At 64.0% G+C, this 53720-nt stretch carries 61 protein-coding genes (1 of these 61 running past the window's edge); 39 read left to right on the top strand and 22 right to left on the bottom strand.

The window, feature by feature from the left end; genetic code table 11:
• Together smpB and ACWGS9_RS23035 are read left to right on the top strand one after the other, a co-directional pair.
• On the top strand, positions 1–162 hold the final stretch of the coding sequence (gene smpB / locus ACWGS9_RS23040; RefSeq protein ID WP_112095724.1) for an SsrA-binding protein SmpB. Its footprint begins 318 nt before the window's first position; the window shows 162 of its 480 coding nt (coding positions 319–480); the start codon falls outside the window, past its left edge; its stop codon occupies positions 160–162.
• Between the two features lie 96 nt (positions 163–258).
• Positions 259–975 (top strand): glycoside hydrolase family 25 protein, encoded by a 717-nt coding sequence (locus tag ACWGS9_RS23035; RefSeq protein WP_454507413.1) that lies wholly within the window; start codon positions 259–261, stop codon positions 973–975.
• 62 nt (positions 976–1037) lie between these two features.
• On the opposite strand, the gene ACWGS9_RS23030 is transcribed toward ACWGS9_RS23035, so the two are convergent.
• Complete coding sequence (locus ACWGS9_RS23030) at positions 1038–1967, bottom strand: DMT family transporter (protein WP_454507412.1); 930 nt, start codon at positions 1965–1967, stop codon at positions 1038–1040.
• Between the two features lie 143 nt (positions 1968–2110).
• On the opposite strand from ACWGS9_RS23030, the gene ACWGS9_RS23025 reads away from it, so the two are divergent.
• Complete coding sequence (locus tag ACWGS9_RS23025) at positions 2111–2584, top strand: Lrp/AsnC family transcriptional regulator (protein WP_320214389.1); 474 nt, start codon at positions 2111–2113, stop codon at positions 2582–2584.
• Between the two features lie 32 nt (positions 2585–2616).
• On the opposite strand, the gene ACWGS9_RS23020 is transcribed toward ACWGS9_RS23025, so the two are convergent.
• Together ACWGS9_RS23020 and ACWGS9_RS23015 are read right to left on the bottom strand one after the other, a co-directional pair.
• Entirely contained in the window at positions 2617–3273 is a 657-nt protein-coding gene (locus tag ACWGS9_RS23020; protein ID WP_454507411.1) for a uracil-DNA glycosylase, read from the bottom strand.
• Between the two features lie 13 nt (positions 3274–3286).
• Positions 3287–3868, bottom strand: a complete 582-nt coding sequence (locus ACWGS9_RS23015; RefSeq protein ID WP_292471979.1) for a LabA-like NYN domain-containing protein — start codon at positions 3866–3868, stop codon at positions 3287–3289.
• A 304-nt stretch (positions 3869–4172) separates the two neighbouring features.
• Here ACWGS9_RS23015 and rpoZ point away from each other — a divergent pair, with 304 nt between their 5' ends.
• From rpoZ to ACWGS9_RS22995, 4 genes are all read left to right on the top strand, one after another.
• A complete protein-coding gene (rpoZ, locus tag ACWGS9_RS23010) occupies positions 4173–4574 on the top strand; it encodes a DNA-directed RNA polymerase subunit omega (protein ID WP_320214393.1) in 402 nt (133 codons plus the stop codon).
• 125 nt (positions 4575–4699) lie between these two features.
• Positions 4700–6931 (top strand): RelA/SpoT family protein, encoded by a 2232-nt coding sequence (locus tag ACWGS9_RS23005; RefSeq protein ID WP_454507410.1) that lies wholly within the window; start codon positions 4700–4702, stop codon positions 6929–6931.
• A 164-nt stretch (positions 6932–7095) separates the two neighbouring features.
• A complete protein-coding gene (gene pyrE, locus ACWGS9_RS23000; RefSeq protein WP_454507409.1) occupies positions 7096–7674 on the top strand; it encodes an orotate phosphoribosyltransferase in 579 nt (192 codons plus the stop codon).
• Positions 7675–7687: 13 nt separating this feature from the next.
• Positions 7688–8071: a VOC family protein gene (locus ACWGS9_RS22995; protein WP_454507408.1), complete on the top strand. Its 384-nt coding sequence runs from the start codon at positions 7688–7690 to the stop codon at positions 8069–8071.
• Here ACWGS9_RS22995 and ACWGS9_RS22990 read toward each other — a convergent pair.
• Complete coding sequence (locus ACWGS9_RS22990) at positions 8049–8579, bottom strand: GNAT family N-acetyltransferase (protein WP_454507407.1); 531 nt, start codon at positions 8577–8579, stop codon at positions 8049–8051. The genes ACWGS9_RS22995 and ACWGS9_RS22990 overlap by 23 nt on opposite strands.
• Before the next feature lie 209 nt (positions 8580–8788).
• Here ACWGS9_RS22990 and ACWGS9_RS22985 point away from each other — a divergent pair, with 209 nt between their 5' ends.
• The 5 genes from ACWGS9_RS22985 (at position 8789) to era (ending at position 12354) form a co-directional block, all read left to right on the top strand.
• A complete protein-coding gene (locus ACWGS9_RS22985; RefSeq protein ID WP_454507406.1) occupies positions 8789–9376 on the top strand; it encodes a DUF2062 domain-containing protein in 588 nt (195 codons plus the stop codon).
• Positions 9373–9786, top strand: a complete 414-nt coding sequence (gene acpS / locus ACWGS9_RS22980; RefSeq protein WP_320214399.1) for a holo-ACP synthase — start codon at positions 9373–9375, stop codon at positions 9784–9786. The genes ACWGS9_RS22985 and acpS overlap by 4 nt, the downstream gene beginning before the upstream one ends.
• A gap of 79 nt (positions 9787–9865) precedes the next feature.
• Entirely contained in the window at positions 9866–10615 is a 750-nt protein-coding gene (gene lepB, locus ACWGS9_RS22975; protein WP_454507405.1) for a signal peptidase I, read from the top strand.
• Between the two features lie 105 nt (positions 10616–10720).
• The gene (gene rnc / locus ACWGS9_RS22970; RefSeq protein ID WP_320311815.1) at positions 10721–11437 is read left to right on the top strand and encodes a ribonuclease III; all 717 of its coding nucleotides are present in this window, start codon (positions 10721–10723) and stop codon (positions 11435–11437) included.
• Positions 11422–12354 (top strand): GTPase Era, encoded by a 933-nt coding sequence (gene era / locus ACWGS9_RS22965; protein WP_454507404.1) that lies wholly within the window; start codon positions 11422–11424, stop codon positions 12352–12354. The genes rnc and era overlap by 16 nt, the downstream gene beginning before the upstream one ends.
• Positions 12355–12500: 146 nt before the next feature.
• On the opposite strand, the gene ACWGS9_RS22960 is transcribed toward era, so the two are convergent.
• A complete protein-coding gene (locus ACWGS9_RS22960; protein WP_454507403.1) occupies positions 12501–12665 on the bottom strand; it encodes a type II toxin -antitoxin system TacA 1-like antitoxin in 165 nt (54 codons plus the stop codon).
• Positions 12666–12799: 134 nt separating this feature from the next.
• Here ACWGS9_RS22960 and recO point away from each other — a divergent pair, with 134 nt between their 5' ends.
• A complete protein-coding gene (gene recO, locus ACWGS9_RS22955) occupies positions 12800–13558 on the top strand; it encodes a DNA repair protein RecO (RefSeq protein WP_454507402.1) in 759 nt (252 codons plus the stop codon).
• Positions 13559–13570: 12 nt separating this feature from the next.
• Here the strand turns inward: recO and ACWGS9_RS22950 are convergent, their stop codons facing one another.
• Positions 13571–14035: an NUDIX domain-containing protein gene (locus ACWGS9_RS22950; protein WP_454507401.1), complete on the bottom strand. Its 465-nt coding sequence runs from the start codon at positions 14033–14035 to the stop codon at positions 13571–13573.
• A 342-nt stretch (positions 14036–14377) separates the two neighbouring features.
• Between ACWGS9_RS22950 and ACWGS9_RS22945 the strand changes: the two genes are divergently transcribed.
• Positions 14378–17146: a DUF2339 domain-containing protein gene (locus ACWGS9_RS22945; RefSeq protein WP_454507400.1), complete on the top strand. Its 2769-nt coding sequence runs from the start codon at positions 14378–14380 to the stop codon at positions 17144–17146.
• Position 17147: 1 nt separating this feature from the next.
• Here the strand turns inward: ACWGS9_RS22945 and ACWGS9_RS22940 are convergent, their stop codons facing one another.
• Entirely contained in the window at positions 17148–17576 is a 429-nt protein-coding gene (locus ACWGS9_RS22940) for a type II toxin-antitoxin system VapC family toxin (protein ID WP_454507399.1), read from the bottom strand.
• Positions 17576–17821, bottom strand: a complete 246-nt coding sequence (locus tag ACWGS9_RS22935) for a type II toxin-antitoxin system VapB family antitoxin (protein ID WP_454507398.1) — start codon at positions 17819–17821, stop codon at positions 17576–17578. Before ACWGS9_RS22935 ends, ACWGS9_RS22940 begins: the two co-directional genes overlap by 1 nt.
• Before the next feature lie 247 nt (positions 17822–18068).
• On the opposite strand from ACWGS9_RS22935, the gene ACWGS9_RS22930 reads away from it, so the two are divergent.
• From ACWGS9_RS22930 to ACWGS9_RS22910, 5 genes are all read left to right on the top strand, one after another.
• Complete coding sequence (locus ACWGS9_RS22930; RefSeq protein WP_454507397.1) at positions 18069–18587, top strand: sigma-70 family RNA polymerase sigma factor; 519 nt, start codon at positions 18069–18071, stop codon at positions 18585–18587.
• A complete protein-coding gene (locus tag ACWGS9_RS22925; RefSeq protein ID WP_454507396.1) occupies positions 18584–19378 on the top strand; it encodes an anti-sigma factor family protein in 795 nt (264 codons plus the stop codon). Before ACWGS9_RS22930 ends, ACWGS9_RS22925 begins: the two co-directional genes overlap by 4 nt.
• Positions 19379–19584: 206 nt before the next feature.
• Positions 19585–20682: a peptidase C39 family protein gene (locus ACWGS9_RS22920; RefSeq protein ID WP_454507395.1), complete on the top strand. Its 1098-nt coding sequence runs from the start codon at positions 19585–19587 to the stop codon at positions 20680–20682.
• Between the two features lie 4 nt (positions 20683–20686).
• The gene (locus ACWGS9_RS22915) at positions 20687–22141 is read left to right on the top strand and encodes a RimK family protein (protein WP_454507394.1); all 1455 of its coding nucleotides are present in this window, start codon (positions 20687–20689) and stop codon (positions 22139–22141) included.
• A gap of 15 nt (positions 22142–22156) precedes the next feature.
• Positions 22157–22429 carry a DUF3303 domain-containing protein gene (locus ACWGS9_RS22910; RefSeq protein WP_434721861.1) on the top strand — a complete coding sequence of 91 codons (273 nt, stop codon included), beginning with the start codon at positions 22157–22159 and terminating at the stop codon, positions 22427–22429.
• 25 nt (positions 22430–22454) lie between these two features.
• On the opposite strand, the gene ACWGS9_RS22905 is transcribed toward ACWGS9_RS22910, so the two are convergent.
• Complete coding sequence (locus tag ACWGS9_RS22905) at positions 22455–23378, bottom strand: LysR substrate-binding domain-containing protein (RefSeq protein ID WP_454507393.1); 924 nt, start codon at positions 23376–23378, stop codon at positions 22455–22457.
• Positions 23379–23462: 84 nt separating this feature from the next.
• On the opposite strand from ACWGS9_RS22905, the gene ACWGS9_RS22900 reads away from it, so the two are divergent.
• Entirely contained in the window at positions 23463–24380 is a 918-nt protein-coding gene (locus ACWGS9_RS22900) for a fatty acid desaturase family protein (RefSeq protein WP_454507392.1), read from the top strand.
• Positions 24381–24396: 16 nt separating this feature from the next.
• Here ACWGS9_RS22900 and ACWGS9_RS22895 read toward each other — a convergent pair whose 3' ends face one another.
• From ACWGS9_RS22895 to ygfZ, 3 genes are all read right to left on the bottom strand, one after another.
• Complete coding sequence (locus ACWGS9_RS22895; RefSeq protein WP_454507391.1) at positions 24397–26538, bottom strand: putative bifunctional diguanylate cyclase/phosphodiesterase; 2142 nt, start codon at positions 26536–26538, stop codon at positions 24397–24399.
• A 64-nt stretch (positions 26539–26602) separates the two neighbouring features.
• On the bottom strand, positions 26603–27241 hold the full coding sequence (locus tag ACWGS9_RS22890; RefSeq protein ID WP_454507390.1) for a YfbR-like 5'-deoxynucleotidase: 639 nt from the start codon (positions 27239–27241) through the stop codon (positions 26603–26605).
• Positions 27241–28104 (bottom strand): CAF17-like 4Fe-4S cluster assembly/insertion protein YgfZ, encoded by an 864-nt coding sequence (ygfZ, locus tag ACWGS9_RS22885; RefSeq protein WP_454507389.1) that lies wholly within the window; start codon positions 28102–28104, stop codon positions 27241–27243. The genes ACWGS9_RS22890 and ygfZ overlap by 1 nt, the downstream gene beginning before the upstream one ends.
• A gap of 85 nt (positions 28105–28189) precedes the next feature.
• Here ygfZ and ACWGS9_RS22880 point away from each other — a divergent pair, with 85 nt between their 5' ends.
• Positions 28190–29521: a dihydroorotase gene (locus ACWGS9_RS22880; RefSeq protein WP_454507388.1), complete on the top strand. Its 1332-nt coding sequence runs from the start codon at positions 28190–28192 to the stop codon at positions 29519–29521.
• A 50-nt stretch (positions 29522–29571) separates the two neighbouring features.
• Positions 29572–29796: a hypothetical protein gene (locus ACWGS9_RS22875; RefSeq protein WP_454507387.1), complete on the top strand. Its 225-nt coding sequence runs from the start codon at positions 29572–29574 to the stop codon at positions 29794–29796.
• 97 nt (positions 29797–29893) lie between these two features.
• Here ACWGS9_RS22875 and ACWGS9_RS22870 read toward each other — a convergent pair whose 3' ends face one another.
• The 4 genes from ACWGS9_RS22870 to ACWGS9_RS22855 form a co-directional block, all read right to left on the bottom strand.
• Positions 29894–30676 carry a hypothetical protein gene (locus ACWGS9_RS22870; protein WP_454507386.1) on the bottom strand — a complete coding sequence of 261 codons (783 nt, stop codon included), beginning with the start codon at positions 30674–30676 and terminating at the stop codon, positions 29894–29896.
• A gap of 117 nt (positions 30677–30793) precedes the next feature.
• Complete coding sequence (locus ACWGS9_RS22865) at positions 30794–31051, bottom strand: hypothetical protein (RefSeq protein ID WP_040984202.1); 258 nt, start codon at positions 31049–31051, stop codon at positions 30794–30796.
• Between the two features lie 357 nt (positions 31052–31408).
• Positions 31409–31786, bottom strand: a complete 378-nt coding sequence (locus ACWGS9_RS22860; protein ID WP_454507385.1) for a TIGR02301 family protein — start codon at positions 31784–31786, stop codon at positions 31409–31411.
• 308 nt (positions 31787–32094) lie between these two features.
• On the bottom strand, positions 32095–32511 hold the full coding sequence (locus ACWGS9_RS22855; RefSeq protein ID WP_454507384.1) for an NUDIX hydrolase: 417 nt from the start codon (positions 32509–32511) through the stop codon (positions 32095–32097).
• A 119-nt stretch (positions 32512–32630) separates the two neighbouring features.
• On the opposite strand from ACWGS9_RS22855, the gene ACWGS9_RS22850 reads away from it, so the two are divergent.
• Positions 32631–33392 (top strand): SOS response-associated peptidase, encoded by a 762-nt coding sequence (locus ACWGS9_RS22850; RefSeq protein ID WP_454507383.1) that lies wholly within the window; start codon positions 32631–32633, stop codon positions 33390–33392.
• Between the two features lie 106 nt (positions 33393–33498).
• Here the strand turns inward: ACWGS9_RS22850 and ACWGS9_RS22845 are convergent, their stop codons facing one another.
• Entirely contained in the window at positions 33499–33654 is a 156-nt protein-coding gene (locus tag ACWGS9_RS22845) for a hypothetical protein (RefSeq protein WP_112095803.1), read from the bottom strand.
• Between the two features lie 391 nt (positions 33655–34045).
• Between ACWGS9_RS22845 and cysS the strand changes: the two genes are divergently transcribed.
• The 9 genes from cysS to ACWGS9_RS22800 all read left to right on the top strand — a co-directional run bounded on the left by cysS (position 34046) and on the right by ACWGS9_RS22800 (position 42041).
• On the top strand, positions 34046–35497 hold the full coding sequence (cysS, locus tag ACWGS9_RS22840) for a cysteine--tRNA ligase (protein ID WP_454507382.1): 1452 nt from the start codon (positions 34046–34048) through the stop codon (positions 35495–35497).
• Between the two features lie 271 nt (positions 35498–35768).
• Positions 35769–36167 (top strand): endonuclease domain-containing protein, encoded by a 399-nt coding sequence (locus ACWGS9_RS22835; protein ID WP_454507381.1) that lies wholly within the window; start codon positions 35769–35771, stop codon positions 36165–36167.
• Positions 36164–36550, top strand: a complete 387-nt coding sequence (locus tag ACWGS9_RS22830; RefSeq protein ID WP_454507380.1) for a VOC family protein — start codon at positions 36164–36166, stop codon at positions 36548–36550. The genes ACWGS9_RS22835 and ACWGS9_RS22830 overlap by 4 nt, the downstream gene beginning before the upstream one ends.
• 33 nt (positions 36551–36583) lie before the next feature.
• Positions 36584–37075, top strand: a complete 492-nt coding sequence (locus tag ACWGS9_RS22825) for a GFA family protein (RefSeq protein ID WP_454507379.1) — start codon at positions 36584–36586, stop codon at positions 37073–37075.
• On the top strand, positions 37072–37548 hold the full coding sequence (locus tag ACWGS9_RS22820; protein ID WP_454507378.1) for a GFA family protein: 477 nt from the start codon (positions 37072–37074) through the stop codon (positions 37546–37548). The genes ACWGS9_RS22825 and ACWGS9_RS22820 overlap by 4 nt, the downstream gene beginning before the upstream one ends.
• Positions 37545–38513 carry a prolyl aminopeptidase gene (pip, locus tag ACWGS9_RS22815; RefSeq protein WP_454507377.1) on the top strand — a complete coding sequence of 323 codons (969 nt, stop codon included), beginning with the start codon at positions 37545–37547 and terminating at the stop codon, positions 38511–38513. The genes ACWGS9_RS22820 and pip overlap by 4 nt, the downstream gene beginning before the upstream one ends.
• A 197-nt stretch (positions 38514–38710) precedes the next feature.
• Complete coding sequence (cimA, locus tag ACWGS9_RS22810; protein WP_454507376.1) at positions 38711–40327, top strand: citramalate synthase; 1617 nt, start codon at positions 38711–38713, stop codon at positions 40325–40327.
• An 82-nt stretch (positions 40328–40409) separates the two neighbouring features.
• Complete coding sequence (gene rarD / locus ACWGS9_RS22805) at positions 40410–41339, top strand: EamA family transporter RarD (protein WP_454507375.1); 930 nt, start codon at positions 40410–40412, stop codon at positions 41337–41339.
• A 15-nt stretch (positions 41340–41354) separates the two neighbouring features.
• Positions 41355–42041 (top strand): glutathione S-transferase N-terminal domain-containing protein, encoded by a 687-nt coding sequence (locus ACWGS9_RS22800; protein WP_454507374.1) that lies wholly within the window; start codon positions 41355–41357, stop codon positions 42039–42041.
• An 11-nt stretch (positions 42042–42052) separates the two neighbouring features.
• On the opposite strand, the gene ACWGS9_RS22795 is transcribed toward ACWGS9_RS22800, so the two are convergent.
• Positions 42053–43048, bottom strand: a complete 996-nt coding sequence (locus ACWGS9_RS22795; RefSeq protein ID WP_454507373.1) for a transporter — start codon at positions 43046–43048, stop codon at positions 42053–42055.
• Between the two features lie 248 nt (positions 43049–43296).
• On the opposite strand from ACWGS9_RS22795, the gene ACWGS9_RS22790 reads away from it, so the two are divergent.
• The 4 genes from ACWGS9_RS22790 (at position 43297) to ACWGS9_RS22775 (ending at position 45855) form a co-directional block, all read left to right on the top strand.
• Positions 43297–43512 (top strand): DUF680 domain-containing protein, encoded by a 216-nt coding sequence (locus ACWGS9_RS22790; protein WP_454507372.1) that lies wholly within the window; start codon positions 43297–43299, stop codon positions 43510–43512.
• A gap of 137 nt (positions 43513–43649) precedes the next feature.
• A complete protein-coding gene (locus tag ACWGS9_RS22785) occupies positions 43650–44621 on the top strand; it encodes an MBL fold metallo-hydrolase (RefSeq protein ID WP_454507371.1) in 972 nt (323 codons plus the stop codon).
• A gap of 36 nt (positions 44622–44657) precedes the next feature.
• Positions 44658–45119: a tetratricopeptide repeat protein gene (locus ACWGS9_RS22780; RefSeq protein ID WP_454507370.1), complete on the top strand. Its 462-nt coding sequence runs from the start codon at positions 44658–44660 to the stop codon at positions 45117–45119.
• 229 nt (positions 45120–45348) lie between these two features.
• Positions 45349–45855: a DoxX family protein gene (locus tag ACWGS9_RS22775; protein WP_454507369.1), complete on the top strand. Its 507-nt coding sequence runs from the start codon at positions 45349–45351 to the stop codon at positions 45853–45855.
• Positions 45856–45862: 7 nt separating this feature from the next.
• Here ACWGS9_RS22775 and ACWGS9_RS22770 read toward each other — a convergent pair whose 3' ends face one another.
• The 4 genes from ACWGS9_RS22770 to ACWGS9_RS22755 all read right to left on the bottom strand — a co-directional run bounded on the left by ACWGS9_RS22770 (position 45863) and on the right by ACWGS9_RS22755 (position 49425).
• The gene (locus tag ACWGS9_RS22770) at positions 45863–46645 is read right to left on the bottom strand and encodes a glucose 1-dehydrogenase (RefSeq protein WP_454507368.1); all 783 of its coding nucleotides are present in this window, start codon (positions 46643–46645) and stop codon (positions 45863–45865) included.
• Positions 46646–46654: 9 nt separating this feature from the next.
• Positions 46655–47707 (bottom strand): isopenicillin N synthase family dioxygenase, encoded by a 1053-nt coding sequence (locus tag ACWGS9_RS22765; protein ID WP_454507367.1) that lies wholly within the window; start codon positions 47705–47707, stop codon positions 46655–46657.
• 150 nt (positions 47708–47857) lie between these two features.
• On the bottom strand, positions 47858–48628 hold the full coding sequence (locus ACWGS9_RS22760) for a pyrroline-5-carboxylate reductase (RefSeq protein ID WP_454507366.1): 771 nt from the start codon (positions 48626–48628) through the stop codon (positions 47858–47860).
• A gap of 185 nt (positions 48629–48813) precedes the next feature.
• Positions 48814–49425: an LOG family protein gene (locus tag ACWGS9_RS22755; protein ID WP_454507365.1), complete on the bottom strand. Its 612-nt coding sequence runs from the start codon at positions 49423–49425 to the stop codon at positions 48814–48816.
• Positions 49426–49544: 119 nt separating this feature from the next.
• Here ACWGS9_RS22755 and ACWGS9_RS22750 point away from each other — a divergent pair, with 119 nt between their 5' ends.
• The 3 genes from ACWGS9_RS22750 (at position 49545) to ACWGS9_RS22740 (ending at position 53633) form a co-directional block, all read left to right on the top strand.
• A complete protein-coding gene (locus tag ACWGS9_RS22750; protein WP_454507364.1) occupies positions 49545–51077 on the top strand; it encodes a LysM peptidoglycan-binding domain-containing protein in 1533 nt (510 codons plus the stop codon).
• Positions 51078–51402: 325 nt separating this feature from the next.
• Complete coding sequence (locus ACWGS9_RS22745) at positions 51403–51723, top strand: ArsR/SmtB family transcription factor (RefSeq protein ID WP_454507363.1); 321 nt, start codon at positions 51403–51405, stop codon at positions 51721–51723.
• A 26-nt stretch (positions 51724–51749) separates the two neighbouring features.
• Complete coding sequence (locus ACWGS9_RS22740) at positions 51750–53633, top strand: ABCB family ABC transporter ATP-binding protein/permease (RefSeq protein ID WP_454507362.1); 1884 nt, start codon at positions 51750–51752, stop codon at positions 53631–53633.
• Positions 53634–53720: the final 87 nt, after the last annotated feature.

The raw sequence follows: 53720 nt of genomic DNA, 5'->3' as shown, positions 1-53720 counted from the left end.
GGCATGACGCTGGTGCCGCTGAAAATCTATTTCAACGACCGCGGTCGCGCCAAGCTCCTGCTCGCTGTCGCCCGCGGCAAGAAGCTGCACGACAAGCGCGAGACCGAAAAGCAGCGCGACTGGTCGCGCGAGAAGGGCCGGCTGCTCAAGGAGCGCGGCTGAGCTTTCGCCGCCGTCGGGATGCGCCTGAAAAAAGCCACCGGCCGGTTCTCTGTTCCGGCGCGCACGCTAGAGCAATTCCAAGGTTCCGACAGGGGGATGGTCTTGGGGAAGCGGATTGTTTTCTGGGGCCTTGCCGGCGCGGTTGTCGCCTGCGCCGTCGCGGCGGGCGCCTTCTTCTGGTTCCGTGGCTTTTCACCCGACCGTAGCGAGTTCCCGATCCGGGGGATCGACGTCTCGCATCACCAGGGCAGCATCGACTGGCAGCGCGTCGCGGCCGACGATGTCGCCTTCGCCATCATCAAGGCGACCGAAGGCGGCACCCATGTCGATACCCAATTCGCGACCAATCTGCGCGAGGCGCGCGCCGCCGGCCTTGCGGTCGGCGCCTATCACTTCTTCACCTTCTGCCGCCCTGGCGCCGATCAGGCGAGGAACTTCATTTCGGTGGTGCCGCACGGCGAAGCGCTTTTGCCGCCCGTGGTCGATATCGAGTTCGGCGGCAATTGCCCGCAACGTCCGTCTCCGCAGCAGTTGAACGCCGAGCTTGCCGCTTTCCTCGGCCCGGTCGAGACGGCTTTCGGCAAGCAGGCGATTTTCTATCTGACCGACGAGGCGGCCGAAGCCTATTCCGGCAGCATCCTTAGCCGTCAGCGCTGGCTGCGGTCACTGGCGATGAGGCCGAGCGAGAACGACTGGATCTACTGGCAGTATCACAATATGGGCCGCGTCGACGGCATCAAAGGCGATGTCGATCTCAACGTCCTGAAGGGCAGTCGCGAGACGCTGGCCGAATTGTTCGCGCCGCCGCAGTGAGTTGCCCGGCCGCAAACCCCGAATCTGTATCCGCAGTATTTTGCGTATATCGCTGAAAAGTCTCACGATCCGCCTGACGCTTGTGCATTCAGGCTCGCGCTGGCGGTGCGTGTCCCGATCGCCGAGAAGGCCATTCCCGCTACCATGATGGCGATGGCTGCGAACTGGATCGTCATCGGCGTTTCGCCGAGTACCGCCATGCCGACAATGACCGTGGCGATCGGTATGCCGGGCAGGAACAGCGATGCCGTCTGCGGTCCCAATTGCCGCACGATATAAGTATAGAGGAACATGGCTGCCGCGCCGGCCAGAATTCCCTGGATCACGATCTGGCCGGCGATCTCCGTGGCCGCCGCGGCATGGATATGGCTTGGTGCGAAGAGATAGAGAACCGGCAACGGTAGGCACGACAGCAGCACGACAGCAGCCGTCGCCGTGACCGGATCGACACGCCAGAGCCTCACGAGAACGGCATAGGTCGAAAACATGAGGCCCGATCCGATGAACAGAACGTCGCCGATGAGGACGCCGTTGGCGGCGTCACGCGCCGCCGCGATGAACAGCAACAGCCCGGCGATGATCGCAACGACGCCGATTGTGCGCCGTTGCGAAGCGCCGTCATTGAAGAAGACGCGCGACAGCAGGAACGAAAAGAAGACGATCGACGCGGGACAGAGCGCCGCCGCGTGGGCGGCAGGCGCATAGGTCAGACCCCAGTTGATGATCAACGGATAAGGCAAGCCGGCCAGTGCCGCCAATGCCAGTGCCCGTCGCCAACCCAGCGCCCTCATGGGCGCGAAGCCGCCGCGCCAGACGATCGGCACAAAGACCACCCCCGCGCCGCCAAAGCGCAAGGCGGCCAGATCTGTCGCCGTCAGATGCTCCCTGAGGCTGAAGCGAGCCGCGACGAATTGGATAGCGTAGATGCCGATCATGGTGAGGCCGGCGATAATCGCCAGTCTCGTGTTTCCTGCGTCCCCTGCGTCTGCCACGACCTGCCACCCATATGTCGTCCGAGATGGAGACCGTCTCCACCGCTGTGACGAATGCGCAGGCTATTGCTCAGGCCATAGCGTTGAAATACGCTCTTTTTGGAAAATGGTAGTGGAATTCACACTGGAAAGGCAGTTCCAAAGTGAATCCTGAAGTGGGTGGTCTCGACGGCGTCGACCGCAATCTTCTTCGGCTGCTGCAGGAGGATGGACGCCGCACCACGCTTGACCTGGCGGCGCGTGTCGGCCTGTCGCCGACCGGCACGAGCCAGCGGGTGAAGCGGCTGTTCCGCGAAGGGTACATCACCGCGGTCCGGGCCGTGCTCGACCCTGCCAAGATCGGACGCGGCACGCTCGTCTTCATCGAGGTACGACTAGATCACACGGCGCCTCATATTTTCGAACGCTTCGCCGAAGCGGTGACCAAGGCGCCCGAGGTTCTCGAGTGCCACATGGTCGTCGGCGGTTTCGACTATCTGGTAAAGGCGCGAATTTCGGAAATGGCCGCCTATCAGGATTTTCTGACACGGGTCATCTTACCGCTGCCGGGGGTGAAGGAGACACATACCTACGCCTCGATCGGCGACGTGAAGCCGGACGCGCTGCTGCCGGTGTGAGCCGGCGTCGGCCCACCGGAGGACGCTTGAATCTAGTCCTTCAGGAACGCCGCGATTTCCTGGAACACGCTCACGAACATTGCTTCCGTCAGCACGCCCGTATTGGTGTTGTAGCGCGAGCAGTGATAGCTGGAAAACAGCGCGATGCCGCCGGCCTCCTGCCTGCCGCCATGACGGAACGGAATGGCGGCGACGCGTCCGCCCAGCGCCCGCACCGTCGACTGGTGTGCGATCGAACCCAGCGTCAGGATGGCGCGCAGATTGGGAAAGCGCGCGATGGTCGGCTTGAGAAAGGTCCGGCAGGTGGCGATTTCGGCGCCGACCGGCTTGTTCTCCGGCGGCACGCAGCGCACGGCGTTGGTGATGGCCGTGCCGACAAGCTCAAGCCCGTCGTCCGGTCGCGCCTTGAACTCGCCGCGGGCCAGGCCCTGCGCGATCATCGTGCCGTAGAGCAGATCGCCGGCGTAGTCGCCGGTGAAGGGGCGTCCCGTGCGGTTGGCGCCGCGCAGGCCGGGCGCCAGCCCGACGATCAGCAGGCGGACAGAGGCTTCACCCTCCGGCGGCAGGAAGGTCGGCACCGGCGCGTTGAACCACCCCGGCTCGCGCCCGCGCCAGCCTGCGATGAAATCATGCAGCCGCGGGCAAAGCGGGCAGTCATGATCGGGTTCGGGGCAGGGCACGGCGGACAACGCCGCCGCCCCGTCAATAATCGTCCTCGTCGACTTCGGCAGGTTCCGGCCGGCGCGCGGGCCGCTCGGACGGGTCGCGTCCGACTTCGTTCTTCAGCGTCATCAGGTCGATGAAATGATCGGCCTGGCGGCGCAGGTCGTCGGAAATCATCGGCGGCTGCGAAGCCATGGTCGAGATGATCGACACCTTGCGACCGCGTCGCTGCAGCGCCTCGACCAGCGTGCGGAAGTCGCCGTCGCCGGAGAAGATCACATAATGGTCGACGACGTCGGCAAGCTCGAGCGCATCGACGGTCAACTCGATGTCCATGTTGCCCTTGATCTTGCGGCGGCCGGTCGAGTCGGTGAATTCCTTGGCGGGCTTGGTCACCACCTTGAAGCCGTTATAGTCGAGCCAGTCGATCAGCGGCCGGATCGAGGAATATTCCTGATCCTCGACCAGCGCGGTGTAATAGTAGGCTCTGAGCAGATAGCCGCGCTTCTGGAAGCTCGACAGAAGCTTGCGGTAGTCGATGTCGAAGCCCAGCGCGCGCGACGTGGCATAGAGATTGGCGCCGTCGATGAAAAGAGCGATCTTTTCACGAGGATCGAACATTGAAAAACATCCCTTTCGAAAATTTCTGTCGTCTAAAAGCGTTTGACGAATAGGTCCGACAAATGGGCCTTGGCACCGTCACATCCGAGATAACGCGAGATTTGTGGATATCCAAGGGCAGGGCCCCGCATTGCAAGCAATTGTGATCGCGACTATGTGAGCTTCATCATGGCGCGGTTCGATGATGAGCCGGGCAAAGGTCCGCAAAGCTGACGCCGCCGCCATAAAGCTTGTATTTCGGCCGCGCCCGCGTTATGGAGCGCGCCAGCTTTCCATCAAATCCATCGCATGAAAGGGGCAGTCCATGGCCCGCGTAACCGTTGAAGATTGCATCGACAAGGTCGACAACCGTTTTGAACTCGTGCTGCTCGCCGGCCACCGCGCCCGTCAGATCAGCCAGGGCGCGCAGATCACCGTTCCGCGCGACAATGACAAGAACCCGGTCATCGCGCTGCGCGAGATCGCCGACGAGATGCTGTCTCCCGACGACCTCAAGGAAGACCTGATCCACTCGCTGCAGAAGCATGTCGAGGTCGACGAGCCGGAGGCCGAGGGCGAGGCGATCGCCGATCAGACCGGCGCGACCGCCGTTGCAGCCGACGCCGACGACGCCGAGGAGAACGTCACTTTCGACCGCATGAGCGAGGAAGACCTGCTCGCCGGCATCGAAGGTCTCGTACCGCCGGAAAAGAGCGACGATTACTAAGCTTCCCGGAACTTGCCTGGATCAAGCATCCGGCACTTCCGTCTCGTGAGTTTCGTGGCTATCTATGGGATGCGTCGCACCTTGGTGCGGCGCATCATTCATTTCAGCACCGCGAGATCCCGCCCATGATGCGTCAGTATGAGCTTGTCGAGCGCGTCCAGCGCTACAAGCCTGACGTCAACGAGGCGCTGCTCAACAAGGCCTATGTCTATGCCATGCAAAAGCATGGCCACCAGAAGCGCGCCTCGGGCGATCCCTATTTCTCGCATCCCCTCGAAGTCGCCGCCATCCTCACCGACATGCATATGGACGAGGCGACCATCGCCGTTGCCCTGCTGCATGACACGATCGAGGACACGACGGCGACCAGGGCCGAGATCGACGAACTGTTCGGTCCGGAGATGGGCAAGCTGGTCGAAGGCCTGACCAAGCTGAAAAAACTCGACCTCGTCTCCAAGAAGGCGGAGCAGGCCGAGAATCTGCGCAAGCTTCTGCTCGCGATCTCCGAGGATATTCGCGTTCTTCTGGTCAAGCTCGCCGACCGCCTGCACAACATGCGCACGCTCGACCATATGCCCGAGTCCAAGCGCCTGCGCATCGCCGAGGAGACGATGGACATCTATGCGCCTTTAGCCGGGCGCATGGGCATGCAAGGCATGCGCGAGGAACTGGAAGAAATAGCCTTCCGTTACATCAATCCGGAGGCTTATCGCGCCGTTACCGCGAGGCTTGCCGAGATTTTCGAGCGCAACAAGGGCGTCTTGCAGGAGATCGAGACGGCGCTGTCGGGCCTGTTCGAAAAACACGCCATCAAGGCGGGCGTGAAAAGCCGGCAGAAGAAGCCGTGGTCGGTGTTCCGCAAGATGGAGGCCAAGGCGCTCTCCTTCGAGCAGCTCTCCGACATTTTCGGCTTCCGGGTCGTCGTCGATTCGGTAGACGATTGCTACCGCGCGCTTGGCGCCATCCACACCACCTGGTCGATGGTGCCCGGCCGCTTCAAGGATTACATCTCGACGCCTAAGCAGAACGACTACCGCTCGATCCACACCACCATCGTCGGCCCGTCGCGCCAGCGCGTCGAATTGCAGATCCGCACCAGGGAGATGAACAAGATCGCCGAATACGGCGTCGCCGCGCATTCGATCTATAAGGATAGCGGCGGCAAGATGAACGGCGCCGGCCATGCGATCTCCAAGGAGACGAATGCCTACGCCTGGCTGCGGCGCACCATCGAGCAGCTGGCCGAAGGCGACAATCCGGAGGATTTCCTCGAGAACACCAAGCTGGAGCTGTTCCAGGACCAGGTCTTCTGCTTCACGCCCAAGGGCATGCTGATCGCGCTGCCGCGCGGCGCCACGCCGATCGACTTCGCCTATGCCGTCCACACCGATGTCGGCGACACCTGCGTCGGCGCCAAGGTCAATGGCCGCATTATGCCCCTGATGACGGAACTGAAGAACGGCGACGAGGTCGAGATCATCCGCTCCAAGGCGCAGGTGCCGCCCGCCGCCTGGGAATCGGTCGTGGTCACCGGCAAGGCGCGCGCCGCCATCCGCCGCGCCACCAAGAATGCGATCCGCAAGCAATATTCCGGCCTCGGCGCCCGCATCCTGGAACGCGCCTTCGAGCGCGCCGGCAAGACATTCACCAAGGAGAGCCTGAAGCCGGTGCTGCACCGGCTGGCGCGCAAGGATATCGAGGATGTGCTGGCCTCGGTCGGCCGCGGCGAGCTGAGCTCCACCGACGTCATGAAAGCGGTTTTCCCCGACTATAAGGACGAGCGCGTCACCGTCGCGGCGCCCAAGCAGCGCGAGGAGGGCTGGTCGAAGATCCGCAATGCCGCCGGCATGCTGTTCCAGATGCCCGGCAGTCGCGCCGCGCGCAAGGACAAGGACCAGCCGCGCGACGGCGCGGTGCCGATCCGCGGCGTGCGTGGCGACCTTCCGGTGCGCTTCGCGCCGGAGGGTGCTGTGCCCGGCGACCGCATCGTCGGTATCATCCAGCCGGGAACCGGCATCACCATTTATCCGATCCAGTCGCCGGCGCTGCAGGCCTTCGACGACCAGCCCGAGCGCTGGATCGACGTGCGCTGGGATATCGACGAGCGCACCAAGGAACGCTTCCCGGCGCGCATCTCGGTCACCGCCATCAACGCACCGGGTTCGTTGGCCGACATCGCCCAGGTGGTCGCGTCCAACGACGCCAACATCCACACGCTGTCGATGATACGCACGGCGCCCGATTTCACCGAGATGCTGATCGATCTCGAAGTCTGGGACCTGAAGCATCTCAACCGGCTGCTGTCGCAGCTCAAGGACAATTCGAGCGTCAGCGATGCGCGGCGTGTCAACGGGTGAATAGTGAATAGTGAGTGGTGAGTAGTGAGTAGTGAGTAGTGAGTAGTGAATAGTGAATAGTGAATAGTTAAAGAAAACTACCTTACCACCCACTACCTACTACCTACTACCCACTACCCACTACCCACTACTCACTACCACTCAGCATGGACATGGAGCGAACGATGAACACCGACGAAGTGCTGGGCATTTTCCGCGAGGCCGGCGCCGTTCTCGAGGGTCATTTCATCCTGACGTCTGGCCTGCGCAGCCCGGTCTTCCTGCAGAAGGCGCGCGTCTTCATGCATGCCGACAAGACCGAGCGCCTGTGCAAGGCGCTGGCCGAGAAAATCCGCAGAGCGGTGCCGGGCAGGATCGACTATGTCGTCGGCCCGGCCATCGGCGGCCTGATACCGGCCTATGAAACCTCGCGCCATCTCGGCGCGCCGGCGATCTGGGTCGAGCGGGAAGGGGGCGAGTTCAGGCTCCGCCGCTTCGAGATCGCCAAGGGATCGCGCGTCGTCATCGTCGAGGACATCGTCACCACGGGGCTCTCAATCCGCGAGACGATCGACTGCCTGCGCGAGCTCGGCGCCGAGGTGGTGGCGGCCGCCTGCATCATCGACCGCTCGGCCGGCAAGACCGATGTCGGCGTGCCGCTGATCGCGCTTGCCGAGTATGAAGTGCCCGCCTATCCCGCCGACCGCCTGCCGCCGGAACTTGCCGCCATTCCGGCCGTTAAGCCGGGAAGCCGCAACATCTGAGGTCTCAATAGATATGATCGCCGGCATCGACCATTTCGTGCTGACGGTCCGTTCGGTTGAAGCGACCTGCGATTTCTACCGGCGAGTGCTTGGCATGCGGCGCCTGGATGAGCCGAACCGGCCGACGGCGCTTGTGTTCGGCTCGCAGAAGATGAACTTGCACGAAGTCGGCCGCACTTTCGAGCCAAAGGCAAAGACGCCGACGCCGGGTTCCGGCGATTTCTGCCTCGTGGCGGCGGTGCCGCTTGCCGAAGTCCAGGCCAGCCTCGAAGCCAGTGGCGTGGCGATCGAAGTCGGACCGGTCCAACGCACCGGCGCGCGCGGCCCGATGATGTCGGTCTATTTCCGCGATCCGGACGACAATCTGGTTGAGATCAGCGAGTATCCGCTCGACTGAGATCGAGCCGCATGGCGCAGCGCTGGTCCGAAGGCATGCCATGCTCGGCCTCGTCGCTGAGCAGGCCTGCGAGCCGTTCGTCGATCCCGGCGCCTTCGAGGATACGAAATCCGAATTTCCGATAGAAGGGCGCGTTCCAGGCGACGGCGCGAAAGGTGGTCAGCGTCACTGCCGCAAGGCCAAGCCGCTTGGCGTCCGCGGTCGCCCGTTCAAGCAGAGCGCGGCCGATGCCCGAGGCTTGCCGGTCTAGGCGCACGTCCAACTCCCAGATATGCAGCGCATCGCCCTCGATCCCGGCGCTCAGGAATCCGACCGGCCGGTCCTTGTTGTCGGCGGCAACCCAGCAAGCGCCCCCGGCGATCAGCGCGCGGTGCCGTTCCGCGCTGACATTGTCTCCATCGGCGAGCCATGCCAGTTGGAGGATGGCGCGGAACGCCAATCCGGCGGACTGCTCGATCTGGGGCAGTGCCTCGGCGTCTTCGACTCGCGCCGGTCTAATGATGATCATCGGCTCCGTATCCCGGTTGTTTTCCTCAGTTTCGCCAGAATGACGCTGTTGTTACACCTGCGGCAGACCATCGCGACGGCGTTTCGTTGTTATGCGGCCTGGCTATCGCTATATTAGTCTTGTTGCCTCTCTGCGCCCTCGAAGCGCAAGACAGTTTGGCGCGACCCGGTGGCAGGGGCAGCGCGTATTGGACCGGGAACTGGAACAGAGTGCTTTTTCGACGCCGAGAGCCTGATGGCCTCCTGGAGCGGGTGCGTACTTATCTATGGCCGCGCCGCTCGTTCTCGCGTTCCGTGCAGTATTTTTCCAAACGCATCCTGCGGCTGAAGGCGACGCCGCATTCGGTCGCCGCCGGCGTTGCCGCGGGCGTTTTTGCCTCCTTCTTCCCGCTTGGCTTCCACTTCATTGTCGCCGCCGTGCTGTGCTGGATCATCGCAGGCAATCTGGTCGCGGCGGCACTTGGCGCCGTGTTCTTCGGCAATCCGCTGACCTTCCCGCTTCTGTGGGGCGCGTCCTGGGAAACCGGCAAGTTGCTCCTGCGCGAGCACCTGCCGAAGCACGGGCCGCCCGAGCAACTCGGCGAAATGATGCATAAGCTTTCCTTCGCGAAGCTCTGGCACCCCGTTCTGGAGCCGATGCTGATCGGCGCGGTTCCGCTCGGCCTGATCTTCGGGCTCTTGTTCTATGGCATCACGCGCTGGGGCATGACGGCGTTTCGCGAGCAGCGCAAGAAGCGCATGGCCGAGCGTGCCGAGAAGAAAGCGCGGCAAGGCGGACCGGAAGTGCCCGCGGAATGATCGTCGGCATCGGCAGCGACCTGATCGACATCAGACGCATCGAAAAATCGCTGGAGCGGCACGGCCGGCGCTTCATCCAGCGCATCTATACCGAGGTCGAACAGGCCAAGTCGGAAAGGCGTGCCGCCCGCGCCGCTTCCTATGCCAAGCGCTTCGCCGCCAAGGAGGCCTGCGCCAAGGCGCTGGGTACGGGCATGGCCGAGGGTGTGTTCTGGCGCGATATGGGCGTGATCAACCTGCCGAGCGGCGCTCCGACCATGGCGCTGACCGGCGGCGCCGCGGCCAGGCTGGAGAAAATCCTGCCGAAAGGCCACCGCGCGCTGATCCATCTCACCATCACCGATGATTTTCCGCTTGCTCAAGCCTTTGTGATCATCGAGGCAGTGCCCGCCGAACAAGCGCCACATTGATTCCCTCTGACCACGAGCGGCATGACGTTGCCCAGCGCGCGCCGAGACTCTATACCAACATCGCACAATCGAGGACGACATGAGCGTGGCTGAAAAATCGCAGAAGAAATCCGGCGGGCTTGGTGAAACCTTCTCCGTCATCATCCAGGCTCTGCTGCTCGCGCTCGTCATCCGCACGCTGCTCTTCCAGCCATTCTCAATTCCGTCCGGCTCGATGCGGCCGACGCTGCTCGAAGGCGACTATCTCTTCGTCACCAAATGGTCCTACGGCTATTCGCGCTATTCGCTGCCGTTCGGTCCCGATCTCTTCTCCGGCCGCGTCTGGGGCTCCGAGCCCAAGCGCGGCGACGTTGTGGTATTCAAGTTCCCGCCGGATCCGTCGGTCGACTACATCAAGCGCGTCGTCGGTCTGCCCGGCGATAAGATCCAGATTAAGGATGGCCAGCTTTTCATCAATGACGTCGGCGTGCCGCGCGTGAAGACCGGCCAGATCGAAAATCCCGACATCACCGAAGTGCCTCAGCCGGTCGACGTCTATCGCGAGACGCTGCCGAACGGTGTCAGCTACGACACGCTCGACCTGACGCCGAATTCGATCGGCGACAACACGCGCGAATGGACCGTGCCGGCCGGCAATTACTTCATGATGGGCGACAATCGCGACAATTCTTCCGACAGTCGCTTCACCGTCGGCTTCGTGCCGGCCGAGAACCTGGTGGGCCGCGCCAATCTCATCTTCTTCTCGATCGCCGGCAAGGCGAGCCCGCTCGAGATCTGGAAGTGGCCGTCGCTGATGCGCGCCGGGCGCCTGTTCCAATTCGTCCATTAGATCAGGATGACGTTCCGTTGAATCGCCATCCTGATCTAACTTTTTGTGGGAGCTTGATCTTCTCCAAAAACCGGGTCCCACTTTTCGGGATCAAGCTGTAAGGCCATGGCGGCTAGCAAGCGTTTGACCGCCGATGCCCTTGCCGAGGCGCTTGTCGAGCGTACCGGCCACGTCTTTGCCGACCGCCAGCGCCTGCAGCGCGCGCTGACCCACGCGAGCGCGCGTTCGACCCATGCCGGCATCGATTATGAGCGTTTCGAATTCCTGGGCGACCGTGTTCTCGGCCTTATCGTTGCCGACATGCTGCTCGCGGCCTTTCCCGATGCCGCCGAGGGCGAGCTTTCGCTGCGTCTCAACGCGCTGGTCAATGCCGAGGCGCTGTCCGAAATCGCTGAGGAGATCAGCCTGCCGGAACTGGTCCGAGCCGGCTCCGACGTGCGCAACCTCGAAGGCCGCAAGCGCACCAATCTGCGCGCCGATGCGCTGGAATCGCTGATTGCCGTGCTTTACCTGGATGGTGGCCTTGAGACTGCCCGCGCGTTCATCCACCGCTACTGGCTACCGCGCTCGCAGGCGATAGGTGCTGCGCGGCGCGACGCCAAGACCGAATTGCAGGAATGGGCGCACCAGGCAGCCGCCGGCGCCGTGCCGGCCTACCGGATCGACGGCCGCGAGGGACCGGACCACGACCCGCTGTTCACCGTAAGCGTCAAGGTCGGCTCTTTTGCTCCGGCGACCGGCAGTGGCCGCTCCAAGCGCGAGGCCGAGCAGGCCGCGGCGGCTACTCTTTTGCTGCGCGAGGGCGTATGGAGCGCGGCATGACCGCAAACCAATCTCCCGAGACCCCCAACACCCGCTCCGGTTTCGTCGCGCTGATTGGCGCGCCCAATGCCGGCAAGTCGACGCTGGTCAACCAGTTGGTCGGCGCCAAGGTGTCGATCGTCACCCACAAGGTGCAGACCACCCGCGCCATCGTGCGCGGCATCGCCACGCATGACAACGCGCAGATCGTCTTCGTCGACACGCCGGGCATCTTCAAGCCGAAGCGGCGGCTGGACACGGCGATGGTGACGACCGCCTGGGGCGGCGCCAAGGATGCCGATGTCGTGGTGCTGCTGATCGATGCCGAGCGCGGCATAAGGGGGGATGCCGATACCATCCTCGACCGGCTGAAGGACGTGCGGCAGCCGATGTTGCTGGTCCTCAACAAGGTCGACCGCGTCAAGCCCGAGACGCTTCTTGCACTGGCCGCGACCGCGAATGAACGCGTGCCGTTCAAGCGCACTTTCATGGTGTCGGCGCTGACCGGCTCCGGCTGCAAGGACCTGCTCGACTATCTCGCCCAGACGCTTCCCGCCGGCCCCTGGTACTATCCGGAAGACCAGATCTCCGACCTGCCGATGCGCCAGCTCGCGGCCGAGATCACGCGCGAGAAGCTTTATCTGAGGCTCCATCAGGAGCTTCCCTATTCCTCCCATATCGAAACCGAGAAATGGGAAGAGAAGAAGGACGGCTCGGTCCGCATCGAGCAGGTCATCTATGTCGAGCGCGACAGCCAGAAGAAGATCGTGCTCGGCCACAAGGGCGAGACGATCCGCGCCATCGGCCAGGCCGCGCGGATGGAAATCGCCGGCATCCTGGAGCAGAAGGTGCACCTCTTCCTGTTCGTGAAGGTGCGCGAGAACTGGGGCGACGACCCCGAACGCTATCGCGAGATGGGCCTGGAGTTTCCTCATTGACGCATTTCGCCCAAAAGCGCGAAGCGGCTTTGGGACGACGACATGAATGACCCGCAACCGACCGATGAGGTGCTTGCCGACCATCGGAAATGGGGCGTGATACGGATTACAACGGTCCCTTTGCTAGCGAGACAATTCCGGTAGCGTCACAACGTGCAAGGAAGAGCCGCGATCGCAGCCTGTAGCTTATCGTTGGGCCGTGGAGGATGTTCCAGCAATTTGAGGATTTGCTGGAAATCGCGCTCGGACACTTTGATTGCTTCGGTCGCCTTGTCGAAGAAATCAGTTTTGTTGGTGGTTTGTTCGGGCATGAATGGCTCCTGGCGTCAGCAACATAAACTTTATGTGCACAGAGGCAGTAACTAGCTCGTGCGATGACGGTTCCAAAGGGCCTATTCGGCAGCCAATCTTGATTTCGCCGCGCAACAGGTGAAAAGCTCGGCTCATGGAATGGCGCGACGAGGGAATTGTTCTCGGCACTCGCAAGCATGGCGAAACCAGCGCCATCCTCGAGGTGATGACGCGCGCCCACGGCCGCCATCTCGGTCTTGTGCGGGGAGGGCGCTCGCGCAAGCAGCAGCCGGTGCTGCAGCCCGGCAACCGCGTCGACCTTCTGTGGCGGGCGCGGCTCGACGAGCATCTCGGCATCTTCCAGGCCGAGGCGATCGAGATGAACGCCGCGCGGCTGATGGACAGCGCGGTCGCCGTGTACGGCCTGCAGACCATGGCCGCGCATCTCAGGCTCCTGCCCGAGCGCGACGCCCATGGCGGCCTCTATGAAGCGCTTGCCGTGATGATTTCCCATCTCGGCGATGCCGATGCGGCGGGCGAGCTGGTGGCGCGCTTCGAGCTGCTCATCCTCGACGAGCTGGGCTTCGGCCTCGACCTCAGCCAATGCGCGGCGACCGGCACCAGGCAGGATCTCGCCTATGTCTCGCCGAAATCCGGACGCGCGGTCTCGCGTGGCGCCGGCGCTCCCTGGCACGACAAGATGCTGGTGCTGCCCGCCTTCCTCCAGCGCGGCTCCGGCCTGCGCGCCGATGCGGCAGCACTTGAGGACGCCTTCCGGCTGAGCGGCTTCTTCTTCACCCGCCATGTCTACGAGCCGCGCGGCCTCGAGCCGCCCGACGCCCGCGCCGGCTTCCTGGCCGCGCTGCGCCGGCATCATGCGGCGGTGAGGGCGATTGCCGGTGAAGCAGGGTAGCGGGAAAGGCGCTTAATCCGCTCCTCGCCGTTCCAGGAAATCGTCGAGCATGGCGCGCTGGCCTTTCAGGATCTTGAGGCCGGCTTCGGGCACTGAAAACCAGCCGGCTCGATCCACCTCGGGAAACGCCTTCATGCTTCCCGATTTCGGCGGCCACTCCATGGTGAACATGTTGCTCTTGATGGCATTTGGGTCGACGTCGGCCTCGACGCTCCACGCCACCACGATCTTGCCGCCAGGCTGCTTGTAGCTGCCGAGCGGCTGGAAATCGCCGTCGATGGCGACGCCGAGCTCTTCTTCAGCTTCCCGTTTGGCGGCTTCGAGCTCATCCTCGTTGTCGCCGATCAGTCCCTTCGGGATAGACCATGCGCCTTCATCCTTTCGCGCCCAGAACGGTCCGCCTGGGTGGACGAGAAGGAATTCGAACACACCGGCAGTGCGCCTGTGGATCAGCAGACCGGCACTTCGCTGCGGCATCGGTCACCTCACGGCATTTCCTTCGACCGCACGAGAATAGCACGAGTATTTCGTGGCCGAAGTCACGCGATCTCATCGGCAAACGCCGGCGGCCCGGCATTGGATAAACCGGCAAGTTGCTGGCAATCGGCCACGAAACATGCTCGATCTTGTCAGTGCATGTCGCCCAAAAGTGCGCAGCGGTTTTGGGAGAACGACATGCACCAAGACAATGACTAAGGGCGCGTCGCCTGAATTCGTTTCGGCGCGACGCGCTTTTAGTCGGCAAGACGCTGATTTGGACCAGCCGTCTCATTGCCGCATTTGTTGGCCACGACTGGTCTGGTTTTGAGGGAAACCGCCATGTTTTTCAGCCTGATTGCCATTGCCGCGGTCATAGCTCTTTTCGTCATCGTTTCACGCCAGCAGAACCGCATCGCGCTGGTCGAGCGCGAGCTCGCCGTCCTGCGCGGCCTGATGCAGTCGGATGCTTCGCTGTCCGCGCCTAAGCCGGCTGATGCCTCGCAAGAAAGCGTTCCAGAGGAGGCCAGGGCGCCCGCGGCACCTGCCGCGCCATTGGCTGATGACACGACCGCGGCCGAAGAGATCGTCGCGAAGCCCGAGGCCATTGAAGGCGAGGCCGTGGCTGGACCCTGGACGAAGGGCAAGACGAGCCCGGCACAATCCGCGGAGCCGTCCGCACCAGCGCAACCTGCCCCCGTCGGCGAAACGCCTGCGGCAGGGTCGCCCGCGCCCGCAAAGGCGGCGCGCCAGACCGATGTCGAAACGGCGCTGGGCACGCGCTGGGCGGTCTGGGTCGGCGGCATTGCGCTGGCGCTCGGTGGCCTGTTCCTGATCCGCTACACCATCGAGGCCGGCATTTTCGGCCCCGGCGTACGTCTCACCATGGCCGGCATCCTTGGCCTGGCGCTGATTGCCGGCGCCGAATTCATCCGCCGCACCGGCTTCAAGGTGCCGGTGCAGGGCGCGGCCGGCGCCTATATTCCCGCCATCCTCACGGCCGCCGGCGCCTTCATCCTGTTTGGCACGGTCTACGCGGCACATGGCGTCTATGGCTTCATCGGTCCGGCGACGGCCTTCGCGCTGCTTGGCGTCATCGGCGTCGCGACCATCGGCGCTTCGCTCGTGCATGGCCTGGCGCTGGCCGGCATCGGCCTCGTCGGCGCCATGGCCACGCCGGCGCTGGTCGCCTCGCAGGCGCCCAATCCCTGGGCGCTGTTCGTCTATCTGGCGATCGTGCTTGCGGCGACCGCGGCAACCGCCCGCATCCGTGACTGGAAGGCGCTCGTGGCAGCGGCTTTCGCCGGCACCGGCATCTGGACCATTCTTTACATGGTCGACGCGTCGGACGTGAATCTCGCGGCAGTGCTGTTCATCAGCCTGGCCGCGCTGGCCGTGCTGGCTTTCGTCTGGCTCGCCGGCCGCGACGGAGCGGCGCGCGGCTTCGACTGGCCATCGATCGTGCCCGGCTTCTTCATCGCGTTGAGCGCGCTGGGCCTGTCGGTCGATCCGGCTTTTGCCCGCGCCGGCGATGCCCTGCACGGCGCCGTTCTCCTGGCCGCGCTGGTCGCGGTGGCGCTCTACCGGCCGCGCGCGCTTCCGCTCGTCTTTGCCGCCGGCATCGCGACCGCGCTGATCTATCTCGGCATCATCCCGCCCGCGACGATCGGGGCGGACGCGCTCGATGTCGGGCTGGACGCTCGGCCCCTGGCGTCGTCCGACACGCTGACTTTCCGCATCGGCATCGCGCTTGGCCTGATCTTCCTCGCCGCCGGTTTCTGGGCGGCACGCCGCTTCGCTGCCACTGCTCCGGTGCGCGCGGCTTGCTGGGCGGCCTGGGGTGTCGTTGCTCCGCTGGTGGTGCTCCTGGCGCTGTGGCTGACCTTCGGCGATATCGACCGGGACTTCGGCTACGCGCTGCCGGCGCTGTTGCTGATGCTCGCCTTTGCCGCCGGCGGCGAATGGATCGCGCGTGCCGAGGAGCCGCCGCTGGCCGGCGGCCCGGCCGTGTCGTTCGCGCTCGGCGGAGCCGGTGTCGCCGGCCTCCTGATGCTGCACATGGCCTTCGGTTCGGGCTGGACGACCGTGCTGCTCGCCGCCGCCGCGATCGTGCCGGCGCTGGCCACGCGCTGGCGGTCTTACCCCGTGCTGGGCTGGATCGCGGTTGCCGCGGCGGTCGCCGTGCTTGGTCGCGTCGCCTTCGATCCGACCATCGTCGGCGCGGCGTTTCTGTCCAGGACGCCCGTCTTCAACTGGCTGCTGCCGGGCTATGGCGTGCCGGCGCTCGCCTTCGGCTTCGCGGCCTGGCAACTCGCCCGCACCACCAACGGCCGGCCGCGCCTTGCCATGGAGGCGGCCTCGGCGCTGTTCGCGCTGCTCGCCATTGCCATGCTGGTGCGCCACGCCATGCATGGCGGCGTCATCGACACCGGCACGGTGACACTTGCCGAACAGGCGATCTACACGCTGATCGCACTTGGCGCCGGCGCCATACTGGTCGCCATCGACATGCGCTCGCCAAGCCCGGTTCTGCGCTATGGCTCGATGGCTGCCGGCGTGGTCTCGGCAGGGTTGATCGCCGTTCAGCATTTCGTGGTGCTGAACCCGCTGCTGACGGACGAGTCTACCGGCACGATCCCGGTCTTCAACCTTCTGTTCCTCGCCTATCTGCTGCCGGCGATCGCCGCCGGCGCGCTGGCGCTCTATGTCCGCGACAAGCGCCCGCGATGGTATGCGGCGATGCTGGCGCTGATCGCCTCGCTGCTTGCCTTCGCCTATGCGACGCTGTCGGTGCGACGCCTGTTCAAGGGCGAGTTCATCGCCTTGTGGAGCGGGCTTGGCCAGCTCGAGACCTACACGTATTCGGCGCTCTGGCTGGTCATCGGCGTGGCGCTGCTCACCGCCGGCGTCTGGCTTAAATCGCAGGTGCTGCGCATCGCGTCCGCGGTGCTGATCGCGGTCGCAGTGGTGAAGGTGTTCCTCTTCGACATGTCGGAGCTGGAAGGCGTGCTGCGCGCGCTCTCCTTCATCGGTCTCGGCGCCGTGCTGATCGGGATAGGCCTGTTCTATCAGCGGCTTTTGACGCGGGCGGCGAAACCCGAGGCTGGATAGATCAGGCTAAATCGGTCTGCGAGAAATCATCACCCTTGTACAGCAAAGGCACGCGGTAGGCTTTGGCGCACGCATAGCTGAAGCAGTCGCCGAAATTCAGTTTGGCAGGATGGCCGAAATATCGACCATAATCGTAGGCGGCCTTGACCGCGAGTTCTCGAATCTTCGTGTCCAGCGGAATCTCCACCGCCTTGAGTTCGGCCAGGAAGCCTAAGACGATCGTTTGACATTGTTCGATCAGGGCCGGCGGCGTCGGAACCTGGTCGCCGCGTTCCGCCACGGATTTCCTGCGAGCTATCCCAACGATCGCTTCGAATGCCGAACTCGGCGAGAAATAGAGCTTCTCAGCAGATTCCACTCTCTTGAGAAGACGGTGCGCATCTGCTTCTTCCGAAATGATCGCGATGATGGCGGAAGCATCGAGAAACATCAAAGATCGCCCCATCCTTCGTCCATGAATTTCTTCATGTCGAAGTCAGGGTCGTCTGGACCGAGCGCCTTGAGAGCGTCCTGAAATTTTTTGACGCGTTCGCTCAATGGAAGAACAGCCTGCGCGCGCTCAAGTTCACGTTTGAGCGCAATCCGCACTGCTTCCGTCTTTGTGGGCGCCTTTATGGCCGACTGTAGCTGGCGAGCCAGCGCGTCGACCTCGTCGTCTCGGATATACAAAGACAAATTTCAACCTCCATGTCGTATATTCCAATATGAATATTCGGAATATACGATATGAATATACGTGGGTTGAAGAAATTTTCAATCGTCATGCTGCGAATCGCCAATGAGGCATGGAATAAACCGCCCTGCGCCATCGTTATCTGCGTGCTTGGGTAATCGCAGCGGTTGGCCGCTTCGCGCTGACTGCTTGCACCGCGCCGGGAAGGCGCGTTCTATCGGATGGAAAGCGACCTCGAAACAAGCGGTCATGGACGACAAGAAGGCAGCGATCCTGAGCGAAATACCGCGGTTGCGGCGCTATGCGCGCTCGCTGCTGCGCGACCGCGATTCCGCCGACGACCTTGTCCAGGATTGCCTGGAGCGGGCGCTTGTGCGGCTCGACAACTGGCAGACTGGAGAAAGCCCCCGGAGGTGGCTGTTTACGATCATGCACCACTTGTTCATCGACCAGATGCGCAAGGTCAACCGGCGCGGCGAGGCGGCGATGCTGCCTCTCGAGGCCGGTGAAGCCCAGTCCGCGCCCGCCGATCAGGTCGAAGGCATCGCTTCGCGCGAGATCATGGATGCCCTGCAGGCGATCAGCCCCGATCGCCGCGCGGCATTGGTGATGGTCGCCATCGAGGGCTTTTCCTATGCCGAGGCCGCCAACATCCTTGGCGTGCCGGCCGGCACGCTGATGTCGCGCATCGCGCGTGGCCGCGAGGAATTGCGAGGCCTGCTCGACGACTCTTCGCGCCGCCGCTCGATAAGGATCGTCGAGAAATGACCCGCCGCGATTTTTCCGAACGCGATATCCATATGGCCCTCGACGGCGAATTGCCGGGCGAGGAGCGCATGGCCTATGACGCCTGGCTCGAGGCCAATCCCGAAATGAAAGCGAGGTCCGCGCGCTATATTGCCGACCGCGCCGCCATGCGCGCCGCCTTGGCCGGCGTGATGGACGAGCCGGTGCCGGCAAGGCTGCGTCAGGCAGTGTTCGGCGAGGCGCCGGCGAAAGCGCCTGCCTGGCGCTCGCGCTGGTGGCTCTCGGCCGCGGCTGCCGTGGTGCTCGCCGTTGGCGGCCTCGGCGGCTATGTCGCCGGCATCGACAGCATCGGCCATGGCGGCGACGGCGACGACCGGCTCGCCGAACAGGCGATCGCCGCCCATGTCATCTACGCCGCCGAGAAGCGTCATGCCGTCGAGGTCCCGGCGAGCGACAGGGATCATCTGCAGACCTGGCTGTCGAACCGCGTCGGGCTGAAGCTGATTGCGCCCGACCTGGCGGCCGAGGGCTTCGAGCTGGTCGGCGGCCGGCTGCTGCCGGCCGGTGGCCAGGGCAAGGCGGCGATGCTGCTCTACGAGGACGCCAAGGGCGAGCGAATTTCGCTCTTCGTCACCGCCGAATCGTCCGCGACATCCAAGGGCACCTATACGGCCGAGGGGGGCGGACCGGAGGCTGTCTACTGGCTCGACAAGGGCTATGCTTGCGCCGTCGTCGGCTCGTTGCCGCCGGAGCGATTGTCGGATGTCGCAAAGAGCGCTTATGGCCAGCTTCTGGCCGGCATATCGAGCTGAACCGGCTGCGTTTTTCGCGGCCGGCAGTCCTTTGAACGGCAACTCTGTCCAAACACTTCGGCCTTTTCGGCCCGTGTCGGAACTGTCACAATTCGGCCCTAATCAAGGAGCGATAGCGCTTGATGAATGCTGGCGCTTCGGCCAGTATTTGCGACGCATCCACCGGGGCCGTTTCCACAATCCAATCGAGGTTCTCCCAAGCCCGCATGCCTGCCGAGATTCGAAAGGCCCGCGCGTCAGACGTCGATGACCTCGCCGCCATCGAGAAGGCTGTCTTTCCAGGCGACAGGCTCTCGCGCCGCTCCTTCCGTCAGTTCATCGAACGCGAGACCGCCGAGATGCTGGTGGCCGAGAACGAGGGCCGTGTCGCCGGCTATGCGGTGGTGCTGTTTCGCAAGGGCAGCGGCGTCGCGCGGCTCTATTCCATCGCTGTCGGTCCCTTCTTCGGTCGGCTCGGTATCGGCCGCCTTCTGCTGGCGGCTGCCGAGGAAGCGGCCTTCGAGCACGACCGGCTGTTGCTGCGCCTTGAAGTGCGCGAGGACAATGATCGCGCCATCCGTATCTACGAGCAGGCCGGCTATCGAAAACTAGGCCGGGAGGCCGACTACTACGAGGATGGCGCGACGGCGCTGCGCTACGAAAGGACGCTGCGCGGCGACACGCCGACGGCGACCAAGGTGCCGTTCTACCAGCAGACCTGCGAGTTCACCTGCGGCCCATGCTGTCTGATGATGGCGATGGCCAATTTCGACCGTGGCTTCGTGCCAGACCCGGTCATGGAAATCCGCCTGTGGCGCGAGGCCACCACCGTGTTCATGATGTCGGGGCCGGGCGGCTGCGAGCCCTTCGGCCTGGCGGTCTCCGGCTACGAGAGCGGGCTTGCCGCCGAGATATTCGTCTCCTTTTACGGCGCGCTGTTCCTGCAGTCGGTGCGCAGCGAGGACAAGCGACGGGTGATGGAGCTTGCCCAGGTCGATTTCCGCCGCCGCGCCGAACTTTACGGCATCCCTGTCAATTACCGCCCGTTCTGCATCGGCGACATCCGTGACGCTCTGGCCGAGGGCAAGCTGGTGGTGGTGCTGATCAGCGGCTTCCTGATGTTCGGCAAGAAGGTGCCGCATTGGGTGCTGGCCATCGGCGACGATGGCGACCATATCCTGATCCACGACCCCTGGGTCGAGGATGAAAGGCAGGAAACGATCCTCGATGCCGCGAACATTCCGGTGCCCTACGATATCTTCATGAACATGGCGCAATTCGGCCGCGACGGCTTGCGCGCCGCCATCACTCTGGGAAAACGCTGAGACAATGACCTGGGTCATCTTAACAGGCAGGCAGAACGATCTCGATCAGGTGGCCACACCCCACAAGATCATCACCAACCGCGACTATCTCGCGCATCCGGCGCTGTTCCGCGGCCAGCGGCCGAAGGTGATCAACCTGTCGAACAATTACGGCTATCAGAGCCGCGGCTACTACGCCTCGCTGCTTGCCGGCTCGCGCGGCCACAGGGTGATCCCTACCGTCGAGACCATGATCGACCTTTCGGAGCGCAAGCTTTACGAGCACGCGCTGCCCGAGCTCGAGCTTGCACTCAACAAATGCCGCAAGGACCTCGGCGGGACTTTTCCGGCGAAGGTCGCGATCTTCTTCGGCATCGGTCCGTCGAAAATATGGGACCGTTTCGCCAAGCTGTTGTTCGACTGGTTCCGTGCGCCGGCGCTTGAGGTTCATATCAAGGACAGCGCCGAATGGGCCTCGATCCGCAAGATCGGCTTCCTGCCGCTTGCCCGCATGACCGAGGACGAGGACGAGTTCTTCCTGCAGTGCCTGGACACCTACACCAATCGCGAATGGCGCGACACCAAGGGCCGCACGCCGGCACGCTATACGTTTGCGACGCTGGTCGACCCGCATGAGGAATTGCCGCCGTCGGAGATTTCCTCGCTGCGCTATTGGGCGAGGATCGCCGAGAAGATGGGCGTCGAAGTCGAGCCGATCACCAGGAAGGATCTCGCCAAGCTCGCCAATTACGACGCGCTGTTCATTCGCGAGACCACGTCGATCTCCAACCATACCTACCGCTTCGCGCGCCGCGCCCAGCAGGAAGGCATGCCGGTGATCGACGATCCGCTGTCGATGATCCGCTGCACCAACAAGGTCTATCTCAACGAGTTGATGACCTACAACAAGGTGCCGGTGCCGCCGACGGTGATGATCGCCGGCACGTCCGACTTCGAGGTGGCGGCGCAGATGCTTGGCTTCCCGCTGGTGCTGAAGATCCCGGATTCGTCCTTCTCGCGCGGCGTCAAGAAATGCGAGAACATGGTTGAGCTGACCAAGCTCGCGACCGAGTGGCTGGAAGATTCCGATCTCTTGATCGCCCAGAAATTCATCCCGACCGAATATGACTGGCGCGTCGGCGTGCTCGGCGGCCAGCCGCTGTTTGCCGTGCATTATCTGATGGCGAAGAAGCACTGGCAGATCGTCAACCACAAGGCCAGCGGCAAGCCCGACCAGGGCGGCATCAAGACCTTCACGCTGAAGCAGACGCCGCCGCATGTCGTCGAGACGGCGGTCCGGGCGGCAAAGTGCATCGGCGACGGCCTCTACGGCGTCGACCTCAAGGAGACCAAGGACGGGGTCTTCGTCATCGAAGTCAACGACAATCCCAATCTCGACCATGGCTGGGAGGATTCCGGCGAGAAGGACGAGCTGTGGGTGCGGTTGACGCAGTGGTTCCTGGAACGCCTGGAGCGATAATCATTTGGGGGAAGAATGCTGTTTTTCGTGATCGAGGATTTTCACGGCGCCGACCGCAAGGAAATCTACCGCCGCTTCCGCGATAAGGGCCGCCTGAAGCCGGATGAGCTCGTCGTGCATCACAGCTGGATCGCCGGCGACATGAGCCGCTGCTTCATGCTGGTCGAAGCCGACGATGCGACGGTGCTGCAGCGCTGGGTCATCGAATGGGCGGATTTGGTCGAGTTCGAGATCGTTCCCGTGGCCAGCAGCAAGGACATGGTAGCGGCATTGGCCGGCCATCTCTGAGCGGGCCTACCTGGCTCGCCATTTCTCAAATTGACAGGGTGCCGAGCACCGGTGATTTGACTGCGCGCACGCATTCCTCGACCAGCCATTCCCGGAACGCGCCCACGACATCGCGCTTTGCGCTGCGTTCCGGGATCGTCAGGCAATAGGGTTGGCGCAACTCCAGCGATCGGGCCACGGGCCGGATCAGCTTTCCGTCTTCCAGTGCCTGGGCACAGTAGACGCCCTGCGCCAGCGCCACGCCCAGTCCTGAAATGGCGAGATCGAGCGCTGCTCGCGACGAATTGGCCGAAAGACCGCGCTGTGCCATGCGGCCCGGCTCGCCTCCCGCCGCCTCGAACCAGTTGCGCCAAGATGGAAAGGACGCTCCGGTCGGTCCCCAATCGGTGTGAATGAGCGGCAGGCCGGCAAGGCTGTCGGATTTGATCGCGCCGGCGAGCATCGGCGCGCAGACCGGATAGACGGCGTCCCTGACGACCTCCTCGGTCGGATGCTCCCGATAATGAGGACCGTAAGAGAGGCGGATGTCGATCAATTCATGTTCGAACGGCACCGGATCGTCGTCGCCTCTAAGCGAAATGTCGGCGGCGCCATGGCCGCCGATGAAGCCGGCGAGGCGCTCCGAAAGCCAGCCCATCGCCATCGAGGGCGGCACCGAAACGATGAGCCTTGGCCGGAAAGCATCGCCGCCAATATCGCGCGCGACACTGCCGATTTCCCGGAAGGCCATGCTGAGCCTCGGCAGCATCTCCACCCCGGCCTCGGTAAGCACCGCGCGCCGGTTGACCCGGTGGAACAGTTTTCGCCCCATCTGTTCCTCGACGGTGCGGATAAGCTGGCTGACGGCCGCGGCCGAAACCGACAGCTCCTCCGCGGCGGCCGCGAAGCTGCCTGTCCGCGCTGCCGCTTCGAAGGCCTGAAGTCCGCGCAAGGAGGGAAGGGCGACCATGGCAATCCAAAAGATAAGGTGAGCTTATCTATTTTGCAGAAATCCTCGTTTTTCGAAAGGTTTCTTTCTGGGTATCGTGACCCCATGAACGCAATCGACCACGACGCAACCGTCGACCATCGCTACGTGATAGCCTCGCTGACGAATGAGGAACGCGGCCGGCTGACCGGCAAATCGGACGGGCCGGGCCTTGTCCAGTTCGCTCTCCATCTCGGCGCGATCATTCTTCTCGGCGCGCTGATCGCGGCACAAGTGCCGTTCTGGCCACTCCTGATGCTGCCGCAGGGCGTCCTGATCGTGTTCCTGTTCACGGTGCTGCATGAAACCGTGCACGGGACGGCGTTCGAAACCCAGCGGCTGAACGATATGGTCGCGCGTTTCTGCAGCCTGGCGATCGCGCTGCCCGCCGACTGGTTCCGCTATTTCCACTTCGCCCATCACCGCTTCACCCAGGACCCTGAAAACGATCCGGAGCTGGCCTTCCCGAAGCCCGAAACCTTGCGGCAATACCTCGTCCACGTCTCCGGGCTGCCGGTGTGGCGGGGCCATTTCAAGACGCTCTACACCAATGCGACCGGTGGCTGCCGGGACAGTTACGTGCCGCCGAAAGGCCTGCCGAAAGTGAAAGCCGAGGCGCGGGCGATGATCGCCTTCTATGTCGTCGTGCTGGCGCTTGCCGTCTGGTTCAAGGCATCGGTGCTGCTCTATGTCTGGATCGTGCCAGCGCTGCTTGGCCAGCCGTTCCTGCGGCTCTATCTGCTGGCCGAGCATGGTCGTTGTCCCTTTGTCGCCAACATGCTGGAAAACACCCGCACGACGCTGACCAACTGGTTCGTGCGCAAGCTCGCCTGGAACATGCCTTATCATGCCGAGCACCACGCCTATCCCGGCGTGCCGTTCCATCAACTGCCGGAATTCCACCGGCTGATCGAGCGGCATCTCAAAGTGGTCGAGCCAGGCTATGTGAGCTTCCACGAGAAATACATCGGGACGCTGCGTTGATTAACGAGGTTCGACGTCAGCCCGATTGGCGCAGCAGCGCCTGCGCGCGCAGCAGCCGGCCCATGTGGGACGCCTTGGTCGGCACGCCGATCAGATAGCCTTGCGCCTCGCCGCAGCCGGCTTTGCGCAGCATGTCGAGCTGCGCCTCGGTCTCGACGCCTTCGGCGGTGACGGTGATGCCGAGCTCGGCGCCGAGCCCGATCACGGTGCGCACGATCGCCGCGGTGTCGCGCTTGTCGAGATCGCGGACGAAGGAGCGGTCGATCTTGATCTTGTCGACGGGGAAGCGTCGGAGATAGCCGAGCGAGGAATAGCCGGTGCCGAAATCATCGAGCGCGATGCGCACGCCGAGGCCGCGCAACTGTCTGAGCGTCTTCAGCACCGCATCGCTTTCGTCCATCATCACCGTTTCGGTGATTTCTAGCTCCAAGCGGCTGGCCGGCAGGCCGGAAAAGGCAAGTGCCGAGATCACGCTGCGGGCGAAGCCGCCGCTCTTGATCTGCACGACCGAGACGTTGACGGCGATGCGCATGTCCCGAGGCCAGTTCGCAGCCACGTTGCAAGCCTTGCGCAGCGCCCAGTCGCCGAGCTGCACGATCAATCCGGTTTCCTCGGCGACGGCGATGAAGTTTTCCGGCGACACCAGGCCGCGCGACGGCGAGCGCCAGCGCATCAGGGCTTCCGCGCCGACGATTTTGCCGGAGCCGATGTTGAGGATCGGCTGGAAATCGAGCTCGAATTCGCGCTTGGAGAGTGCTGTTTCGAGATCGACTTCAAGCGCACGGCGCTCCCGCATCAGGGCATCCATGCCCGGCTCGAAGAAGCGATAGACATTGCGTCCTTCGCTCTTGCCCCGGTAGAGCGCCATGTCGGCGTTGGTGAGCAGCGTGTCGGCATCCTGGCCGTCGCCGGGATGGAGCGCGATGCCGAGGCTGACGCCCACATGAATTTCGCGCCCCTTGTCGCGATAGGGTTTGCCGACGATCTCGACGATGCGCTTGGCGAGCTTTTCGGCGTCGGCGACGCTCTTGATGCCGAACTGGATGATAGCGAACTCGTCGCCGCCGAAGCGCGCCACCACATCCTTGCGGCTACGCACGGAATGCTGCAACCGCTTGGCAACGCATTTCAGCAGCCAGTCTCCGGCCGGGTGGCCGAACGTATCGTTGACGGCCTTGAAGCGGTCGAGGTCGAGCGAGAAGATCGCCAGCGGCTGGGCCTTGGCCTCGCCAAGCGCCTGGTCCAGCCGTTCGCGAAACATCGAGCGGTTGGGCAGATTGGTCAGCGTGTCGTGATGCGCGAGATGCGTCATGCGCTCTTCGGCGCGCCGGCGCTCGGTGACATCCTCGAAGGTCGCCACCCACCCGCCGCCGGCGAGCGGCCGCCGCAAGACGAAGAGCGTTCGGCCGTCGACCAATTCGCGATAGCTGGAATGTGACTGGCCGGCCTCCAGCCTGGCTTTGGTTTTCCCGACTTCAACGTCGATTTCGAGTGGCGCGAAGATGCCGAGACGGATGAGTTTCCCCAGCATCTGGCGATGTGTCATGCCAAGCGTGAAGTCCGACGCCTTGGCGTTGCACAGATCCAGAAAGCGCTGGTTGCGCACGATAAGGCGGCCCTTGGCGCTATACATCAGCAGGCCTTGCGACATGTTGGCCAAGGCGGCGTCGAAGCGGCGATGCTGCTCTTTCAACTCCGCCTCGGCGCGCCGTTGCTCGGTCACATCCTGGTAGATCGAAACCCAGCCGCCGACGGCGATCGGCCGATGCGAAATGACGATGATGCGCCCGTCCGACAGAACTTCCTCGTAGGCCGAAGGCTTGGCACCGTCGATGTAAGGCTTGCGGATTGCGTAGAGCTCGGCTGCGCTCTGCGAGGCGATGCCGATGTCGACGCTGTGCTGCAAGATGTCGAAGAAACGAATGCCAGGCTTTACCACTTTGGCGTCCAGGCTGAATATATCGATGTAGTTACGGTTGCAGATGATCATCCGCTCATCGGCATCGAACATGCACAGCCCATGCGACATGTTCTCGACGGCCGCCGCGAAGCGCTCGTTTTGGGCCCGCAATTCTTCCGCTATTCGCCGCACCGGACCAATGCCGGCCGCCTTCCGCCTGCCGGCAGCCGAACCAGTCTTGACATGTGCGTCAGGCATGAGCACGCCTTCGGACCGAGACCGAACGCATACTGTCCTAGTCCCGGGTTAATTTAGCGTTCTTTTATGGGGTTGAACTCACGGCAAGCGAAAACTGGCGCTTGGCTTCCAGCGTCTTGAAACGCCTAAGGAAAGCTGTTTGCGCCCAAGTGACGGATTTTGGCGAGAAGTCAAAGCGGTCGGCGGAGAAGCCGCGCGGCCGGCCGAAATACTCGGTCGCTTCCGCCGTTGAAAAGCCGGCCAGCAGCGTCGCCTCGTAATAGGCGGCGATCTGGTCGGCACGCTTGATGTCTTTGCGCAAGGAGGCGGCGAGCTCCGCCGGCAACGAGAAACGCAAATGGATGGCGTGCTGCAGGCGCAGCTCGCAATCCTTGTAGGAGCCGCCCATCACCGATTTGAACGGCGAGATCATGTCGCCGATGACATATTCGGGCGCGTCGTGCAGCAGGGCGGCGAGCCGCGCCTCGGCCGTAGCCTCCGGCGCCAGTTCGCCATAGAGCGCCTCGACCAGCAGCGAATGCTGCGCGACGGAGAAAGCATGATCGCCGCTGGTCTGGCCGTTCCAGCGGGCGACACGGGCAAGGCCGTGCGCGATGTCGGCAATCTCGATGTCGAGCGGCGATGGGTCGAGCAGGTCGAGCCGCCGTCCGGAGAGCATGCGTTGCCAGGCGCGCGGCGGCGCACCGGCCCGGTCGGCCGCCATCAGGCCTCCTCCGCGCTTGCCGCGTCCTGCGGGAAGGAGAACTTCGCCCATGCGGGAATCGCGAGCGTCACCGGAACCTCGCCCGCCAAGATCGCCTCGCCGGCATCGGTCGCCGCCTTGACGCGGTCGATGCGGGCAATGGCAAGACCGGTCCGGTCGCCGACAGACCCGAGCGCGCCCACTGGCCGGCCGGCAACGGTGAGCTCGGTCCCTGAAGTGGGCAGCGGACCGGCGGCGACGGCAATCAGGACACGGCGTCTGGCCGTGCCGCGGTGCTGCATGCGCGAGACCACTTCCTGGCCGATATAGCAGCCCTTCTTGAAGCCGACGCCGCCGGTTTCGTCGAGCAGCACATCATGCGGGAACGCGTCGCCGAGCTGGTAGTCTGAACCGCTTTCCGCGATGCCGTTGCCAATGCGAAGGGCCTGCCAGGCATTCGCATCGCCGCCGTCCTTTGCTTCGCCGCCATAGATGCGCCTTACCGCCACATCGCGGAAGCGCGTATCGGCAAGCGCCGTTGAATCAGAAACCGAGGCGGTTGAATCATCGCCCCATGCGACCGTGACAAGCGCCTGATCCTGCTTGGCAATATCGGCCTTGGCCCTTAGCCGGTAAAGCATCAGCCGGCGCACGAAATCGTCGGCGATGTCGGCCCGGCATTCCAACTGGAAGCCGTTGTCGCCGGCGCGCGAGATCAGGAAATCGAACAGGATCTTGCCCTGCGGCGAAAGCAGCGCGCCGGGCTTTGCCTGGCCCGGCTCGAGCGTGTCGAGATCGGTGGTGAGGATGTTCTGCAGGAAATGCTCGGCATCGGGGCCTGACACGGAAATGAGCGCGCGGTCCTTGATCTGGGTAAAGGGCATGAGCGTGAAATCGGCCTGATCTTGCAAAACGTTCGGTCATTACGTAAGCCGGCCACACTCCCCCCGCAAGAGATTGGACCTGCCCATGGCAACCACCTTCGACCTCATCCTGACAGGCGGCACGGTAGTCAACCATGACGGCGAGGGTTTTCGCGACGTTGGCGTCAAGGACGGCCGCATCGCGGCAATCGGCGATCTTACCCAGGCCTCGGCCGGCGAAACCATCGATTGCGAGGGCCTGCATATCCTGCCGGGCGTTATCGACAGCCAGGTGCATTTCCGCGAACCGGGGCTGGAGCACAAGGAAGATCTGGAGACCGGCTCCCGCGCCGCCGTGCTGGGCGGCGTCACCGCCGTCTTCGAAATGCCCAACACCAATCCGCTGACCACCAGCGAGGCGGCGCTCGCCGACAAGGTGCGCCGCGCCACCGGCCGCATGCATTGCGACTTCGCCTTCTGGGTCGGCGGCACGCGCGACAATGCCGGCGATGTCGGCGAATTGGAACGGCTGCCGGGAGCAGCCGGCATTAAAGTGTTCATGGGTTCGTCCACCGGCGATCTTCTGGTCGAGGACGATGAAGGTGTCGCTTCGATCCTGCGCAACACCCGCCGCCGCTCGGCTTTCCATTCGGAGGACGAATTCCGTCTGCGCGAACGGCTCGGCGAACGCATCGAGGGCGATCCGTCGTCGCATCCCGTCTGGCGCGACGAGATCGCGGCGCTGCGCTGCACCGAGCGGCTGGTGCGCATCGCCAGGCAGACACGCGCGCGCATCCATGTGCTGCACATCTCGACGGCCGAGGAGATCGTCTTCCTCGAGCAGCACAAGGATGTCGCGACCTGCGAGGCCACCCCGCATCACCTGACGCTGACGGCCGACGACTATGCGCGGCTGGGCACGCTGATCCAGATGAATCCGCCGGTGCGCGCAGCCCGCCACCGCGACGGCGTCTGGCATGGCATTTCGCAAGGCATCGTCGATGTTCTGGGGTCCGACCACGCGCCGCACACGCTGGCTGAGAAGGCAAAGACTTATCCGGCCTCGCCGTCGGGCATGACCGGCGTGCAGACGCTGGTGCCGATCATGCTCGACCATGTCAACGCCGGACGGCTCTCGCTGCAGCGCTTCGTCGACCTTTCCAGCCACGGCCCGCAGCGGATTTTCGGCATGGCCAGAAAAGGCCGCATCGCCGCCGGCTACGACGCCGATTTCACCGTCGTCGACATGAAGCGGCGCGAGACCATCACCAACGCGCAGGCCGGCTCAAAGGCCGGCTGGACCCCGTATGACGGCAGGCAGGTCACCGGCTGGCCGGTCGGCACCATCGTGCGCGGCACGCGCGTCATGTGGGAAGGTGAGATCGCGACACCTGGCCAGGGCAGGGCGGTGGAGTTTTCCGAGGCGCTGCCGGCCTAACCTGCCAAAATTGGATTTGTTAAGCGCTCCTGCACTATCTTGGATGCGCCATGACCGCGAACATTGCGCCGATCATTCCCGCGGAGTTTCCCGAGTTCCAGGCCCTCGCCTGGAACCGCGATGTCGCGCGCCCGATCCCCGCTAAAGAGGCCTTTGCGCTTTACGAACGCAACTGGCGCTTTGTCGATCAAAAGCGCCTTACGGCACGTGAGAAGCTGCTTATTATGAAATTGGCTGACGAATTTGGCCACGGTATCCTTCTGACTGCCGCATGAGCCATTGCAGCGTTTCAGCCGATAGGATTTGTCGACTGTCGTAGAGTTCCTTCGCGCCCCCGCCGGCGTTGCGACACTTCAGTGGGCCACAACGCTCTTAATCCCCGGCCACAAAAAACAGCCACTGTCCGGTCGGCGTGATGCCGACGCGGTAGAAGATGTAGGCGCCGAACTGCTTCATGTCGTCATAGTCGCTCGCCGTGACCAGCTTGAACAATTCGACACGCTGCCTGGCATCGAGCTTGTCGAGCGGCAGCGCGAAGAAATACGGCCAGACATAGAGTTCCTGCGGCGTGCCGGTGTCGACATGGACGTAGCCGGCTGAAAGCACCTCTTCCAGGATGGCGAGGATTTCCTGGCCGTCGCCGTCGCCCGAAAGGCCCTTGAGGAAGGTGACCGGGTCGCCGTCAATGTCGCCCAGCGACAATTGCGTCATGGCATCGCCCTTGCCGATCAGGGGCCTCAGCTTCTCGATGTCGCCGGTCCGGCAGGTCTCGATGATCAGCCCATGCATGCGCTTGACCGGTTCGGGAAGCGTGTCGAGGTCGTAGACGACCGCGGGCGGCGGCGCATCGGGGTCGGCGCGCGGGCTGGTGATGCCGCCATTGGCGGGCGGCGTCTCCGGCTCCGACTTGTCCGTGTCGTCGGCGGGCTGGCCGCCGTCCGAGGGTTTGTTGCCAGGTGCCTCGGGCATCGGCACGGTGGCTCCGCTGTCGCCATTGGCGGGCGGGGTGACCGGGGAAGGCAGGTCCTCGCGCTGGATTTCGCTCAGCGCGTAGGAAGGCGTGCTGGTGAGGCACAGGGGCAGCGCCAGACAGGAAGCGGCGATCGGGATGCTGAGGGCCAGCCCGCGCGGCCGGCCTGACATCGAAAATCTCACCGCTTGCTTCTCCATGGTTCCCGGCTCGGTCGCGGCCGGCGCTCCGAATGTCCAAGCGCATGGGCATGATGCCCAAACGGCGCGGCGCCGTCAAAAAGTCGCTGTCAAAACAGGTGGCTAGTGCTTCAGCCGTTCCGGCTCGAAGGCGCCGGCAATCACCTTTTCCCGCATGCGGTCGAGCAGGGCGAGCGCTGAGGTCTCGCCGTTGGCGCGCAGCATCTCGCCGAAAGCGGTCTCCAGCGCTGCCTCGGCGATGATTTCCGGTTCGATGCCGGCCGACAGGCCCTCGGCCCAGGCTTCGCTGTGGCTCTCCACGGCGGTCAGGCGCTTTTCTTCCCTGACCAACGCGTCGATGTCGCTGACACCATGTTCCATTGCGATGTCCACCTTCTGCAAGCGGCGATCCGACCGATGGATCTGGGCTTGGCCTGTCAGTTCGTCCGCAGTCTCAACTAAGTCTTTGTAAATACGACAATTCTAGGGTCGAAATCTACATTGCCGGCGAGACTGTCCTCAATCGATGCCGAGCTTAGCCGATTAGACCGGCTTGCGGCATCAAAACCTTCAGTTTGAGTTAATTCCACAATTGCGCGCTAACGTTTCATTAACGCTGTTGCGAAAGTGCAACACATGATTGCACCAGAGCGGGACAGGAGACAATAAGCCACGTCACATTGGCGCCGATTGTCACAAGAAATCTGCGCAAAACGCGTGCTGGCCGCCGATCCGGCCTCAATTGCCGTAGCGCGAAGCGATGTCGCGCGACAGCGTCTCGCCTTCCTTCATGTAGCGGGCGATGGCCTCGGTCGCCGAAGGCGTGCATTGCGTATAGATGCCGCTGAAGGACCGGTAGCCGCGGTTGAAGGATGCGATGAAGCGGGCACGCCGGTCGGGACCGGGGTTTTCCGATTCGAGCAGCTTTTCCATCTCGACCCGCCACTGGTCGCCTTTTTCGCCGCACAGGTTGCGCAGGAAATGCAGCGATCCCAGCACTTCCGCCAGCCGCATCAGCCCGGGCTCGAAAGGCGCCTCGGTGGCGCGCGCCGGGGACGCCGCGACGGCGATGCTGACGGCGAGGCACGCGGCGAGAAGAGGGGAAGCGCGGGTCATGGACTTATGTGACCAAACAATTCGTCGCCCGCAAGGCGATTTTGGGAGACCATTGGTTGCCTGACGAAAGTTGGAGTTCACCTGTCCAGGTTTGCGCCGCCCCTCATTGCCCTGCCGGGCATTTCTCCCCGTATAGTGACGGGGAGAAAGTGCTGGCCGCCACGCTGGCGCATTTCCTGCCACGTTGGTCATTGGCGCTGTCGCCGGCGATAGCGTCCCTCTCCCCGTCGCTATACGGGGAGAGGATGCCGGCAGGCAGGTGAGGGGCGGCGCAAACGCCTGGAAGTCATAACGTTGCGCTCTCGAAGCTATTTATGCGAATCCCTAAGCAACGCTTTGGCAACCTCAAGCACTGCATCGGCAAGCGGCATCTGCGCCATTTCGGCCAGCGTGTAGAAGGCCGCGGTCTCGGCATCGTCGCTGGCCACCGGCACGCCTCCGGCATAGGTTGCGCCGAATACCGTCAGGCGATAGTCGACCGCATGATTTTCGCCGCTGCCGTCGATATGGATGTCGCGCAGCGGGCGGTAGTCGCAGGCCTCGAGCCCGGTTTCTTCAAGCAACTCGCGCGCCGCGGCCTGCATAAGCGTTTCGCCCGGCTCGACCTTGCCGCCGGGATAGGCGTAGAGCCCTTGCGACGGCGCCCGCGCGCGCTTGACCAGAAGCACCGTCCTGCCACGCACGATGGCGACCGAAACGGCCGGTATGATCTTGCGCTGTTCCATGGGGTCGCCGAGTTTTCCGCATCCTGTTGTGGACCGACTGGTCCGACCGGGTTTTAGCCGTTGCGGCGTGGCGGTTCCATCGCCACTTTCATGGCGCATCAATCGACGAGCCCAGATCCATGTGCGGACGATTTGCCCTGACCGCCACGCCGGACCAGACAGCCGCCTTGCTTGGCCTGGCAGAGCTGGAGAAATTTCCCGCGCGCTACAACATCGCGCCGACACAGCCGGTGCTGATGACGCTTGCCGGGCCGCAACGGGAGCCGGGCTCGAACTTGCCGGACCGGCAGGCGATGCTGGTGCGCTGGGGCCTGATCCCGGCCTGGGTCGAGGACACCAAGGCGTTTCCGCTGCTCTTCAACGCCCGCTCCGAAGGCGTGCTGCAGAAGGCCTCGTTCAAGACCGCCATGCGCCATCGTCGCGCTCTCGTGCCGGCCTCCGGCTTTTACGAGTGGCAGCAGTCGGGCGGCAAGAAGGGCCAGCCCTACTGGATCCGGCCGAAGCAAGGCGGCGTGATCGCTTTCGCCGGGCTGATCGAGACCTATGCCGAACCGGGCGGCTCGGAAATGGACACCGGCGCGATTCTCACGATTGAGGCCAATGCCGGCATCGCCCATATCCATCACCGCATGCCGGTGGTGATCGAGGAACGCGACTTCAGCCGCTGGCTCGATTGCCGTACGCAGGAGCCGCGCGACGTGCTCGACCTGCTCAAGCCAGCCGAACCCGATTTCTTCGAAGCGATTCCGGTTGGCGACCTTGTCAACAAGGTCGCCAACACCGGGCCGGAGATTCAGGAGCGGGGCGTCGTCGGGCCGCAAGCCGAAAAGGTCAGGCGCCAGAGACCCGGCGCGGACGAAAACCAGATGACCTTGTTTTAGCGAAGCTGCCTCGGGAGGCTGCTTTGGGGCCTTCATCTCCAGGGCGCTCTATGGCGCCCTCATCGCCGGCGTCCCCATCGTCGGGGACTGCGCCGGTCGTGCCGTTTCAGGCGGCGCGCGGCGAAACGATCTTCTGCGCCGGCTTCTTCTTCTTTGCGGTGTGAAGAAGGGCCGCGACGATTGCCGCCGGGCCGATCGCGCGGTAGTGGCTGGCCAGTGCGGGCTGCGTTTGTCGGTTCTGTTCCTGCTTGTTACGAGCCATTTTTCTCTTCCCTGGTAACGGTTTCGTGTGCAGCGTTTGGCGGCTGATTCCGACCAAATCGTGACATCTGGCGGTCTAGCCGGCGAATGCTTCATCACTGTGCCGACATGTTTAATAAAATGTTTCGGCCTGTCTTTACCTGTGATCCGGCGACATCTTTCCGCAGCGGAGCGACTTGACGGCAACACCTGCCAGCGCGATAAAGCCGCCCATGAAAACGTCTTTCGCCATTTGTGGCATTTGCATTATTGGCTAGCCTCGCGCTGGTCCGGACGTTTTCGCCTCATCTTTCCCTAGAGTGGACAAACGCCCCGGCCAGCAGGCTGGAGCCCGATTTGTGCCTGCGGCGCAGACAAGGCTCCGACCAATCTAAGGGATCGGAAGGGCACGCATGTCTGACGCATCGAAGGGCCTCAGCCTCTACAACACGCTAACGCGGGCGAAGGAGCGTTTCGTTCCGATCGATCCGCAAAATGTGCGCATGTATGTCTGCGGCCCGACCGTCTACGACTTCGCCCATATCGGCAATGCGCGTCCGGCGATCGTCTTCGACGTGCTGTTCCGTCTGTTGCGCCAAGTCTATGGCGAAGGCCAAGTCACGTATGTGCGCAACATCACGGACGTCGACGACAAGATAAATGCCAGGGCGCTGCGCGATTTCGGCGACGATATCGCGTCTGGAAAGCTTTCGCTCAACGATGCCATCCGCAAGGTCACCGAAAAGACCGCCGACCAGTACCACAAGGATGTCGCAGCCCTCGGCTGCCTGCAGCCGACCTTTGAGCCGCGCGCGACCGAGTTTGTAGCACCCCGCGCCGACGGCAAGGCCGACATGCTGTCGCTGATCCGGCAGCTGATCGAGCGCGGCCACGCCTACGTCGCCGGCGGCGAGGTGCTGTTCGACACCGCGTCGATGCCGGATTACGGCGAATTGTCGAAGCGCAATCTCGACGAGCAGCAGGCAGGCGCCCGCATCGCCGTCGACGCCCACAAGAAGAACCCCGGCGATTTCGTTCTGTGGAAATTGTCGAGCCCGGAAGAGCCCGGCTGGGACAGCCCGTGGGGCAGGGGCCGGCCCGGCTGGCACATCGAATGCTCGGCCATGTCGGCCGCCTATCTCGGCGAGGTCTTCGACATCCATGGCGGCGGGCTGGACCTGATCTTCCCGCACCACGAGAACGAGATCGCCCAGTCGCGCTGCGCCCACGGCACCAGGGTCATGGCCAATGTCTGGATGCACAACGGCTTCCTGCAGGTCGAAGGCCAGAAGATGTCGAAGAGCCTCGGCAATTTCTATTCGATCCACGAACTGCTGGAGACCGAGACGTTCGGCGGTCGCACCTGGCCCGGCGAGGTGCTCAGGCTCGCGATGCTGATGACGCACTACCGCGAGCCGATCGACTTCTCCGTGCGCAAGCTGGAGGAGGCGGAAAACACGCTGCGCAAATGGAAGCGCGCGGCCGACCTGGCGCCTGCGGCCGCGAAGGACCTGCCGGCCGAGGTGGTGGAAGCACTGTCAGACGATCTCGCCACCTACATCGCCTTCCAGCGGCTGATGCAGCTCGCCGGAGAGGCTATCGAGTTCAGCGGTGATGGCGAGAACGCCGCCGCCGCTTCGCTGAAGGCGGCGCTCATCTTCCTCGGCTTCGATGTCGGCGCGGCCAAGGTGGACGAAGCGGCGGTGGCCAAGGCAATCGCGGATCGGCTTGCGCTGATTGCCGCCAAGAACTGGGCGGAGGCCGATCGCCTGCGCGACGAGCTGCTAGCGCAGGGCGTGCAGCTGAAGGATGGCAAGGATCCCGCCACCGGCGAACGCGTGACGACGTGGGAGATCAAGCGGTGAGGGTGCTTGGGCGATTGGCGAAAGCGGTGCCGAAGGCCGATCTCCCCCCTTGCGGGGGAGATGTCCGGCAGGACAGAGGGGGGTGTGAAGGAACGCCGACGCTTCGGTTTGCCCGCTTTGGCGATAACCATTTCCTGAGAAGGCAGCGCTTTCCAGTTGCCACGTCGGCGGGACAGCACCCCCCTCTGTCCTGCCGGACATCTCCCCCGCAAGGGGGGAGATTAGCTCTCGCGTTCGGTTTCGCTAGTCTCCAGCTTGCGGAGGCCTGAGCATGGGCCACGACCGCGTTCCATCTCGCCAGCGCAAAAACGCCAAATCGATGCGGCGCGCTATGACCGATGCGGAACTGAAGCTCTGGAACGAGTTGCGCGCGCATCGGCTGATGGGGATGAGCTTTCGACGGCAGGTTCCGATAGGGCCTTACATTGTTGACTTCGCCTGTTCGGCTCATCGCCTCATAGTCGAGGTCGATGGCAGCCAGCATGCCGACGTGGATCACTCACGACGTGACGACGAAAGAAGCGCTTATCTAAGTGCCAGTGGCTGGACCATCCTGCGCTTCTGGAACGACGACGTGATCCGCGATATCGACAATTTATGCCAGCACATCGTCATCGTGGCCGGCCTGGCCGATGCGCCCGCGCCACCAACCGAGGAGCTCGTCCCATGATCGATCATCTCGGCATCAACGTCGCCGATTTCGATGCATCCAAAACCTTCTACGACAAGGCGATGGCGCCGCTGGGGGCATCGCTGCTCTACATGGTGCCGGAGGAATATACCGGCGGTGCCAAGGTTGGCGGCTATGGCCGCGACCGGCCGGTGTTCTGGCTGAGCGGCGGGACGGACAAGCCCAAGGCCGTCCAGCATGTCGCCTTCACCGCGCGCAGCCGCGCCGAGGTCGATGCCTTTCATGCCGCTGCACTTGCCGCCGGCGGCACGGACAATGGTGGGCCGGGCCTGCGCCCGCATTATCATCCCAACTATTACGGCGCCTTCGTCTTCGATCCGGACGGCAACAATGTCGAGGCGGTCTGCCATGATCCGGAGTGAACCCATGAGCCGGCCGATGACCAGGAGCGAGCGATGAGCCTCGACAACCGGCCGGTCTACACTGGCGGCTGCCAGTGCGGGGCGGTGCGCTTCCGCGTCGAGGGGGCGCTGGGCGACGCCTCGGTCTGCCATTGCCGCATGTGCCAGAAGGCGAGCGGCAATTTCTATCTGCCGCTGGTTTCGGTGCGCGGCGCCACGCTCGAATGGACGCGCGGCGAGCCGAAACGCTTCCGCTCGTCCAATGCCGCCTGGCGCGGCTTCTGCGCCGAATGCGGCACGCCGCTTACGTTCGAGGCATCGGACGGCGTGGCGCTTGCGATCGCCGCCTTCGACGATCCGTCAGGCATCGCGCCGACCATCCAGTGGGGCGTCGAAGCAAAACTTGCCTATGTCGACGGCATCCCCAAACTGCCGTCCGAAGAGACGATGGGCGATGTCTCGTCAGCGCCTTATCTAGCCGAGCTCGTCTCCTACCAGCATCCCGATCACGAAACCGACCAATGGCCGCCGGAGGAAAGACCATGACCGATCAAGTTCGAACCGGCGGCTGCCAGTGCGGCGCCGTGCGCTTCCGCATCAAGGGCAAGCTCGGGCGCCCGTCCATCTGCCATTGCCGCATGTGCCAGAAACAATTCGGCAATTTCTTCGGCGCACTGGTGACGGTGCCCAAGGACGGCGTCGAATGGACCCACGAGGAGCCGAGCTACTTCCAGTCCTCGGTCAATATCGATCGCGGCTTCTGCGCCCGCTGCGGCACGCCGCTGACCTATCGCCAACCGGGCGCGCTGGAGATCGCCATCGGCGCCTTCGACGACCGCTCCGACCTCGCGCCCCAGATCCAGGTCAACTACGCGGTTCGCCTGCCTTGGGTGGAGAAGATTTTCGAGGCGCCGGTCCACGACGACGCCGATTTCTATCGACGGCAGGAGCAGATCATCTCCTTCCAGCATCCCGACCACGAGACGGCCAACTGGCCGCAGCAGGGCTTGAAACTATGACGATCCACGGCAGTTCCTTGCGCACCCTCTATCCGGAGATCGAGCCGTTCGAAAGAGGCATGCTCGATGTCGGCGATGGCCACACCATCTATTGGGAGCGGTCCGGCACCAAGGGCGCCAAGCCCGCGGTGTTCCTGCATGGCGGTCCGGGCGGCACCATCTCGCCGAAACACCGGCGCCTGTTCGACCCGAAACTCTACGACGTAATTCTGTTCGACCAGCGCGGCTGCGGAAAATCAACGCCCAACGCCTCGCTCGAAGCCAACACCACCTGGCATCTCGTCGCCGACATCGAGCGGCTGCGCGAGATGGCGGGCTTCGACAAATGGCTTGTCTTCGGCGGCTCCTGGGGTTCGACGCTGGCGCTCGCCTATGCCGAGACGCATCCCGAGCGCGTCAGCGAGCTGGTCGTGCGCGGCATCTACACGCTCACCCGCGCCGAGCTCGAATGGTATTATCAGTTCGGCGTCTCGAAAATGTTCCCCGACAAGTGGGAGCGTTTCCTGGCGCCGATCCCCGAGGCCGAGCGCGGCGACATGATGGCCGCCTACCGCAAGCGGCTGGTCGGCTCCGACCGCAAGGCCCAGGTCGAGGCTGCCCTTGCCTGGAGCCTGTGGGAAGGCGAGACGATCACGCTGCTGCCGGAGCCCGAGACCAGCGACAAGTTCGGCGAGGACGACTATGCGGTGGCCTTCGCCCGCATCGAGAACCATTATTTCGTCCATGCCGGCTGGCTGGAGGAAGGGCAGTTGCTGCGCGACGCCTGGAAGCTGAAGGACATCCCCGGCACCATCGTCCACGGCCGCTACGACATGCCGTGCCCGGCAAAATACGCCTGGGCGCTTCACAAGGCCTGGCCAAAGGCCGATTTCCACCTCATCGAGGGTGCTGGGCATGCCTATTCGGAGCCGGGGATTCTGGACCAACTGATCCGGGCGACGGATCGGTTCGCGGGGAAGAAATAGCCAATGTACGGCGTTCCGTCACACCCCCCTCTGTCCTGCCGGACATCTCCCCCGCAAGGGGGGAGATTGGATGTCGCCGTTGCTTTCGCCAATCGCCGACGCTGGAGGACGAGCGCCGTCGCCAAAGCTGCCGATCTCCCCCCTTGCGGGGGAGATGGCCGGCAGGCCAGAGGGGGGTGCTCAAGCGCCTTGCCATCATGACAAAGCAACGCCTCTATCTCTTCGACACCACGCTTCGCGACGGCCAGCAGACGCCGGGCATCGATTTTTCCGTCGAGGACAAGATCGCCATTGCCAAGCTGCTGGACGAATTCGGCATCGACTATGTCGAAGGCGGCTATCCGGGCGCCAATCCGACCGACACCGCCTTCTTCCAGAAGAAGCGGACGGAAAACGCGAAGTTCGTCGCCTTCGGCATGACCAAGCGGGCAGGGGTCTCCGCCTCCAACGATCCCGGGCTTGCGGCACTCGTGCAGTCGAAGTCCGACGCCATATGCTTCGTCGCCAAGAGCTGGGACTACCATGTGCGCGTGGCGCTCGGCTGCACGAATGAGGAGAATCTGGAGTCGATCAGGACCTCGGTCGAGACGGCGGTCGCTTCGGCCAAGGAGGCGATGGTCGACTGCGAGCATTTCTTCGACGGCTTCAAGGCCAATCCGGACTATGCGCTCGCCTGCGCCAGGATCGCCTACGACGCCGGCGCGCGCTGGGTTGTGCTGTGCGACACCAATGGCGGCACGCAGCCTTCGGAAGTGCGCGCCATCGTCGAGACGGTGATCGCCGGCGGCATTCCGGGCGACCATCTCGGCATCCATGCCCATGACGACACTGGCCAGGCGGTGGCGAATTCCCTTGCCGCCGTCGAGGCCGGCGTGCGCCAGATCCAAGGCACGCTGAACGGCATCGGCGAGCGCTGCGGCAACGCCAATCTGATCTCCATCATCCCGACGCTGGCGCTGAAGCCGGCCTTCGCCGACCGCTTCGAAACCGGCATTTCGGCCGAAGATCTGACCGGCATTTCGCGGCTCTCCCGCGCCTTCGACGAATTGCTTAATCGTGCGCCGGAAGCGCAGGCGCCCTATGTAGGCTCCTCCGCCTTCGCCACCAAGGCCGGCATTCATGCTTCTGCCTTGGCCAAGGAGCCGGCGACCTATGAGCACGTAGAGCCGCAAGCCGTCGGCAACCGCCGTCGCGTCATGGTTTCCGACCAGGGCGGCAAGGCGAACTTCCTCGCCGAGCTGAAGCGGCGCGGCATCGACGTGCCCAAGGACGATCACCGGCTCGACTCGCTGATCGCCGTCGTCAAGGAGCGCGAAGCCGAAGGCTATGCCTATGAAGGCGCCGACGCTTCCTTCGAGCTGCTCGCGCGCAAGATGCTGCACGGCCTGCCGGAGTTCTTCAACGTCACCTCCTTCCGCTGCATGGTCGAGCGCCGTTTCGACGCCAACGGCCAGTTGAAGACGGTCTCGGAAGCGATCGTGAAGGTGCTGGTCGACGGCGAGGAGAAGATGTCGGTGGCCGAAGGCCACGGCCCGGTCAACGCGCTCGACATCGCGCTGCGCAAGGATCTCGGCAAATACCAGAGCGAGATCGTCGACCTCGAGCTTGCCGACTTCAAGGTGCGTATCCTCAATGGCGGCACCGAGGCCATCACCCGCGTCCTGGTCGAATCGCATGATTCCACCGGCGCCCGCTGGTGGACGGTCGGCGTGTCGGAAAACATCATCGACGCCTCCTTCCAGGCGCTGATGGATTCGATCATCTACAAGCTGATGAAGAACCGCGACATGGCGGGATTGGTGGCGGCGGAGTAGGTTGAACCATCACCAAAAGTCCATTGATCCATCATAATTTTGCGATGGTCTTGGGCGATCCGCTGGGCCATAGCGTTAGGCCATGGTTACCGCAACAGCCGATCTCGATCAGGACGCCAAGGCCCGCCGCGGCTTCCTTCTGGCGCTTGGTGCCTATTTCCTCTGGGGACTGCTACCCTTCTACATGAAGGCGGTGGCGCATCTGCCGCTTGCCGAGGTGATCGCCAACCGCGTCGTCTGGTCGGTGCCGATCGCCGCGGCGGTGCTCATCTGGGCCGGCCGCACCGCCGATTTCAAGGCGGCGATCCGCTCGCCCAAAAGCCTTGCCATGGCGGGGCTGACGGCGGTGCTGATCTCGATCAACTGGGGCATCTATGTCTGGGCGATCGCGGTCGACCGCACCGTCGAGACCGCGCTCGGCTACTACATCAATCCGCTGGTCAGCGTCGTCGTCGGTGCCGCGCTGCTCGGCGAGCGGCTCGACCGGCTGCAGATCGCAGCGGTGGCGCTGGCGGCGGTCGCGGTGGCGGTGCTCACCGTCGAGGCCGGCAAACTCCCCTGGGTGTCCCTGGCGCTCGCCTTTTCGTTCGCCGCCTACGGCTTCTTCCGCAAGACGCTGCCGATCGGCCCGAGCCAGGGCTTCCTGCTCGAAGTGCTGCTGTTGTCGGTGCCGGCGCTTTGCTACATCGTCTATCTGATCGCCACCGGCCAGGATCATCTCATTTCCGGCACCGGTGCCGACACCGCATTGCTGATCGGCTGCGGTCCGGTCACCGCGGTGCCGCTGCTGCTCTTTGCCTTCGGCGCCAGGCTGCTGCGCCTGTCCACCATCGGCATCATGCAATACATCGCGCCGACCATGGTGTTCCTCATCGCCGTGCTGATCTTCGATGAGCCGTTCGGTAAGACCCAGGCCATTGCCTTCGCGCTGATCTGGACGGCGCTGGCGATGTATTCGTGGTCGATGTTCAGGGGCCGCGAGGTCCGCCAGCCGGCTCCCGCGGCACGATAAGGCAAGGGTGGACCGATGTACGTTCTGCATGTCGCCAACAAGAATTATTCCTCATGGTCGCTTAGGCCATGGGTGCTGATGCGCACTCTCGGTATTCCGTTCGAGGAACGGGTGAACCCTTTGCCGACAGGGTCGAGTTGGAATGTCTACCGGCAACTGTCGCCGAACGGCCGTATGCCCTGCCTGGTCGACGACGGCTGGGCGGTCTGGGATTCGTTTGCCATCGTCGAGTATCTTGCCGAGCGCCATCCGGGCGTTTGGCCGCCGGACGCCAAGGCTCGCGCCTGGGCGCGCTCTGCCGCCGCCGAAATGCACTCGGGCTTCAACGCCCTGCGCGGCGTATGCTCGATGAGCTGCGGCGTGCGCGTCGAGCTGTTCGAAATATCGGGCGCGCTGAAGCACGATCTCTTCCGCCTCGGCGACTTGTGGAATGACGGCCTTGCCCGCTTCGGCGGCCCGTTCCTTGCCGGCAATCGTTTCAGCGCCGTCGATGCGTTCTTTGCTCCCGTCGCGTTTCGGCTGAAATCCTACGGGCTGGCCGTCGATGGCATCGCTGCCGGCTATCCGAAGCACTTGCTCGAGCTGCCGGCCATGCGCGAATGGTACGCTTCCGCGCTTGCCGAGACATGGCGCGAACCCGACCATGACGCGGAGATTTGCGCTGCGGGCACCATCGTCGAGGATCTGCGGGCAACAGCGTAGTTCCAATTGCCTCAGACTCGCCCGAGCCGTCGCACGATCATATAGACGATGCCGGCGATGACGACCGAAATCGCGGTCACCACCCAGAATCCCAACGGCGTGTCGACCAGCGGCAATCCGCCGACATTCATGCCGAACAGGCCGGAGATGATGGTCATCGGCAGGAGCACCGCCGTCATGACGGAGAGGATGTAGAGCAGTTGGTTCGACTGCTCGGTCAGCTTGGCCATCAGCTCGTCCTGCAACAGACGCGTGCGCGCCTGCAACTGCTCGCCGTCGTGATGCAGCGAATGCGCCCGGTGCGAGAGCCTCGTCGCCATGTCGTTGATCGGATCGGGGAGGTCGTCGCGATGCGAATGGTCGAGATGGCGGAAGAGGTTGCTCAGCGTCGCCATCTGCCGGTGGATGATCACCAACTGGCGGCGCGCGTCGACCAGCGCCTGGCGTTCACTGTGCCATGCATCGCAGACGATGCGGTCCTCGATGCCGTCGAGCGTGTCGCCCATCTTGTCGAGCTCGACCGCCATGCCGTCGAGCGACTGGCCCATCACCGCCTCGATCAGCTCGGACGGCGTGCGGAATTTGCGCGTGCCGCTTTCCACCAGCTTGCGGATCTTGTCGACCGATTCCAGCGGCTGCTTGCGGGCGCCGATCAGCATCCTGTCGTTGAAGGCGAAGCGGAAATGGGTGAGCCCGCGTGCTTCCGCGAAATCGTGCCTGAGGTCGGGCAGGTCGCCATAGAGGAAGTCGTCCGCGAAATCGATCTGGCAGCCGTGGCTGGGCGACATGAAGGCTTCGCGCACTGGCGCCGGCAGAGCCTGCTCGGCGCCGATCTCCTGTCGGGCACGCATGTCGGTGATCTGGTAGCTGCGCCAGGTCCAATGCGCCTCGGCAGGGTCCTTGGTGCGGGCACCGTCGGCCTTGAAATAGTAGATGAAGAACAGTCCGTGCTCGTCCGGCAGGTAGGGCGAGAGGTCGGTGCCTTCGGAGGGGAGGGCGATGTTCATGGCGGCTTCGCCGGCTCTTGATGCGGTCGGGGTCGCGGGGGCGGCCAGGCAGCGTTTTTAGCATGCGCGACCCGTTTGGGTGTGACAGTTCGATGACGGCCGACGCTCAGGTGGCCTCAGTCCTGATTTCGGGCGTCCCAAAAATTCTTCCACGCCTCGGGAATAAAGCCCGGGCCTTCCGGGTCTTGTTGAGTAGCGAGGCCATCCTTCCAAGGCACGCATCCAACCGACCCGGAAGGAATACGCATATGAACAAGATCGCCTTTGCCGCAGTCGCCATCCTCGTTGCCGCTGGCAGCGCCTTTGCCGGCAGCGACCACTTCTCCGCCGCCGGCCAGCAGGCCGCCGCTGTCGACACCACCACCACCGCTTCCATCGTGAAGCAGGACATGAACCGCCACGATACGAAGCCGGCGGCCAAGATTGCTGCGGATGAGCCCGGCCAGGGCATCTGGGGTCGCTGAGCTCTCCGGCGTCGGCCGGCCTTCAGTTGGGCCGGCCGGCTCCGGTTTTCCGCAGTCTCGGCGGAGGGCAGCACCGGGCCCTCCGCCATTTCTCTCAAACTTCCACCGCCAACCGCAGTCACAAGAGGAGATTTCTGATGTTCAACATGACACGCCGCATGGTGCTCGGATCCGCCGCCGCCGCTGCCGCCTTCGGCATTGCCGGCAAGCTGGAATTCGCTCCCTCGGCTTACGCCGAAACCCCGGTCGAGCCGCTGGTCGGCTTCTACAAATACAAGGTCGGTTCGCTCGAGGTCACCGCCGTCTATGACGGTATCTGGCGCAAGCCGCATGACCCGGCCTTCATCAAGGACGTGTCGGTCGACGACACCAAGGCCGCACTCGCCAAGGCGGGACTGACCACCGAGTTCATGCCGATCCCGCTCACCGTCGTCGTCCTGCAGATGAACGGCCGCACCATCATGATGGATGCCGGCTCCGGCGTCGGCCAGTGGCAGGCCAACGCCACGCATCTGCCGGCCAACATGAAGGCCGCCGGTATCGATTACAAGGCGATCGACACTATCTTGATCTCGCATTTCCACCCGGACCATGTCTGGGGCCTGATGGAGAAGGGCACCAACGACCCGGTGTTCCCCAATGCCGAGCTCATCGTCAACGCCACCGAGTACAATTGGTGGACCGATCCGAGCCGGCTCGCCAAGCTGCCCGAGGGCCGCAAGCCGGCGGGCAAGCGCATCGCCGAAAACTTCCCGAAATGGAAGAACTGGAAGCTTGTCGACGACGGCACGGAAGTGGTGCCCGGCATCCGCCTCATGGCGGCGCCCGGCCACACGCCCGGCCATTCCGTCTACCATGTCGATGCCGGCTCCGAGCAGTTCCTCGTCTCGGCCGACACCATGTATGTGCCGGCGCTGCTCGCCCCGCATCCCGAATGGCAGGGCGCTTATGACCAGGACGGGCCGATGGCGATCACCACGCGCCACAAGATCGTCGACCAGGTGATCGCCGACAATGTCCGCATCTGCGGTTCGCACTTCCCGTTCCCCGGCACAGGCAGCTTCGTCAAGGACGGCAACGCCTACGCCTTCACCCCAACCCAGATCTGATCTGAATCGGATCCTGAACAGAAAGAACCAACTCCCATGAAACACGCACTTTTCGCGGTGCTCGGCGCCATTGCGGTCTTGACCGCGGCCCCGATCGGCATCGCCGTCCCGGCCTACGCCGTGGACGACATCGAAGGCGCCGACGCGCCGGACCTGACGGCCGTGAAGGCCAAGATCGAGGCCAAGGACTACAAGGGCGCGCTGGCCGACCTGCGCGACCTTGCGCAGGACACCCAGCAGGCCGATGTCTACAATCTGCTCGGCTTTACGCTGCGCAAGACCGGCGACTACCAGACCTCGCTGACCTACTACACCAAGGCACTGGAGCTTAAGCCCGACCACAAGGCGGCGCATGAATATCTGGGCGAGCTCTATGTCGAGACCGGCGACATGGCCAAGGCCGGCGAGCAGCTCGCCTCGCTGCAAAAGCTCTGCCCGGCGGGCTGCGAGGAGCTTTCGGACCTGAAGCAGGCGATCGACACCAAGGTGACGAAGTAGCGCGGCTTGTTTCCTCGCCCCCTCGAAGTGGGCGAGGTGGCCGCGAAGCGGCCGGAGAGGCGCTGACCTCGCCCTCATCAGTACCGACTTTTTGGGCGCCGCGGCGGTGGTGCCCGAAAACCGGAGCCGGCGTTCCTCTCCCTCGCGCCGGCTCCGACCTTTTTCAACTTCGAGCGTGGGCGTCCATCGGGACACGGCGCCCTTCCGTTTCCAAAGACTGGAGCCGACGATGACACCGACCGAACTTGCCGAGAAGCTTCACGCCAGGGATGTGGGTTTGCTTGCCGGCCGCCTGCTTCTATCCCTGATCTTCGTGCATGAGGGACTGGAACTGGCGACCCATTTCGAGGGTGCTCAAAAGGCCATGGCCGCGCTTGGCGTCGGCACGCCGCTGCTTGTCGCCACCATCGCACTGCAGCTCGGCGCCGGCCTGTCGGTGGCGCTCGGCATCCTGGCGCGACTGGGCGCGATCGGGCTCGGCCTGTTCTGCCTGATGACGGCCAGCCTCTTCCACACCAATTTCGCCAGCCAGAACGAGCTGCTGCATTTCGAGAAGGATCTCGCCATCGCCGGCGGCATGTTCATTCTGGCGCTCAGCGGCTCGGGCAGGCTGTCGGTGGATCGCGTGCTGATCAGGATGGTGAAGGGCAGGGCCGGCGCAAGCGCCAAGAGCGACACCACAGCCGCACCGGTCGAGCCGCATCTGTCGACAGGTGTGACAAGCCTGCCGGCGTGAAGCCCCGCTACAACACGCTCGTGATCCCACCATCCACCAGCAGCGTCTGTCCCGTCACGAAGCTCGCGGCGTCCGAGGCCAGGAACACGGCAGCACCCGCCAGTTCCTCCACATCGCCCCAGCGCCGCATCGGGGTGCGGCCGGTGAGCCAGCTCGAGAATTTCTCGTCGGCGACCAGAGCGGCGTTGAGCTCGGTCTTGAAATAGCCGGGCGCGATCGCGTTGACGCGCACGCCGTGCTGGCCCCATTCGCCGGCCATCGACTTGGTCAGCATGGTGATGGCGCCCTTGCTCGCCGCGTAAGGCGCGATCGAGGGGCGGGCGAGCGCGCTCTGCACCGACGAGACGTTGATGATGACGCCCTTGCGGCGTGCGATCATGCCCTTCACCGCGGCGCGGCTCACCTTGAAGACGCCGTCGAGATTGGTCGCCATCACTTCGTCCCAGTCGGCGTCGCTGAATGTCTCCAGCGGCGCGCGCCGCTGGATGCCGGCATTGTTGACCAGGATGTCGATCGGCCCGGTGCCGGTTTCCGTCGCCGCTATGGCCGCATCGACCGACTGCGTGTCGGTGACGTCGATCACCGCTTCCGCCACCGTGTGCCCTTCGGCGCGCAAACGGTCGCCGGCAGCCTTGAGCTCGTCGGCCTTGCGGCCGCCTATGGTGACGCGCGCGCCGGCGCCGGCAAGTGCGGTGGCGAAGGCGAGGCCCAGCCCGCGGCTGGCGCCGGTGACGAAGGCATGCCTGCCTTCGAGGCCGAAGAGACGGCCGAGATAATCAGTCGAACGCAATTTGCACCTTCATCGATTGCGATAGGCGGCCGCTGGCCGCCTTGGCTTTCGCAGGTTCCTGACGCCGGCCATCTCGATGAAATTCGTCGCCGACTCCCATAGATAGTCGCCATAAAGGAAGGGCGCGAAGTCACTGGCGCCCTTGATCGGCAGCGGCGCGATCTCGGCGTCGACACGCGGCTCGTAGAAGAAGGGGACGGAGTAGCGGGCCGCCTTCGGCGCGATCACCCGGTGGCGCGTCGCCTGCACCACACCGCCCGTCCAGCGTTCGAGCAACTGTCCGAAATTCACCGCCAGCGTGCCGTCGGCGGGCGGCACGTCGATCCATTCGCCGGCATGGTTCCTGGCCTGCAGGCCTTCGACGCCATCCTGCGCCAGCAGCGTCACGAAGCCGGAATCGGCATGCTCGCGGCCGATAACCAGCCGCCGCTCGCCCTTGTGCATGACCGAATATTCCGGCTTCGACAGGTCGACCGAGCCGTCCTCGGTGCGCAGCGGATAGCGGATCAGCCTGAGCGTCGAGATGCCGCCCTGGAAATGGCCGTCGAAAGTGCCTTCCTCGAGCCCGAGGCTGCGCGCGATCGAGGCCATCAGCGCCGCGCCGATCTTTTCCATCGAGCGGTAGTAATGCGCGGCCGCCGCCTTCCATCCGGGAACATCGTTCTCGGCGGGAAGCGGCGTGCGTTCGAGCAGCGGATCGTCGGCTGCGAACCCGGCATCGGCATGGGCGATGTCCGGCCCCATGTCGATGCCCTCCTTGTAGGACACCGCGGTCGGCTGCAGCGGGAACCAGCCGCGATAATAGTTCGATTTCGACGCATCGAAATTCCAGCGCAGCAGCTTCCGCTTTTCCGCATCCGGCAGTTCGAAGATCTTCAGAAGCTCGCCGCGCCGCTCGCGCGTCAAAAGCTCCGCTCCTGGAAAGCCGCGCGCGGTCATGAAGCCGATGCCGGAGGCGGCGGCAAAAATCTGGCGGTCGGCCTCGTCGCGGGCGAGCGACGGCGGGCCGAACAGCGGCGCGATGTCGATGGCGGGGATGGCCCCGGTGATGTCGTCGCTCATCTCATGATCCTTTCGATGCTTGGAACCGCGCGCCGCAATCGTGAAGAAGCACTCGCGCGATGGCAACCCGGCGGCAGAAAAACGGATAGCGGTCTGCCGGCCGCGCCGCCGCGGCTGGCGCCGCGGAATGAGTTCCATTGCCTCCGCCGGCTATTTGCCTGCGATATGCTTGTGCACGCGGCCAAGGCTTTCCGCGAAGGCATCGAACATTCCCCGTTCGGTCAGCTCGCGCAGCACCTGCTCGTTGATGCCGCCGCGCGTCGCATAATCCTGCGCAAGATGCATGAAATCTTCGTCCGGCGCCGTATCCGGCGCATTGGCCAGCGCCTTGTAGATGCTGGTGATGTAGTCGCGGGCCTTGTCGCCCGAAACACCCTGGCCTCGCACCCAGGCATGGATCGTGTCGAGATATTTGAAATAGCTGGCATAGGTGGCGGTGACGACGGTGAGCGCGTCGAACTCGCTCTGATCCTCGACCTCGATCACACCGCCCAGCCTGCCGAAGAACGCCGCCACGATCGGGTCCGGCGGGCAGATGATCGTGGCGCCCTGCAGGCGGGCGATCATCGGCATCGGCAGGGCCTTGCTCACATGCGTCGCCGGCGCCACGAGGCCGGCGATCTCCTCGCGCGATACCGTCGCGATCAGGCTGACGACGTGATGGTCCGGACGAAACCGCAGTTCCTTCAGCACGTCGCGCGCGATCTGCGGCCGGACCGCGAGCATGACGGTGTCGCACTGGTCGAGCACGGCCTGGTTGTCGGCGGCGATGCGCACATCCGGGTAGCGCGCGGCAAGCTCCGCGGCAATCTCCTCATTGCGCGGCGAGACCACCACCGGCGTCGTCTCGTCCGGCAGCGACTTCAGCCCGCTGACGATGGCCGAGCTCAACGCGCCCGTGCCGACAAAACCAAGTTTCATGAATGTTTGGTTCCCGTAGTTTCGGATCGCCGCCGACAATAGCGGCGGTTCCGTTGCCGGCAAGGACCGGCGGGCGGTGATTGGGGATTTGAGGATTGCAGTAGGCAGTAGGCAGTAGGCAGTAGGCAGTAGGCAGTAGGCAGTAGGAGGAGCTTCCCTATTGCCTACTGCCCAATCCCTGCTGCCTACATTTTGTCTATCACCGCCCGCATACCCTCCGTCGGCGCGTCGACCGACGATCCGGCCACCATGATGGCGGCGACGATCGCTTCCGGGTCGTTGACCACCAGCGGTTTCACGCGCTGCGCGCTGTGGATGAAGCCTTCGGCCGACATATGCTCGAGCAGCGCCAGCATCGGGTCCCAGAAACCCTTGACGTTGGCGAAGACGATTGGCTTGCGGTGATGGCCGAGCTGTGCCCAGGTCATGATCTCGACGATCTCCTCCACCGTGCCGATGCCGCCGGGCAGCGCCACAAAGGCGTCGGATTTCTCGAACATGCTGTGCTTGCGCTCGTGCATGTTGTCGGTGATCAGCAATTCGTCGAGCTTGTCGAGCGCGGTTTCGGTCGCCTCCTTGTTGATCAGGAAGCGCGGGATGATGCCGGTGACCTTGCCGCCGGCCTTGAGCGCGCCATCGGCGACGGCGCCCATGATGCCCTTGGTGCCGCCGCCATAGATCAGGCGCAAACCGGATTTGGCAAGCGAACGGCCAAGTGTGTGGCCGGCCTTGATATAGGCCTCGTCGCGGCCCGGAGACGAGCCGCAATAGACGCAGACGGATCGAATCGTGTTCATGTCGATGATTGGTGATAGGGACGGTCGGCGGGGTCAAGCCCAGGGGCGGGCTTTTTCTTGTCGGACTCGCCAAAACACGCTAGACCGGCGTTAGGTGGCTAAGGGGGCAATATAAGATTATGGCTATCAATCCTTCTAAGGCGTTTTTGTTCGCGGCGGGCGGCGTTGTCGTCGTCGCGGCGGTCGCCTACGGGTCGGGTGCGCTCGACCCTTACATCAACAACCAGAGACCGGCGCAGGTCGCGACGCTTCCGCAGGGAGATGCCAAGCCAGCTGAATCCTCGAGCACGAGCACCGAGGGGCGCGTGCCGCAAGCTCCGGCAAACACAATGGCGCCGGCCAACACAATGGCATCGGCCAACAACGCGACGGCCCCGGCCACCACAACGCCCGCTCAGGCGCCCGCCGCCGCAGCCGGCCCGACACTGCCGACCTTCGATGTCGTGCGTGTCGAAAGCAATGGCTCGATCGTCGTCGCCGGCAGCGCTGCGCCCAACGCCAAGGTGGAGATCCTGAATGGCGGGACGGTGCTCGGCTCGACCGATTCCGGACCCGACGGCGCCTTCGCCATCGTGCTCGACGATCCGCTGAAGCCAGGCGACTATACGATCACGCTGCGGCAGACGGTTGGCGGCACTGCCGTCGCCTCGGCCCAGACCGCCGTCGTCTCGGTGCCGCAGAGCCCGACCGGCCAGGTGCTGGCGATGGTCGAGGAACCGGGCAAGCCGTCGCAACTGATCACCGTTCCCGAGGCCGAGACCAAGCCGGCGGCACCGGCAGCCCAGGCTCCGGCAACGACAGCTCCGGCACCGGCCGCGTCCAGCGAGGCCTCGGCACCGGCCGCGACCGCTCCGGCCGCCGGCGGCCAGGCCTCCGCTCCGGCGGCCGCGACGGCTGCGGCAGAGCCCAAGATCGCCGTCGAAGCGGTCGAGATCGACGGCAGCAAGATCTTCGTCGCCGGCACCGCCGACCCAGGCCGCAAGGTGCGCGCCTACGCCGACGCCATCCTGCTCGGCGATGCCAAGACCTCGCCTGACGGCCATTTCCTGATCGAGGCGACGCGCGACATTCCGGTGGGCAGCTACACCATCCATGTCGATGGCCTGGACAGCGATGGCGTCAAGGTCGTCGCCCGCGCCGCCGTACCGTTCGAGCGTGAGCCCGGCGAGTCGATCGCCGCCGTCGCGCCAGGTGAAACAAAGACCGGCGAGACGAAGCCGGCCGAGCCCAAGCTCACGCAGGTCCAGGGCGCCGGGTCCCAGGCCGCAGAAGCGCCCGCAGCTCCCGCAACCGCTGGAACCAAGCCAGCCGGGAAATCGGCAGCGGCAACGGCCGCCGAAGCTCCGGCCAAGGTCGCGGAAGCGACGCCCTCGACGGGCGTGCCCGAGACGGTTGCACCGAAGCTCGAACATGTCGATAGCGCCGTCATCATCCGCCGCAACGACACGCTCTGGCGCATCTCGCGCCGCGTCTACGGCCACGGCACTCGCTTCTCGACCATCTATCTCGCCAACAAGGACCAGATCCGCGATCCCGACCGCATCTGGCCGGGCCAGGTTTTCAAGGTGCCCTCGACTTCGAAGGAAGGCGAGGCCGCCGACATGAAGGCCATGGGCGAGCAGTCGACGACGGCGCCGGCGAAGACGGAGTAGGGATGCCCTCGTCATCCTAGCGCGAAGCAAGGAGCGTAGCCACGCGCGCAGACCCTAGGATCCATGCCGTGATGGCTGCCGAAGGATGCAGCGGTGCAGAAATGGCCGCCGTTCGGAATCCGTCGGCGCGGACAGGTCTGAATTCTCCATCGCCCGGGATGTATCGATGTAACGGCATGGATCCTGGGGTCTGCGCGCCGCTCCGCGTCGCTCCGCCCCAGGATGACGATCGCGAATGGTTGCACCCCTCACATTTTCAACGACCTCAATCTACCCATTCGCCTAGCTTGCCCTGTCATCCCCCATCGTCTATCGCCGATGGACGATGATCGAATCCCTCCCTGAAGCCCGCTGCGCCGACAGCCGCGCCATGGCGCTGCGCCTGGCGGCGCTCTCGCATCCGGCGCGCATCGAGATCCTGAAGCGCCTCTCGGCCAGCCGCTGCTGCTCGTGCCGTGAAGTGGTCGATCATCTCGACCTCGCCCAGTCGACCGTTTCGCAACATCTGAAGATCCTGGTCGAGGCGGGGCTGGTCCGCTTCGAGGCCGATCACCAGCGCTCGCGCTACGCGGTCGACCATTCAGCGCTTGCGAGCGTTTCTGCCTCGCTTACCGACCTCGTCAACTCCTGCTGCCCCAGCCGCTGACCCTCTCACTTCAAAAGGCAAGACTAGTGGCCGAAAAGACCGTATCCGCCGAAGCCGACACCCTCACCACATTGCGCAATCTATGGCCCTATATGTGGCCGGCCGAACGCGCCGACTTGAGAGCCCGCGTCACCTGGGCGACGCTGCTCCTGGTCGTCGCCAAGCTGACGCTGGTCGCAGGTCCCTATTTCTTCAAATGGGCGACCGATGCGCTGGCCCACGCCGCGAAGACGCCGCCGCCGCTGCCGTCCTTCCTGCTGGCGCCGGTGGCGCTGGTCATTGCTTACAACGTGCTGCGCCTGATCCAGCTTGGCTTCAACCAGCTGCGCGACGCGCTGTTCGCCCGTGTCGGCCAGTATGCGGTGCGCCAGCTCGCCTTCCGCACCTTCGTCCACATGCATGAGCTGTCGCTGCGCTTCCACCTCGAGCGCCGCACCGGCGGCCTGTCGCGCATCATCGAGCGCGGCACCAAGGGCATCGAGACGATCGTACGCTTCATCATGCTGAACACGGCGCCGACGATTCTCGAATTCGCGCTGACGGCCGGCATCTTCGCCTTCACCTATGGCTGGAAATACGTCGCCGTGGTCGCCGTCACCGTCTGGCTCTATGTCTGGTTCACGGTCAAGGCGAGTGACTGGCGCATTTCGATCCGCCGCGACATGAACGACAGCGACACCGACGCCAACACCAAGGCGATCGACTCGCTGCTCAACTTCGAGACGGTCAAATATTTCACCAATGAACGCATGGAGGCCGAGCGCTTCGACCGCTCGATGGCGCGCTATGAGATCGCCGCGACGAAAACCTGGACCTCGCTCGGCTGGCTGAACTTCGGCCAGGGCGCCATCTTCGGCCTGGGCACCGTCATCGTCATGTGCATGTCGGCGCTGGAGGTGCAGGCAGGCACCCAGACGGTCGGCGACTTCGTCTTCATCAACGCCATGCTGATCCAGCTCTCGGTGCCGCTCAACTTCATCGGCTTCATCTACCGTGAAATCCGGCAAGGGTTGACCGACATCGAGCACATGTTCGACCTGCTCGACGTGCCCCAGGAGATCGTCGACAAGCCAGACGCGAAGCCGCTCAAGGTCGGCCCCGGCAAGGTCGAGTTCCGCGACGTCCATTTCTCCTATGACCCGAACCGCAAGATCCTGAAGGGCGTCTCCTTCGAGGTGCCGGCCGGCAAGACGGTGGCAATCGTCGGCCCCTCCGGTGCCGGCAAGTCGACCATTTCGCGGCTCTTGTTCCGTTTCTACGACGTGCAGGGCGGAAAGGTGCTGATCGACGGCCAGGACATCCGCGATGTGACACAGGCGAGCCTGCGCGCCATGCTCGGCATGGTGCCGCAGGACACTGTGCTCTTCAACGATACCATCGCCTACAATATCCGCTACGGCCGCGTCGGCGCCAGCGAGGAGGAGGTGCGCAAGGCGGCCGAGCTCGCCCAGATCGGGCCGTTTATCGCCAAGCTGCCCGACGGCTACCGCTCGATGGTCGGCGAGCGCGGCCTGAAACTGTCGGGCGGTGAGAAGCAGCGCGTCGCGATCGCCCGCACCATCCTCAAGGCGCCGCCGATCCTGATGCTCGACGAAGCGACCTCGGCGCTCGACACTCAGACCGAGCAGGAGATCCAGGCAGCGCTCGACCTCGTCAGCAAAGGCCGCACCACCATCGTCATTGCCCACCGGTTGTCGACGGTGATCTCGGCCGATGAGATCATCGTGCTGAAGGACGGCCAGATCGCCGAGCGCGGCACCCATGCGGCGCTGCTTGCCAAACACGGCCTCTACGCCTCGATGTGGGACCGCCAGCGCGAGGCGACCGAAGCCGAGGAGCGCCTGCGCATCGCACGTGAGAGCGATGAACTGGGGGTGATCGTGCGGCGGAGGACTTCGGAGGTTAGCTAGCGCCTACTTCCCCTTCTCCCCTTGTGGGAGAAGGTGGCCGCGAAGCGGCCGGATGAGGGGTGTTCCAGGGAACACCAACGCCTCACT

The organism is Mesorhizobium sp. Arg314, from assembly GCF_053714275.1.
Note: the sequence above shows the minus strand (reverse complement) of the source record. Positions and strands in the feature narration are given on the sequence as shown.

What these genes read in the sequence shown, in the direction of transcription:
- ACWGS9_RS23035 (WP_454507413.1), top strand. Translation starts at nt 259, where the DNA reads ATGGTCTTGGGGAAGCGGATTGTTTTCTGGGGCCTTGCCGGCGCGGTT.
- ACWGS9_RS23015 (WP_292471979.1), bottom strand. Translation starts at nt 3,868, where the DNA reads ATGTTCGATCCTCGTGAAAAGATCGCTCTTTTCATCGACGGCGCCAAT.
- rpoZ (WP_320214393.1), top strand. Translation starts at nt 4,173, where the DNA reads ATGGCCCGCGTAACCGTTGAAGATTGCATCGACAAGGTCGACAACCGT.
- ACWGS9_RS23005 (WP_454507410.1), top strand. Translation starts at nt 4,700, where the DNA reads ATGATGCGTCAGTATGAGCTTGTCGAGCGCGTCCAGCGCTACAAGCCT.
- pyrE (WP_454507409.1), top strand. Translation starts at nt 7,096, where the DNA reads ATGAACACCGACGAAGTGCTGGGCATTTTCCGCGAGGCCGGCGCCGTT.
- ACWGS9_RS22995 (WP_454507408.1), top strand. Translation starts at nt 7,688, where the DNA reads ATGATCGCCGGCATCGACCATTTCGTGCTGACGGTCCGTTCGGTTGAA.
- ACWGS9_RS22990 (WP_454507407.1), bottom strand. Translation starts at nt 8,579, where the DNA reads ATGATCATCATTAGACCGGCGCGAGTCGAAGACGCCGAGGCACTGCCC.
- acpS (WP_320214399.1), top strand. Translation starts at nt 9,373, where the DNA reads ATGATCGTCGGCATCGGCAGCGACCTGATCGACATCAGACGCATCGAA.
- lepB (WP_454507405.1), top strand. Translation starts at nt 9,866, where the DNA reads ATGAGCGTGGCTGAAAAATCGCAGAAGAAATCCGGCGGGCTTGGTGAA.
- rnc (WP_320311815.1), top strand. Translation starts at nt 10,721, where the DNA reads ATGGCGGCTAGCAAGCGTTTGACCGCCGATGCCCTTGCCGAGGCGCTT.
- era (WP_454507404.1), top strand. Translation starts at nt 11,422, where the DNA reads ATGGAGCGCGGCATGACCGCAAACCAATCTCCCGAGACCCCCAACACC.
- ACWGS9_RS22960 (WP_454507403.1), bottom strand. Translation starts at nt 12,665, where the DNA reads ATGCCCGAACAAACCACCAACAAAACTGATTTCTTCGACAAGGCGACC.
- recO (WP_454507402.1), top strand. Translation starts at nt 12,800, where the DNA reads ATGGAATGGCGCGACGAGGGAATTGTTCTCGGCACTCGCAAGCATGGC.
- ACWGS9_RS22950 (WP_454507401.1), bottom strand. Translation starts at nt 14,035, where the DNA reads ATGCCGCAGCGAAGTGCCGGTCTGCTGATCCACAGGCGCACTGCCGGT.
- ACWGS9_RS22945 (WP_454507400.1), top strand. Translation starts at nt 14,378, where the DNA reads ATGTTTTTCAGCCTGATTGCCATTGCCGCGGTCATAGCTCTTTTCGTC.
- ACWGS9_RS22940 (WP_454507399.1), bottom strand. Translation starts at nt 17,576, where the DNA reads ATGTTTCTCGATGCTTCCGCCATCATCGCGATCATTTCGGAAGAAGCA.
- ACWGS9_RS22930 (WP_454507397.1), top strand. Translation starts at nt 18,069, where the DNA reads ATGGACGACAAGAAGGCAGCGATCCTGAGCGAAATACCGCGGTTGCGG.
- ACWGS9_RS22925 (WP_454507396.1), top strand. Translation starts at nt 18,584, where the DNA reads ATGACCCGCCGCGATTTTTCCGAACGCGATATCCATATGGCCCTCGAC.
- ACWGS9_RS22920 (WP_454507395.1), top strand. Translation starts at nt 19,585, where the DNA reads ATGCCTGCCGAGATTCGAAAGGCCCGCGCGTCAGACGTCGATGACCTC.
- ACWGS9_RS22915 (WP_454507394.1), top strand. Translation starts at nt 20,687, where the DNA reads ATGACCTGGGTCATCTTAACAGGCAGGCAGAACGATCTCGATCAGGTG.
- ACWGS9_RS22910 (WP_434721861.1), top strand. Translation starts at nt 22,157, where the DNA reads ATGCTGTTTTTCGTGATCGAGGATTTTCACGGCGCCGACCGCAAGGAA.
- ACWGS9_RS22905 (WP_454507393.1), bottom strand. Translation starts at nt 23,378, where the DNA reads ATGGTCGCCCTTCCCTCCTTGCGCGGACTTCAGGCCTTCGAAGCGGCA.
- ACWGS9_RS22900 (WP_454507392.1), top strand. Translation starts at nt 23,463, where the DNA reads ATGAACGCAATCGACCACGACGCAACCGTCGACCATCGCTACGTGATA.
- ACWGS9_RS22895 (WP_454507391.1), bottom strand. Translation starts at nt 26,538, where the DNA reads ATGCCTGACGCACATGTCAAGACTGGTTCGGCTGCCGGCAGGCGGAAG.
- ACWGS9_RS22890 (WP_454507390.1), bottom strand. Translation starts at nt 27,241, where the DNA reads ATGGCGGCCGACCGGGCCGGTGCGCCGCCGCGCGCCTGGCAACGCATG.
- ygfZ (WP_454507389.1), bottom strand. Translation starts at nt 28,104, where the DNA reads ATGCCCTTTACCCAGATCAAGGACCGCGCGCTCATTTCCGTGTCAGGC.
- ACWGS9_RS22880 (WP_454507388.1), top strand. Translation starts at nt 28,190, where the DNA reads ATGGCAACCACCTTCGACCTCATCCTGACAGGCGGCACGGTAGTCAAC.
- ACWGS9_RS22875 (WP_454507387.1), top strand. Translation starts at nt 29,572, where the DNA reads ATGACCGCGAACATTGCGCCGATCATTCCCGCGGAGTTTCCCGAGTTC.
- ACWGS9_RS22865 (WP_040984202.1), bottom strand. Translation starts at nt 31,051, where the DNA reads ATGGAACATGGTGTCAGCGACATCGACGCGTTGGTCAGGGAAGAAAAG.
- ACWGS9_RS22860 (WP_454507385.1), bottom strand. Translation starts at nt 31,786, where the DNA reads ATGACCCGCGCTTCCCCTCTTCTCGCCGCGTGCCTCGCCGTCAGCATC.
- ACWGS9_RS22855 (WP_454507384.1), bottom strand. Translation starts at nt 32,511, where the DNA reads ATGGAACAGCGCAAGATCATACCGGCCGTTTCGGTCGCCATCGTGCGT.
- ACWGS9_RS22850 (WP_454507383.1), top strand. Translation starts at nt 32,631, where the DNA reads ATGTGCGGACGATTTGCCCTGACCGCCACGCCGGACCAGACAGCCGCC.
- ACWGS9_RS22845 (WP_112095803.1), bottom strand. Translation starts at nt 33,654, where the DNA reads ATGGCTCGTAACAAGCAGGAACAGAACCGACAAACGCAGCCCGCACTG.
- cysS (WP_454507382.1), top strand. Translation starts at nt 34,046, where the DNA reads ATGTCTGACGCATCGAAGGGCCTCAGCCTCTACAACACGCTAACGCGG.
- ACWGS9_RS22835 (WP_454507381.1), top strand. Translation starts at nt 35,769, where the DNA reads ATGGGCCACGACCGCGTTCCATCTCGCCAGCGCAAAAACGCCAAATCG.
- ACWGS9_RS22830 (WP_454507380.1), top strand. Translation starts at nt 36,164, where the DNA reads ATGATCGATCATCTCGGCATCAACGTCGCCGATTTCGATGCATCCAAA.
- ACWGS9_RS22825 (WP_454507379.1), top strand. Translation starts at nt 36,584, where the DNA reads ATGAGCCTCGACAACCGGCCGGTCTACACTGGCGGCTGCCAGTGCGGG.
- ACWGS9_RS22820 (WP_454507378.1), top strand. Translation starts at nt 37,072, where the DNA reads ATGACCGATCAAGTTCGAACCGGCGGCTGCCAGTGCGGCGCCGTGCGC.
- pip (WP_454507377.1), top strand. Translation starts at nt 37,545, where the DNA reads ATGACGATCCACGGCAGTTCCTTGCGCACCCTCTATCCGGAGATCGAG.
- cimA (WP_454507376.1), top strand. Translation starts at nt 38,711, where the DNA reads ATGACAAAGCAACGCCTCTATCTCTTCGACACCACGCTTCGCGACGGC.
- rarD (WP_454507375.1), top strand. Translation starts at nt 40,410, where the DNA reads ATGGTTACCGCAACAGCCGATCTCGATCAGGACGCCAAGGCCCGCCGC.
- ACWGS9_RS22800 (WP_454507374.1), top strand. Translation starts at nt 41,355, where the DNA reads ATGTACGTTCTGCATGTCGCCAACAAGAATTATTCCTCATGGTCGCTT.
- ACWGS9_RS22795 (WP_454507373.1), bottom strand. Translation starts at nt 43,048, where the DNA reads ATGAACATCGCCCTCCCCTCCGAAGGCACCGACCTCTCGCCCTACCTG.
- ACWGS9_RS22790 (WP_454507372.1), top strand. Translation starts at nt 43,297, where the DNA reads ATGAACAAGATCGCCTTTGCCGCAGTCGCCATCCTCGTTGCCGCTGGC.
- ACWGS9_RS22785 (WP_454507371.1), top strand. Translation starts at nt 43,650, where the DNA reads ATGTTCAACATGACACGCCGCATGGTGCTCGGATCCGCCGCCGCCGCT.
- ACWGS9_RS22780 (WP_454507370.1), top strand. Translation starts at nt 44,658, where the DNA reads ATGAAACACGCACTTTTCGCGGTGCTCGGCGCCATTGCGGTCTTGACC.
- ACWGS9_RS22775 (WP_454507369.1), top strand. Translation starts at nt 45,349, where the DNA reads ATGACACCGACCGAACTTGCCGAGAAGCTTCACGCCAGGGATGTGGGT.
- ACWGS9_RS22765 (WP_454507367.1), bottom strand. Translation starts at nt 47,707, where the DNA reads ATGAGCGACGACATCACCGGGGCCATCCCCGCCATCGACATCGCGCCG.
- ACWGS9_RS22760 (WP_454507366.1), bottom strand. Translation starts at nt 48,628, where the DNA reads ATGAAACTTGGTTTTGTCGGCACGGGCGCGTTGAGCTCGGCCATCGTC.
- ACWGS9_RS22755 (WP_454507365.1), bottom strand. Translation starts at nt 49,425, where the DNA reads ATGAACACGATTCGATCCGTCTGCGTCTATTGCGGCTCGTCTCCGGGC.
- ACWGS9_RS22750 (WP_454507364.1), top strand. Translation starts at nt 49,545, where the DNA reads ATGGCTATCAATCCTTCTAAGGCGTTTTTGTTCGCGGCGGGCGGCGTT.
- ACWGS9_RS22745 (WP_454507363.1), top strand. Translation starts at nt 51,403, where the DNA reads ATGATCGAATCCCTCCCTGAAGCCCGCTGCGCCGACAGCCGCGCCATG.